This window comes from Catellatospora sp. NPDC049111, from assembly GCF_040648615.1.
Lineage (GTDB): Bacteria > Actinomycetota > Actinomycetes > Mycobacteriales > Micromonosporaceae > Catellatospora > Catellatospora aurea.
In genome coordinates, this window is sequence record NZ_JBEZEB010000015.1 from 113,465 (window position 1) to 161,869 (window position 48,405).

Consider the following 48,405-nt stretch of genomic DNA (forward strand, 5'->3'; position numbering starts at 1 on the left):
CCACTCGCGCTGGGACCACGACGGCCAGCCGTACTGGGAGGGCGAGGTCGAGGAGTGCATCAACGGCCGGACCCTCGCCGACGGCGCGTACTTCGGGGCCGACGTCTCCGGGATCGCGCAACGGCTCGTCGGCGAGCGTCTTGCCGACGGCGGGTGGAACTGCGAGCGGCAGAACGGCTCGCTCCGCTCGTCCTTCCACAGCACCATCAACGTGCTGGAAGGGCTGCTGGAGTTCGAGCGGGCCACCGGCGGCACCCCGCAGACCCGCTCGGCACGTGCCTCGGGCGAGGAGTATCTGCTGGCACGTGGCCTGTTCCGCCGCGTGAGCACCGGCGAACCGGCCGACGAGCAGTTTCTGAGTCTCACGTATCCGCACCGCTGGCACTACGACGTGCTGCGAGGGCTGGACCACTTCCGTGCCGCCGCCGTGCTGACCGGCGCGACGCCCGACCCGAGGCTGGGCGACGCGGTCGGCTATCTGCGCTCGCGACGGCTGCCGGACGGCACGTGGCCCCTCGACAGCAGGTTGCGGGGCCGGGTCTGGTTCGAGCTGGACGACGGGCCGGGCAAGCCGTCACGCTGGGTGACCCTGCGCGCGATGCGGGTGCTCGCCTGGTGGGACCGCTGAGAGACGTGCCGGGAACGGTCATGCACGCCGGCGGTCGGCCGGCGTGCATGACCTCACTGCGGAAGACTACGGGCGGGGCTTGCCGCCGTAGGGCTTCTTCTTCTTGACGACCACGCGCTCGTCCTCGTCGTCACAGCTGGTCCGGACAGCCTCGTTGCCGTCGTCGCCGCTGTAGGAGGCGACCCACTGGTAGGTGCCGGGCACCCGGGGCCGGAACGCGTCCGAGCGGTAGCGGCCGTTGCCGTCGACGTCGACCGTGGTCGTGAACACCGGCGTCCGGGAGCAGGTCTTGTCACCGGGGCCGTACAGCTCGAAGGTGATCGAACCGGTCGGCGCGGCGCCGCCGGCCAGGGTGGCGGTGTCGAAGATCTCCTTGCCGACGTACGTGTCGCGGGACGCCACGGTGGTCAGCGTCGGCGTGACCGGACCCTCCGCCCGGACGACGACCAACTCGTTCGGCGCGTTGCAGGACAGCGTGACGCCCGCGTTGTTCTCGTCGCCGCTGTAGCTCGCGATCCACCGGTAGGTGCCCGGCTGCGTCGGCGGGAACCGGCCCGACGGGTACGTGCCGGCGCCCGTCACCGGCACCGTCGAGGTGAACACCGGGTCACCGGTGCAGTCCGCGTCGTTCGGGCCGTACAGGTCGAAGGTGATCGTGCCGGTCGGGTTCTGGCCGCCGCCGAGCGTCGCGACGTCGTTGACCTGGCCGCCCAGCGTGATGTCGTCGGACGCGTCCGTCGACAGGGTCGGGGTCACCGTGCCGCGCAGGACGTTCACCGACTCGTTGTCGGCGTTGCAACGCCCGGCCACTGCCGCGTTGTTGGTGTCGCCGCTGTAGCTCGCGATCCACCGGTAGGTGCCGATCAGGGTCGGCGTGAACTGATCCGACTGGTAGGCGCCGTTGCCCGACACCGGCACCGCGTCGGTGAACACCGGCGTGCCCAGGCACAGCGCGTTGTCCGGGCCGTACAGGCTGAAGGTGATCGTGCCGGTCGGGTTCTGACCGCCGGTCAGCGTCGCGTTGTCGCGGATCCGGCCGCCCAGCGCGATGTTCGGGGAGGCGAGCGTCGCCAGCATCGGTGTCACCACCGCCGGGCCGACGACCACCCACTCGGCCTCGTCGCTGCACGCGGTGACCACGCCCAGGTTGCGGCCGTCGCCGCTGTAGCGGGCGATCCATCGGTAGGTGCCGGTCTGGGTCGGGGTGAAGTCGTCCGACGTGTAGGTCGAGTCGCCCTGGACCACCACGGTCGCGCTGTGCACCGGCGTGCCGGTGCAGGTCGTGTCGTCCGGCCCGTACAGGTCGAAGGTGATCGTGCCGGTCGGGTTCACGCCGCCCGCGAGCGTCGCGACGTCGTGGACCTGGCCGCCCAGGGCGATGTCGGCGGAAGCTTCCGTGGTGAGGTCCGGCGTCGGGTTGACCACGCAGCCCAGCCTGGCCGCGAACGGGAAGTAGTGCATCTCGCCGCCGTTCGCGGCGGACGTGCCGTGCACGAGGCTGGCTACGATGACCTGGCCCTCGACGTTTGAGGAGCTGAGGTCGGTCAGCGCCGCCCGCGGCGCGTACAGGGTGCCTTCCAGCGTGGCCCCATTCGTGGCGAGGGTGAGCGCGGTCGCCGTCGGGAAGTTCCAGAGCAGGAACGGCGCGTTGGCGCCGCCGATGCCGGCCTGGTTGGGCACGGTCCAGTTGAAGGTGTCACCGGGACCCGTGTTCACGTTGACCAGCAGGGGCTGGGTGGCGCTCGGCTGGTTCACGAAGGTGAACGCCGAGACGTTGGCCAGGTTCGCGGCCGTGATGTTGAGGACGTTGGTGACGTTCGGGGCGAGGGTGATGAAGGCGTTGGTGTTCGGCGGCAGGGGGTCCGGCAGCGCCTCGTTGTTCGCGTTGCGGAGGATGATGTTGTTCGTGCAGCCGGCCAGGTCGGCCGACGAACTGCGGAAGTCCGCGAAGGCGGTCGCGAAGTTGATCCCGGAAGCGCGCAGGACCGAGTCGACCGGCTGGATGGTCGAGAGCTGGACGCGCGGCTCCGAGTTGTAGGCGGCGCCCTCGGCGACGATCACCGTGTTGGTCGGATCGCCGGTGTTGGTGGTGTTGCGGACGTCAGCGCCGGCCGGGTTGCCGAGCTTCGCGTACGTCTGGTTCTGCACCTGCAGGATGGCACCCGGGTTGCTGTCGGTGAAGTTGACCGCGCCGCCGATCACCAGCGTGCTGCGGACGGCGTCACCTGGCGCGATGTACGACCCCGAGGCGTTTCCCGCGACCTGGTAATCGCCGCCGAGGGTGAGGTTGCCGCCCAGCGCCACCGGTCCTTCGGACTCGTTGCTGGTGAGGGTCGCATTGCCCTGGACGAACACGTTGAACCCGAGCGCCGCGGCGGTGGGGTTGGCCGGGCTCACCGCACGGGCCGGTGTGGCCGGGAGCATGACGAGCATCGCGGAGGCTGTCGCGCTCAGCAATGCGGTGGCGGCGACAATGCCGCGCATCCGAGTTATCTGCATGTCTGAGATATATAAGCCGTTCGGGCCCATTTGCCCGGTTATCAGCATTAATAAGTTTTAGGGCTGTTAGAGCGCTAATGTCGCGTTTGATACCCATGGTCCGCCGGACCGAAGCGCGACAGGTTTCCGCGCGCCGTCCCCGCTCCCGCGCCTGATCGCGGCCGCAAGCCGGCCCGTCGAAGAGCTTCCAGGAGACACCCGGACCTTGACAGTCATATATCTGTACGCGTATCAATTAGCTGCAAAAAACGTTATAGAGCCGTCCCGCTCCACACCACGACGAGGCTTTCGGCGACCTCGTCAGGCCCGGTAACGATCCTGGGAGACCCCATGCACCCAGCACGTCATCGACGGCGCCTGCGCACTGCCGTCCTCCACGGCGCCCTCGGCATCCTCACCGTCCTCGGCGGCCTCGCCGCCGCCGCGGCTCCGGCCGCGGCCGCCCCCGCCCAGCCCTCCCCGTTGACCACCCCGTGGACCAGCCAGGCGCTCAACGGCACCCCGCTGCCGGAGTACCCGCGCCCGCAGATGACCCGCCCCGACTGGCTGAACCTCAACGGCGAGTGGCAGCTGAGCCAGTCCACCACCAACGGCGCGCCCGTGTTCGGCCAGAACCTGCCCGAGCGGGTCAACGTGCCGTTCCCGGTGGAGTCGGCGCTGTCGGGCATCAAGCGCGCCGCCAACGACAACCGCTACTACCTGACCTACCGGCGCACCTTCACCGTGCCCGCCGGGTGGGCGGGCCGCCGCGTGCAGCTGCACTTCGGCGCGGTCGACTGGCGCACCACGGTATGGGTCAACGGCGTGCAGGTCGGCACCCACACCGGCGGCTACGACCGGTTCGAGTTCGACGTCACGGCGCAGCTCAACGGCGGCACCAACGAGCTGGTCGTGCGGGTGTTCGACCCGACCGACTCCGGCGCGGAGGGCAGCAACCCGGCGCGCGGCAAGCAGGTCCGCAACCCCGGCGGCATCTTCTACATCCCCACCTCCGGCATCTGGCAGACGGTGTGGATGGAGCCGACGCCCACCTCGTCGATCTACAGCGCCGACCTCTACGCCAACCTGAGCAACAACACCCTGCGGATCAAGGTGTTCACCCGCGGCGACGTGACCGGGCACTCCGTGTACGCGGAGGCGTTGAACGGCACCACTGTCGTGGGCACCGCCACCGGCGGCTTCACCGAGTTCACCGTGCCGGTGCCGAGCGCCCGCCGCTGGTCGCCCGACGACCCGTTCCTCTACAACCTGCGGCTGTCACTGCGCAACAGCTCGGGCGCGACCGTCGACCAGACCGTGCACTACTTCGGTATGCGCGAGGTCGGCAAGGCCGTGCTCAACGGCAAGCTGATGCCGACCCTCAACGGCCAGTTCGTGATGCACAACGGCACCCTCGACCAGGGTTTCTGGCCGGACGGCCTGTACACCGCGCCGACCGACGCGGCGCTGGCCGGCGACCTGCAGAAGATCAAGGACCTCGGCTTCAACATGGTCCGCAAGCACATCAAGGTCGAGCCGCAGCGCTGGTTCTACCACGCCGACCGCCTCGGCCTGCTGGTCTGGCAGGACATGCCGAGCAAGGGCGACCCGGGCAGCGCCGCCCAGCAGGCGCAGTGGGAGACCGAGCTGCGCGAGCTGGTCGACGAGCACCGCTCGTCGCCCGCCGTCGTGGTGTACGTGCCGTTCAACGAGGGCTGGGGCGAGTGGAACCTCGCCGACACGGCCCGGATCGCGCAGAACGTCAAGAACCAGGACCCGACCCGGCTGGTCAACCCGCACAGCGGCTACAACTGCTGCAACTCCAAGGGCGACCCCGGCAACGGCGACATCATGGACTGGCACGTCTACGTCGGCCCGGACTCCCCGACCCCGACGGCCACCCGCGTGGCGACGCTCGGCGAGTACGGCGGCATGGGTCTGCGCACGCCCGGCCACGAGTACAGCCCGAACGGCAACTTCGGGGCGTACGAGATGCACACCAGCACCCAGTCCATCACGGACCGCTTCGTGGGGCTGATCAACTCGTCGACGAACCTGATGTACACCCGGGGCCTGTCCGGATTGGTCTACACGCAGCCGTTCGACGTCGAGGGCGAGGTCAACGGCTTCTGGACGTACGACCGGCAGGTGCTGAAGTTCGACGCGGCCCGGGTGCGGGCCGCCAACCAGGGCATCATCGCCGCGTCCAAGGCGCTCAACACGAGCCCGCCGCCCGGCCAGCGCATCATCGGCCCCGGCGGCAAATGCGTCGACGTCGCCGCCGACGACACCGGCGGCAACGGCGCGGCCGTGCAGCTGTGGGACTGCCAGGCGACCTCCGGCGACCAGCGCTGGACCTGGAACGGCAACACGCTGCGCACCCTGGGCCGCTGCATGGACGCCACGGGCAACGGCACCGCCAACGGCACCCTCATCCAGCTGTGGGACTGCAACGGCGGCGGCGCACAGCAGTGGGTGCAGCAGGCCAACGGCTCGCTGCGCAACCCGCAGTCCAACCGCTGCCTCGACTCGCCCAGCGGCTCCACCGCCAACGGCGCGCGGCTGCAGCTCTACGACTGCAACAACAGCGTGGCGCAGGTGTTCCGGGTCGGCGGCGGGTCGACCGCGGCGAGCAACATCATCGGTCCCGGTGGCAAGTGCGTCGATGTCGCGGCCGACGACACCGGCGGCAACGGCGCCGCCGTCCAGCTGTGGGACTGCCAGTCGTTCGCGGTGGACCAGAAGTGGGCCTGGGACACCACCACCCTGCGCACCCTGGGCCGCTGCATGGACGCCACCGGCAACGGCACCGCCAACGGCACGCTCATCCAGCTGTGGGACTGCAACGGCGGCGGTGCCCAGCAGTGGATCCCGCAGGCCAACGGATCACTGCGCAACCCGCAGTCCGGCCGCTGTCTCGATTCTCCGAACGGCTCCAGCGCCAACGGCGCGCGCCTGCAACTGTGGGACTGCAACGGCAGCCCCGCGCAGCAGTTCCTGAAGCAGTAGTGAATCCGGTGGTGGCGGCGCTTCCCGCGCCGTCACCACCGGGCGTGGTCAGGCCGCCGGAGCGACCGCCGCGTCGAGCCGGCCCGAGCGCCGCAGCGCCTGCGCCACGAACCCGGAGCCCTTCAGCTCCTCGACGAGGTCGTGCAGGAAACGCACGGTCTGCGGCAGCCGGTCCCGGGTCGTGCCCACGGCCTGCCGGATCTGCATGAACGCCTCGTCGATCACCCGGATGCCGGCAGCTGCGGCCGCGTAGTCCCGCATCGGCTGCCGGATGCCCGCCGCGACCTCCAGTCCGTGGACGCGGAACGCCTCGACGCCCTCCTCGCCGCGCACGATCTCGGCGTGCCGCAGGGTGCGCGACAGGAACAGGTCGTACGCCGATCCCTGCTTGACGCCGACGCGCACCCCGGGCCGGTCCACGTCGTGAGGTGAGGCGATCGGCGAGTCCACCGGGACGGCGTACACCGCCTCGATGACGGCGTACGGGGCGGTGAACGCGACCTCGGCCTCCCGAGCCGGCTCGACGGCCAGGAAGCAGATGTCGGCCCGACCGGACGTCAGCGCCTCGAAGGACTTGCGGGCGGCGTCGAAGCACACGATCTCGACGGGCACACCCAGGCGCGCTCCGATCTCGCGCGCGATGTCGACGGTCACCCCGCTCGGTGCGTCCGGCGTGCCTTGCGCCAGCACCGGGTTGCCGAGATTGATGGACGCCCGCAGCACCCCGCCCCGCGCCAGGTCCTGCCTGACGTCAGCACTCACGATCATGACCGCAGCGTAGATCATGAACGCCACCGGGGCGGGTCCCGTGGTGGGACGTGGCGGGGCACGGACGTCCGCGCCCCCGCCACGTCGGATCCTCGCCAGGTCAGCGCCGGCGCCACAGGGCCGGGGTGTTCGGCGGCTCCCAGCCGGGCAGGGAGGTGTGGGCGATCTGGCCTGCGTACGCCAATCCACCGTATGTGACCTGCGCGCCGACGGCGTACGGCTGGTAGGGCTGCCAGGTGCCGCCACCGCCGGGCGGGGTGGGACTCGGGGACGCCGTCGCCGTCGGGGAGGGCGAGGGCGGCGTGCCCGGCACGTTCAGCACGAAGTCGAACGTGGCCTGCCGGGCCGAGCCGACCTGCTGCACGTTCATCAGCAGGGCCGGGTCGAACAGGGAGTCGGTGCTGTTGCGCGGCTCGTTCGGGAAGTAGAGCTGCGTGGTCAGGATCGGGCGGCCCGGCGCCTGCACCTTGACGTGGATGTGCCGGGTGCGGCCGGGGTAGAGCCCCGGCACGATGGTGGACAGGGTGAACCGCCCCTGGGCGTCGCTGATCTGGTGGCCGCGGAAGCGGTTGCCGACGTTGTCGTACGCGCCGGCGTTGTCGGCCTGCCAGAAGTCCAGCAGCGCCCCGGCGATGGGCTGGCAGGCCAGGCCGACGACGTAGCCGGTCACGGTCAGCCGGGTGCCCGCGCCGTCGACCATGGCGGTGCGCAGCGGCGAGCCGGGTTTGAAGTACGGCCCCTCCATCTGCGAGGGGGTGAGATCGTCGTCGTCGCAGGACTCGGGCGTGACCGCGAGCGGCTGCCCGGAGGGAGTGCTCGCCAGCGCGGGCACTCCTGCCAGCAGCGGCACGGCCGGCACGATCAGCGCGGCACGCAGCAGGGATTTGCGGGTGATGCCCGGAGTGCGGGCTTCGTCGTCGTTCATGGCGGGTCTCCTTCGTGGGACGTCGCCGGAAACGCTAGAGCGGCGCATAGCCACCATTCGATGGACGCGGTCGGGTGTTCGTGGTGTTTTCGGCGGGTCCCCACGTCCAGGACGCCGACCGGCGGAACTCCCCCGCGCTCGATCCGGTCTCCCTGCGGAAGAAGCGGCAGAAGTACGCCTGGTCGGCGAAGCCCAGCTCGCGGGCTATCTGCGCGATGCTCAGTCGGGTGCCCGCCAGCAGCCGCATCGCCTCCACCGTGCGGGCGTGGCGGATCAGCTCGCCGGGCGAGCGCCCGGTCACGTCGCGGACCGCCTCGCCCAGGTAACCCTGCGAGACGCCCAGCGCCGCCGCGCATTCGCGGACCGAGAGCGTCCCGCCGCGCGGCCCGGTCAGCAGGTCGAGGAACCGTGCCGCCAGCTCGGCCCGCTGCCCCGTCGCCGCCGGCGGGGTGGGCGCGCCCGTGGCGCGGGCCGCCTTGGTCAGCAGGATGCGCAGGTATGCCTGCACCACCCCGAGCGAGTCCGCCGCCGGCTCGTCGTGCTCCCGGCGCATCCGGCTGACCAGCGTGAACGCCTCGTCTGCGACGTCGGGGGCGAGGGTGCGGCACGGCTGGTGCCCGAGCAGGTGCAGCAGTTCCCGGACGCGGGGGCAGCCGGCGAGGAACTCCTCGCCGAACAGGATCAGCCAGCCGTCCAGGTCGGCGGCGTCCTGCCAGTGGTGGGCGCGGCCGGGCAGCACCACGGCGAGCTGCGGCGGCTCCAGCGGGTACGCCTCAAGGTCCACCACGTGCGCGCCGGTGCCCGCACGGACCAGCGCCACCTCGTAGAAGGTGTGCCGGTGCGGGAACGGGGCGTGCGACAGGGGGCCGAGCGCGTCGAAGGTGTCGATCGCGAACGGCACCGACAGCGGCTGCGGCACCGTGAGCCGGTGCAGTGGCAGGGACATCCCCCGAGCCTGCTGCCTCGATCCACAGGGCGGCAGATATCAGCCCGGTCCTATCACGCCCTGATGGCACCCACCGCGACCGGGGATCGCCGGTGTAACCTCCACGTTCCGAACGGGGAGGAATGATGTACGACCGTGGTGACCTGGTGCGCGTCCACCTCGGCGCGCAGGGCGAGGGCTTCGGCGGCTACTACGCCGATTCCACGACGTTCAACGCGGCGCTGAAGGCCCACTACAAGGCGATGCTCGGCGGCCTGGAGCAGCTCTTCGGCCTGCGCCTGAGCATGGACGGCGTCGGATCGTTCGACAACCGCGTGCTGTTCATGCTGTTCAGCTCGACGACCCGGTCGTTGCTCGCACTCCGCACCCCGTGGTCGGGTTTCATGGAGTCGAGCCTGCTGGTCAAGAAGATCGAGGAGGCCGGCGCGAACGGGCAGCGCATCACGGCGGCGACCGAGCGCGTCGAGCGGCTCACCGCGGAGTCGCGGCAGGTCCACCTGGAGATGCTGGACGCGCTCGTCGCGGCGATGCTGGGTGATCGCGCCGAGGCGACCTTCTCCGCCGACGATCTGCGGGCGCTCGGGATCGATGTCGTCGGACCCGACCCGACCGACTACCCGCTCTACGAGGACTGATCCAGGTCACACGTTTTCTTACCGTAAACAATATGACCTGTTTGGAAGTACAAGGTTTCCAGTGGGGTTCCTAGATTCCCCGGTGTGACGCCGAAATCCAAACTCTTCAGTGTTCTGATCGCCGTGGCGGCCCTCTCATCCGCCATGGTGATCACGTCGGCCAACGCCGGCTCCACACCCGCTCCCGCTCCCCTGCCCGTCGCCGCGGACCGCGGCATGGTCTACGAGCTTGCCCGCACCCTGCGCATCAGCCCCGACCAGGCGCTGGCCCGGCTGGGCCGCGAGGCGGCGTTCGCCCGCGCCGAGCAGAACCTGCGCCGCGCCCTGGGCAGCGGCTTCGGCGGGGCCTACCTCGACTCGGACGCCTCGACGCTGACCGTGGCCGTGACCACCGCCGCCGACGGCGCCCGCGTGCGGGCGGCCGGGGCCGTCCCGGTCACCGTCGCACACAGCGAGGCCCTGCTCGTACACGAGACGGGCCGCCTCGACCGGCGGGCCGCCACCGCGCCGAAACAGGTCCCGGGCTGGTACCCCGACGTGCGCACCAACCGCGTCGTGGTCCTCTACCGGGACGGCGCGCTGAGCGCGGCCCGCACCTGGGCCGCGTCCAGCGGCCTCGACACCGCGATGGTCCGCTTCGAGGCCAGCGCCGAGCAGCCGCGGCCGCTGATCGACATCGTCGGCGGCAACGCGTACTACATCGGCAGCGGCACCCGCTGCTCGGTCGGGTTCGCGGTCACCGGCGGTTTCGTCACCGCGGGCCACTGCGGCAGCACGGGGGCGAGCACCACGCAGCCCAGCGGCACGTTCGCCGGATCGAGCTTCCCCGGCAACGACTACGCCTGGGTGCGCACCGCCGCCGGCAACACCCCGCGGGCGCAGGTCAACCGGTACCCGGGCACGGTGTCCGTCGCCGGTTCGCAGGCCGCCGGGGTCGGCGCGTCGGTGTGCCGGTCGGGTTCCACCACCGGCTGGCACTGCGGCACCATCAACGCCCTCAACAGCTCGGTGACGTACCCGCAGGGCACCGTGACCGGCCTGATCCGCACCAACGTCTGCGCCGAGCCCGGCGACTCGGGCGGCTCGCTCATCGCCGGCGACCAGGCGCAGGGCGTGACCTCCGGCGGCTCCGGCAACTGCAGCTCCGGCGGCACCACGTACTTCCAGCCGGTCAACGAGATCCTGCAGACCTACGGCCTGACCCTGACGGTCACCGGCGGCACGCCGCCGACGAACCCGCCGAGCCCGACCGCAGGACCCACCGGTCCGCCGCCGGGCTGCGGCGGGCTGCCCGGCTGGAGTGCGACGACGGCGTACGCCCCCGGCGCGACCGTCGCCCACAACGGCCGTCGCTACGAGTCGACCTGGTGGTCGACCGGCGCGGAGCCCGGCGCGCCCGGCTCCTGGGCGGTCTGGTCCGACCAGGGAGCCTGCTGACCGGGTAGGGGGTGACACGGGGGCCGGACGCCTGACCGCGTCCGGCCCCCGGTGGCTAAGCTGGTCGCCGTGACCACCGCCGACCGGTTCGCCCGCGCCAAATACGTCAGTCTGACGACCTACCGCAAGGACGGCACGCCCGTCGCCACACCGGTGTGGCTGGCCGTCGACGGTGACGAGCTGTTCATCGTCTCCGACGCCGACGCGTGGAAGGTCAAGCGCATCCGGCGGACGAGCCGGGTGTCGCTGGCCCCGTGCGATGTCCGGGGCCGGATCGCGCCCGACGCCGTGCACGTGGACGCCACCGCCCGGGTGCTCGACGACGCGGGCACGCAGCATGTCCGGCAGCTGATCGCCCGCAAGTACTGGATGTCGCGGGTCGGCAACTGGGCGGCGCGGGTCCTGCACCTGCCGAAGAAGCCGGTCGTCGGCATCGCCGTGACCTTCTGAGCGCTCGCCTGTCGAGACAGGTCACCACCAGGAGAACAGAGTTTCCTCCACCGAAACGGTTGCGTCCGAGCCGGGCGGGTAGAAAGCTGTCTGCACCCGTGCAATCGGCAACGGGCTATGGGGCTGGAGGTGCTCGCGATGAAGGTCACCGACGTGCGGGCGAGTCGGGCGCTGCTCGGCGCGATCGTCGCCGGGCTGCTGATGACGGGGCTGATCGCGCTGAGCGCCGGCTGGCCGGCCCGCCCTGACCTGCTGCCCGACGCAGGTCCCTCCTGGTACGTCTGGCAGCGGCCCGAACGCTCCACACTGATCATGGCCGGGGTCTGGTCGCTGTATGCCCTGCACCAGGTCGGCTTCTGGGCCCTGATCTGGTACGGACAGCAGCGCGTCGGCAAGTACACCGGGCGGCTGCACCTGGTCAACGTGGCCGCGCTGGCGTTCAACGCGGCCTTCGTGCTGCTCCACTTCGCACAGACCCAGCTCTGGTACGACGGCCTCGCCCAGGACGTGTCGATCTGGTCGTCGCAGTTCTCCGTCATCATCCTGCTGGTCTGGGTGCTGCTCATGGAGAACGACCGGCGGGGCCTGCTCTTCGGCAGGACGATCCCGACACCCGGCGGCGCGGGCGTGCGCGAGTGGGCGCGCAAGTACCACGGCTACTACTTCGCCTGGGCGGCGGTGTACACGTTCTGGTACCACCCGATGGAGACCACGACCGGTCACCTGGTCGGCTTCCTGTACATGTTCCTGATCCTGGTGCAGGGCAGCCTGTTCCTGACCCGGGCGCACGTGAACCGCTGGTGGACGGTGACACTGGAGGTCATGGTCCTGTTCCACGGCGCGATCGTCGCCCTGAACAGCCCGAAGCAGCTGTGGTTCCAGTTCGGCTGGGGTTTCGCCACGATCTTCGTGATCACCCAGATGCACGGGCTGGGCCTGAGCCGGTGGGTGCGCTGGCTGATCGGCCTGGCCTACGTCGGCTCGGTCGGCGTGGTCGTCTCGATCCTCGGCACGGCGAAGCTGGCGACCCTGCCCCGGGTGCCCGCGGCGGAGTACGTCGGCGTGTTCGTCCTCGCCGCGATCTTCGCGGTCGGCCTGTGGATCGCCCGCCTGATCAAGCCACGCCACACCCCGCAGGACACCCCCGCGCCAGTGCCCAGCGGCGATCAGGTCACCGTCTAGTCCGCCGTCGAGGCGACGATCTGGCGTTTCCGGCACTCCTGCCGCCGCCAGACGGCATACTCAACAAAAGGGGAGGTCCGCGCGCCGTAGGCGGCCCGCCACGGTGCGGACATGCCGCTCAGGTCGACGGACTGGAGCCGGGTATGCGAATCCGAGAACGCTCGCTCACACCTCTCGCCGCGGTGGTGTCAGGGTTGCTTGCCGGAGTCGTGGGCACCGTCTGCATGGACACGTTCCGCTACCTGGACTACCGCCGCACGGGCGGCGAGGACAGCCCGCTGGGCTGGGAGTTCGCACCGGTCGAGAGCTGGGCGCAGGCGCCTGACCCGGGGCAGGTCGCCAAGCGGGTGGTCGAGGGCTTCACCCAGCGCGAACTGCCGGACCGCTGGGCGTGGCCGGCCAGCACCGCCGCGCACTGGGGCTACGGATCCGGCTGGGGTGTCCTCTACGGCATCGTGGCCGGGTCCCTGCGTAATCCTCGCCCCTGGTACGGCCTGCCGTTCGGCGCGGCCGTCTGGGGCAGCGACTACGCAGTCCTGCCGGTGGCCGGCCTGTACAAGCCGATCTGGGAGTACGACACGAAGACGCTGGGCATGGACCTGGCCGGGCACCTCGTCTACGGGCTGGGCACCGGCACCGCCTTCTGGATGATCACCAGCTGGTGGCGGGGTGTTGTCCGCAAACGCTGCTGACCACCCGACGGCTTCTCGCGGGCCCGGTGCCCCGTGTTCCCACTGCGCCCGTCCATGCCGTCAGCCGTGTGCGTCCGCGACGATCGTGTTCTGGTTGGCGGTCAGCTGTCAGTGGCCGTCCTCCTTGGACATCATGTACATCGGGGAGCCCTCGCCCTGGTCGGCCGGCAGCACCCTGTCAGGGGAGAAGTAGCGCTGGCGCACCTTGACCGCCGCGACGTCCGGCCGGATGAACAGGACGTGCACCACCTCGTACGAGGGCACGAGGTCCGTCATCCCGCTCGGCAGCACCTGCCGGGCGAACGCGGCGATGGTGTCGCGGCCGATCAGCAGACTCCCGCCGCCGGCGGTCCAGATGGCGTCCCGGCGGAACAGCGCAACGAAGTCGTCGACGTTCTCATGGCGCTGAGCGTGCTCGTGGGCGGCGACCACCTGCTCAATGGCTGCGGTCTCGAATGCGATGGCAGTCCTGATGCTCATGCGAAAAGCCCGCAACCCCAACCGAAGTCGAGGTCAACAACACCAGGTGGCGACTCCTGCCGAACTCGTCCGAGCGATCGTGCCCGCCGCGAAACGGCCCATATCCGAAGACATTCAGACCTCTCTCTTTGCCTCCACCGCCGGACTTGACTGCTGCCTGCCTGAAAGAACGGCTCGACGCTGGGCCGGGGCATCGGGTCTAGGGCAGAGTCGACTTGGAACGCGATAGCGAACGGGCTGGGAGACGGCAGTTCGAGGACACACACTCCGGGGGTGCTCATGGCCAACGAAGGACGATGGCGACGGCTCGCCGTCGCACTGGCGCTGCTGCTGCCGCTGATCTTCCTGGGTCTGTGGCTGCCGCTCTGGTCGCTGACCGGCGCTGCCGGACGTTCCGCAGCAGTCGCAGCAGCGATGGTGACGGTTCTGGCCTCTGGCGGCGTCGTGCTGGCCCGCCGGGTGTGGTCGACACGGCCTGTGCGCCTCCATCAGATCCGGCTCATGACTGCCATCTGGACGATCCCGGTGACCACGGCCATCGTCGTGCTCACCCTCGTGTTCGGGGGGACCCCGGCCCTGGCCGGCGCGGCGGGTATCACGACGGCCGTGCTCGCCTGGTTCGCCTACCGGCGGATGCTCCGATGAGGGGCATGGCCGCCATGCAGGTGGTCGCCACCCTGGTGACTGTCGAAACCCAAGCGGATGCACGGTCGGTCCTCAGCGCCTGCCACCAGGTGGAAGCCAGCGGAGGACTCCTCCGCGACCAAGCGGTCCTCGTCAAGCTCAACAAGGCGCGGGCGCTGGCCATGATGGCTGTCTTTGACAGACAGTTCCACCGGCTCAGAGACGCCCTCGACCTCCTGAGCCCGCTCATCGGCAGCGAGGGCACACACCTCGTCTTCCAGGCCGCCGCCGCCCGAGACCTCGCCGTGGCGATGAACCACGCCGCCGAACAGACTCATGACGACTACGGTTACCGCCAGGCCATCGAGCTGATGCGCGTCGCGGCCGCGAGGGCACCGGGATTCGACGCCACGGCCGACTACCACGACAGCCTGGCGGATCATCACGCGTTTCTGGCCCGGCGTGCCAAGGACCGTGGTGATCCGGCCGCCGAGCAGCGCTGCCTCGACGAAGCCTTCCGGGAGCGTCTGATCAGCATTCGCGCATTGCCAGTAGACGCCGCCGGTTCCCGCCGTGCCGACTACCTCTGCAAACTGGGACTGGCACACCTCCAACGCGCTGAACGAACCGCGGCCGAGGACCACGAGTTCGAGGGCGAGGGCTCGGCCGCAGCACGGCACCTCGACGCGGCAATGGCAGCCTTCGCGAAGGGCAGACGGCAGAGAATCCGGCGAGGTGACCCGGTGCGGCGGCGACTCGACCTGAGCGAGGCATCCGGCCACCAGCTCAGCGGCCTGCTCACCGGCTCGACAGATGAACTGACACGAGCGCGGCGGCTCGCAAAAAGGGTGATCGGTGATCCGTTCCTTGCCTCCCCCGCACACCAGCTGCTGGCCCAGCTCGAACAGCAACTCGGCGGCCGAGACGCGGCCAAGCACTACCGTGCCGCCGCCGAGGCGAACGAGTCGTTCGCCGCCACGTCGACGCTGGACTTGTTGGACGAATGGTGCGCCTGGGCCCTGGAACACGGTTCGGTGCCACAACGGGCGGAAGCGCTGCAGCGGCGGGCGTTGGAGACCGCGCGCCAAACCCTCCGCCGGACCATCCGCGAGGAACGTGAGCTCGTACTCGCCCGCAGCCAGGGTGTGGCCGCTGCCGCCGGGTACTGGTTAGCCCGCGCAGGCAATCCAGCGGCTGCGGCGATCACCATGGATTTCAGCCGCGGCATCACCCTCAGCCGCCTCACCGGCTGGGTGGACCCGACGCTCACGGAGGAGGCGAGCCTGCGCGGTCACGGCCCTATGATCGCGCGATATCAGGCCGCACTGGCACGCGTCGCCGTCCTTTATCGCGCGCAGTACTCCGGCCCACTCCGGTCCGCACCAGCCACTCCCGGCAAGCTCGGGGAGTTGCACGAGGCGTGGATCGAGGCAAGCCGGATCCGCGAGGACCTCGCCCGCGTCGTCTCGGCAGTGGATCCGCTGGGACCTCCCAGTATCACGACCCTGATGCGCGCTGCCGCCGACGCGCCGATCGTCTACCTGGCCGGAGCGGAAGACGGAGGACTGGCGGTGATCGTGTCGTGTGATGCGCCACCGTTTGCGTTCTTCCTCCCCCAGCTCACCGCGAACAAGGTCATCATTTGGTTGACCGCCGTGACGTCACTGGGTGGCCTCAAGTCTGGGCCGCGTGCACGCCGACTTCAGCAGGTTTTCACCGACATGTGTGAAGCATTGCGCGACCTCCCTGAACAATTACACGGTCATAAGGCGATCACCCTGGTGCCGGTCGGCGGGCTCAGCCTGCTACCGATCACGGCGGCGCTGACGGAGGCGGGTCTGCGCGCCGCCTGCCGCACCGCGACCACCGGAAGATCGCTGCTGCCGCGAGCCAGCACGCCCGGTGGGGCACTGCGGGTGTTGGTCGTGGACATGCCGACGGCCGTCAACTCCGAACGGCTCCGGCTCACCGCCGAACAATCGGCCTACCTGGCGGGAGACACCGGCTGGCGACTGCCGGAATGCACCATCAGTGAGGCCGTACAGGCGTTGCCGACCGCAGACGTGAGCTACCTGGTCTGCCATGGCCGGGCGGACACGGCCGAGCCGTTGAACAGCGCGCTGCATCTGCGCGACGGTGTCCTCACCGTTCGCGACCTGCTCAGCCAGGGCACCCGGTTACGCGGGCTGGTCGTGTTGTCCGCCTGCGAAACGCACCTCGCCGGCTCCGTGGTCGCCGATGAGGCGGTCGGATTCCCCGCCGCCCTCGTTCAGGCCGGTGCCGTTGGAGTCGTCGCCGCACTATGGAAGGTCGAGGAACTCGCGACCGCGTTGCTGGTTCGACGTTTCCACGACCGGTACCTACAGACCAGGCACGGACCCCGGGCGCTCGCCGAATCGCAGTACTGGCTGCGAACGACCACCCAGGCCGAGTTCCGGGCGATGCACCCTGACCTCTATCAGCTTGAACCACCTGCGGCCACGGTAGAAGCCGCCCGGATACGGGCGCAACGGCATCGCACCGAACTTCCCTACACACACCCCTACTACTGGGCCGGCTTCGCCTACACCGGCCGATGAGGAGCATCATGCCCGACTACGTAGTGATCAAGATCGACGGGAGCCACCTCGACTCGGCCGAATTGGCGCAGGTCACGGCCATCGCGGCCGAACTCGGTGCGGACGTCGAGCTGAAGCAGCCTGACGCAGGTGCCCTTGAACTCCTCGCGGCGGTCGCGGTGGTACTGGCCCCGCTGGCTCCGTTCTTCCAAGGCATGCTGTCACGGCTGGGTGAAGAAGCCGCAGGACGGTTGCTGGAGCTCGTCGAACGCCTTCGCAAGGACGGCCAGGATCCCATGATCGAGGACATCGACACCGGAACCGGGTTCGTCTTCGACGCGGGTGCGCGGACACGTGAAGCCGCCGCCGCAGCGGTGACAACCGACGTCTATCGGCTGAACGACGGCACTGAACTGCGCTGGGATGCCGTCCGCAGGCAATGGCGGCCCTAGGAGTCCGGAGTGTGTTCAGGACGTCGGCGGCAGGACCACGTCCAGGGTGGCCGCCCACTGCCGCAGCACCCGGGCCCGGCGGGCGGTGTCGTCGTGCAGCAGCTCGCCCAGGCCCAGCCCGCGCGCCAGGTCGAGGGTCGCCTGCACGGTCTCCCGCGCGCCCGGGGTCTGCTCGTCGACGCGCAGCAGCTCGACCGCCATGCCGTGCGCGGTGCGCCCCAGCGCCGCCTCCAGCGGCCGCACCTGGTCGCGCAGTGACGCGTCCACCGCCGCCGCGGTCCACACGTGCAGCGCGGCCCGGAACAGCGGCCCGCGATAGAGCCCCACCAGCACGACCAGCACCTGCTCGGTGCGCCGGGGGCCGCTGCGCAGGCCCGCGACGGCACCCTCGATCTCGGCGGCGCGCACCTCGGTCATGTGCTCGATCAGCCCGGTGACCAGGTCTTCCCGGGTCGGGAAGTGGTGCTGGGCCGCGCCGCGGGAGACCCCGGCGCGCTCGGCGACGACGGCGACCGTCGTGCCCGACCACCCGAGTTCCGCCATGCACCGCACCGAGGCCTCCAGCAGCCGCCGGCGGGTGGCGCGGCTGCGGTCCTGCTGCGGTTCACGTACGGGGGTGGTCGGCACGGCGATCACGCTACCCGGGCTCAGTAGGACCTGGGCAGGCCCAGGCTGTGCTGGGCGACGAAGTTGAGGATCATCTCCCGGCTGACCGGGGCGATCCGCCCGAGCCGGGACGCGACCAGCAGCGTGGCCAGCCCGTACTCGGTGGCCAGCCCGTTGCCGCCGTGGGTCTGGATCGCCTGGTCGACGGTCTTCACGGTGGCCTCGCCCGCCGCGTACTTGGCCATGTTCGCCGCCTCGCCCGCCGCCTGGTCGTCGCCGCTGTCGTAGAGGAACGCCGCCTCGCGGGTCATCAGCCGGGCCAGCTCGACCTCGATGTGGCAGGCCGCGAGCGGGTGGCTGATCGCCTGGTGCGCGCCGATCGGCGGCCCCCACACGGTGCGGTTCTTGGCGTATTCGACGGCACGCCCCAGCGCGTACCGGGCCATGCCGAGCGCGAACGCCGAGGCCATGATGCGCTCCGGGTTGAGCCCGGCGAACAGCTGCAGCAGCCCCGCGTCCGCACTGCCGACCAGGGCGTCGTCGGGCAGCCGCACCTCGTCGAGGAACAGGTTGTATTGCTTCTCCGGCGCGACCAGCTCGGTCGGGATCTGCTGCGCGGTGAAGCCGGCCGCGTCGGTCGGCACCACGAACAGCACGGGCTTGAGCCGCCCGGTGCGCTCGTCGGCGGTACGCCCCACGACCAGCACCGCTTCGGCCTCGTCGATACCGGAGATGTAGGTCTTGCGGCCGGACAGCAGCCAGCCGTCGCCGTCGCGGGTCGCGGTGGTGGTGAGCTTGTGGGAGTTCGATCCGGCGTCGGGTTCGGTGATCGCGAACGCGAAGATCTTCGTCCCGTCGGCCAGGCCGGGCAGCCACCGTTGCTTCTGCTCCGGCGTGCCGAACCGGGAGATGACCGTGGCGCAGATGGCCGGGGAGACGACCATCATCAGCAGCGGGCAGCCGGCCGCGCCGAGCTCCTCGCACACCGCGGCGAGGTCGCCGATGCCGCCGCCTCCGCCGCCGTACTCCTCGGGCACGTGCACGCCGAGGTAGCCGAGCCGGCCGGCCTCCTGCCACAGCTCGGTGGTCTTCTCCCCGGCGCGCGTGCAGCGCAGATAGTAGTCGTGGCCGTACTTGCCGGCCAGGTCGGACACGGCGCGGCGCAGGGCCTGGCGCTCGTCGCTCTCAAGGATCACGGTTGGGCCTCCGGCGGGGTGACGACCGCGAGCACCGCGCCGACCTCGACCTGGTGGCCGACGGCCACGGGCAGGCTGGTCACGGTGCCGTCGGTCGGGGCGGTGATCTCGTGCTGCATCTTCATGGCCTCCAGCCACAGCAGCGGCTGGCCGGCGGTGACCTGGTCGCCTTCGGCGACGGCGAGGCGGATGACGGCCCCCGGCAGCGGCGCGAGCAGCGACCCGCTCGCGACCTGCGCCTCCGGCTCCGGGAAGCGCTCGACCGGCCGCAGGCTGACCGGCCCGAGCACCGAATCGACACAGACCATGTCCGGGTACGCCGCGACGGCGAACACGTGCCGCACGGTGCCGCGCCCCAGCTCGACCCGCGTCGGCGTGACCTCACCGACGACGAGGTCGGACTCGTCCTCAATCAGCACGCCGTCGCGGGTGCGCCGGTAGCCGACGTCGACCCGCCCGGCCGGGGCCTGGTAGGCCCGGGTCTGCGGCGCGGACGCGACGTTGCGCCAACCACTCGGCAGTCCGGTCACGACAGTCGCTTCCGCACGTTCGGCAGCGGACGCGGCCAGCGCGGCGGCGTACGCCGACAGCCGCTGTGCGTCCTCGTCGGCCAGCGGCCGGGCGAGCATGTCCAGCCCGTGCTGCTCGAAGAACGCCGTGTCGATCCGCCCGGCCAGGAACGCCGGATGCCGCAACACGTTGACCAGCAGATCCCGGTTGGTGACCAACCCGTGGATCCGCGCTTGCGCCAGCGCCCCCGCCAGCGCCCGCGCCGCCTGCGCCCGCGTCTGCGCCCACACGATCACCTTCGCCAACATCGGGTCGTAGTGCGGCGTCACGACGTCCCCACCAGCGAACCCGCTGTCGACGCGCACCACGATCCCGTGATGGCTCTGCAGTTTCGGGGAAACTGCGTGAATGTCGTGGTCGATTCCTGCACTTTCCCCGAAACTGCCGCCGAAGGCCGGTGCGAGTGCGCCGAACTCGGTGGTGGCGGGGAGGGTGAAGGCGTGGAGGGGGCCGGTTTGGGGGCGCCAGGTGTGGGCGGGGTCCTCGGCGTAGAGGCGTACCTCGATGGCGTGGCCGTGGACGGGGGGCGGGGTGGGTGGGAGGGCCGCGCCTTCGGCGATGTCGAGTTGCAGGGCGACCAGGTCGAGGCCGGTGACGAGTTCGGTGACGGGATGTTCGACCTGCAGACGCGTGTTCATCTCCAGGAAGTGGAAGGAGCCGTCGGACGCGGCCAGGAACTCGACGGTGCCCGCGCCGCGGTAGCCGATCGCGGCCGCGGCGGCGGTCGCAGCGGCGTGCAGGCGTTCGCGTTTGGCCGGGTCGACCATCGGCGACGGGGCCTCCTCGACGACCTTCTGGTGGCGGCGCTGGATGGAGCACTCGCGCTCGCCGACCGCCCAGATCGTGCCGTGCACGTCGGCCATGACCTGCACTTCGATGTGCCGCCCGGTGGCCAGGTAGGGCTCGCAGAACACGGTCGGGTCGCCGAACGCGGCGGCGGCCTCGGCGCGGGCGGCCTCGACCTGGTCGGGCAGGTCGGCGAGGGTGCGTACGACGCGCATGCCGCGCCCGCCGCCACCGGCCGAGGCCTTGATCAGCACCGGCAGGTCGGCCTCGGTGACCGTGGCCGGGTCGAGTTCGGGCAGCACGGGCACGCCCGCGGCGGCCATCAGCTTCTTCGACGCGATCTTCGAGCCCATCGCGTCGATGGCGTCCGGCGACGGCCCGACCCAGGTCAGCCCGGCGTCGATGACGGCCTGGGCGAACGCGGCGTTCTCGGACAGGAAGCCGTAGCCGGGGTGCACCGCGTCCGCGCCGGCCGCGAGCGCGGCCTCGATGACGAGGTCGGCGCGCAGGTAGGTGTCGGCGGCGGTGACGCCGGGCAGGCGTACCGCGATGTCTGCTTCCCGCGTGTGCAGGGCCCGGGTGTCGGCGTCGGAGAACACGGCGACGGTGCTGATGCCGCGTTCGCGGCAGGTGTGGAAGACGCGGCGGGCGATCTCGCCGCGGTTGGCGACCAGCAGTCGGGAGATCATCTCGTCACATCCGGAAGACGCCGTAGGGACCCGGGCCCGGGTCGGGGGCCGACTGCACCGCGGACAGGCACAGGCCGAGCACGGTGCGGGTGTCGCGGGGGTCGATGACGCCGTCGTCGTAGCCGAGCCCGGACAGCACCATCGGCAGCGACTCGGCCTCGATCTGGTTCTCGACCATGGTGCGGACGACCTGGTCGGTGTCCTCGTCGTAGGGCCGCCCGGCCGCGGCGGCCGACTGCCGCGAGACGATCGACAGCACCCCGGCCAGCTGCGCGCCGCCCATTACGGCAGACTTCGCACTGGGCCAGGCGAACAGGAAGCGCGGGTCGTACGCCCGCCCGCACATGCCGTAGTGCCCGGCCCCGTAGGACGCGCCGATGAGCACCGAGATGTGCGGCACGGTGCTGTTCGACACCGCGTTGATCATCATCGCGCCGTGTTTGATGATGCCGCCCTGCTCGTAGTCCTTGCCGACCATGTAGCCGGTCGTGTTGTGCAGGAACAGCAGCGGGGTGCGGGTCTGGTTGGCGAGCTGGATGAACTGCGCCGCCTTCTGCGACTCCGCGCTGAACAGCACCCCGCGCGCGTTGGCCAGGATGCCGACCGGGAAGCCGTGCACGCTCGCCCAGCCGGTGGCCAGGCTCGCGCCGTACTCGGGTTTGAACTCGTCGAAGCGGGAGCCGTCGACGACCCGGGCTATCACCTCGCGCGGGTCGAACGGGGTGCGCAGGTCCGGGGGGACGATGCCGAGCAGCTCCTCGGCGTCGAACAGCGGCTCGGCCGCGTCCGGCGACGGGGCCGCGCCGAGCTTGCGCCAACGCAGCGACGCGACGATGCGCCGCCCCATGCCGATGGCCTGCACCTCGTCGTCGGCCAGGTAGTCGGCCAGGCCCGACACACGGGCGTGCATCGCCGCGCCGCCCAGCGACTCCTCGTCGGCGTCCTCGCCCGTAGCCATCTTGACCAGCGGCGGGCCGGCCAGGAACACCTGCGACCGCTCCTTGATCATCACGACGTGGTCGCTCATGCCCGGCACGTACGCCCCGCCCGCGGTGGAGTTGCCGAACACCAGCGTCACCGTCGGCACACCCGCCGCCGACAGCCTGGTCAGGTCGCGGAACAGCCGCCCGCCGGGGATGAAGATGTCCTTCTGGCTCTGCAGGTCGGCCCCGCCGGACTCGACCAGGTTCACCAGCGGCAGCCGGTTCTCCCGAGCGATGTCCATCGCCCGCAGGGTCTTGCGCAGGGTGTACGGATTGGACGCGCCCCCACGCACCGTCGGGTCATTGGCGATGATCATGCATTCGGTGTTCTCGACGACGCCGATCGCGGTCACCACGCTCGCCCCGACCGGGTAGTCGGTGCCGTACGCGGCCAGCGCCGACAGCTCCAGCAGCGGCGAGTCCCGGTCCACCAGCAGCTCGATGCGCTCGCGCGGCAGCAGCTTGCCCCGGTCGTGGTGCCGCTTGACGTACTTCGGCCCACCCCCGCCCAGCGCCTTGGCGTGCTCGGCGTCGAGCGCGGCGAGTTTGTCCAGCAGCGCGCCGCGGTTGCCCGCGTACGCGGCCGCGCCGATGTCCAGGGTGGATCTCAGGATCACAGCAGTTCCTCCGGGATGTCGACGTGCCGCGAGCGCAGCCACTCGCCCAGGCCCTTGCCCTGCGGGTCGAACCGGGTGCCCGCGGAGACGCCGTCGCCGAGCAGCCCGTCGACGACGAAGTTCAGCGCCCGCAGGTTCGGCAGCAGGTGCCGGGCGACGGGCAGCCCCGCCGCCTCGGGCAGCAGCTTCACCAGCGCGTCCTCGGTGAGCGTCGCCGCCAGCCACGCGTACGCGGCCGCGCTGCGCGCCCAGAGGCCGATGTTGGCACTGCCGCCCTTGTCGCCGCTGCGCGCCCCGGCGACCAGCCCCAACGGCGCCCGCCGCGTCGGGCCGTCCCCGGTCCACGCCGGTGGCTGCGCGCCGCCCACCACCGCACCCGTGGCGCCGGCCGCGAGCGGCTCGATCCGGTGCTCGGTGCCGTCGGGCAGCACCACCACGTGCGGGACCTGTTCGGCCGGCACGGCCGCCGAGGTGAACACCCCGAACGGGGTCGCGTCGCCGGGCGGGGCGAGCAGCGTGAAGCCCGGATAGCTGGACAGCGCCAGCTCGACGGCGGCCCCGCTGAAGGCACGCCCGGCCACGGACGGGTCGGGATCCTTGACGGTGGCGTGCAGCAGCGCGCTGGCCTCCTCCTGCCCGTCCGCGTCGGGGTGGTCGGTGCGGGCCAGCCGCCACACCAGCTCGGCGGGCGCGCGCTTCAACGAGACTTCGAGCTGCTCGCGGGCCAGGGCCGCCTTCGCCTCGACGTCCAGGCCGGTGATCAGGAAGGTGACGTCGTTGCGGAAGCCGCCGAGCGAGTTGAGCCCGACCTTCAGCGTCGCCGGCGGCGCTTCGCCGCGCACCCCGCTGATGCGCACCCGGTCGGGGCCGTCCTCGGCCAGCACGATCGTGTCGAGGCGGGTGGTGACGTCGGGTCCGAGATACCTCGGGGCGTCCACTTCGTACAGCAGCTGGGCGGTGACCGTGCCGGTGTTCACGACGCCGCCGGTGCCGGGGTGTTTGGTGATGACGCTGGTGCCGTCGGCGTGCACCTCGGCGATCGGGAAGCCGGGCAGCCCGATGGCGTGCTCGGTGAAGAACGCGTAGTTGCCGCCGGTCGCCTGCGCACCGCACTCGATCACGTGCCCGGCCGCGACGGCCCCGGCCAGGGCGTCGAAGTCGTCGCGTGCCCACCCGAAGTGGGCCGCGGCCGGGCCGACGACCAGCGACGCGTCGGTGACCCGGCCGGTCACCACGATGTCGGCGCCCTGCCGCAGGGCATGGGCGATACCCCACGCGCCGAGGTACGCGTTCGCGGCCAGCGGCGCACCCAGCCCCAGCTCGTCGGCACGTTCCAGCAGGTCGTCGCCGGTTACGTACGCGATGCGCGGGCTCAGCCCAAGCCGCCCGGCGAGCGCGCCGAGCGCCTGGGCGAGCCCGGCCGGGTTGAGCCCGCCCGCGTTGGCGACGATGGTGACGCCCCTGTCGAGGGCCGGGCCGAGGCACTGGTCCAGCTGCCGCAGGAACGTCTTGGCGTATCCGGTGGCCGGGTCCTTCATCCGGTCGCGGGCCAGGATGAGCATGGTCAGCTCGGCGAGGTAGTCGCCGGTGAGCACGTCGACCGGGCCGCCTTCGAGCATCTCCCGCATCGCCGAGGCCCGGTCGCCGTAGAAGCCGGAGACGTTCGCGATGCGCAGCGGCGTGCTCATGCGCGGCCCTCCGGGGCGAACTGGCCGGGTGCGCGGCCCGTGCCGGGTGGGCCGGCGAAGGCCTGGGCGATGTCGAGCCACCGATCGGCGTCGGGTCCGTCCGCGCGTACGGCGAGGTCGGCGCGGTGCCGCCGCTGGGTCACCAGGAGGCAGAAATCGAGAGCGGGTCCGGTGACCCGTTGCGCGGCCTCCTCCGGCCCCCAGGTCCAATCGTCACCGTCAGGCCCGGTGAGGCGGACGTGGAACGGCGCGATGGGCGCGTCGAGCCCGTGCGCGGCGTAGGCGAAGTCGCGGGCGCGTACCCCGATGTGGGCGACGTGGCGCAGCCGGCCGGTGGGGGTCCGCGTGACGCCGAAGGTGTCGGCGAGGTCCTGGCCGTGCGCCCAGGTCTCCATGATGCGGGCGGTCGCCATGGACGCGGCGCTCATCGGCGGCCCGTACCAGGGCAGCCGGGTGCCGGGCGGGACGGCGGCGAGCGCGGCCCGCAGCTTCCCACGGGTCTCCCGCCAGCGGCCGAGCAGCTCGTCGGGCGGCAGCACGGCGAGCCGTTCGGCTCCGGCGTCGACGAAGCGCAGCGGGTCCGGCGAGTCGGCGATCTCCTGCAGCGCATCGGCGAAGCCGGCGGGATCGGTCGCGGCGAGCAGGGAGCGCTCGTCGGTCCACAGCAGATGGGCGATCTGGTGCGCGACGGTCCAGCCGGCGGCCGGGGTCGGCGTCGCCCATCGGTCCGTTGCCAGGTCCGCGACGAGCCGGTCGGCGTCGGCGCTCTCGGCGTCGAGATCGGCCAGCAGCGCCTCGATTTCCGCCATCGGGGGTGCTCCCTCCAGTCGGTTCCACCCTTCCGCCGAGCCTCAAAAAAGTCAAGCGTGCTTGATTTTATTCTGAACCTGGGGCACCTGTCGGGTCTTCCCGGCCACCGGTCAGAGCGGGTCGGCGTACCGCCAGTGGCCACCCTCGCGCAGGAAGCGGCTGTGCTCCTCCAGCACGCCCGGCCGGCCGCCGTCGCGGTAGTGGGCCCGGAACAGCACGGTCCCCTCCGTGTCGAACATCGTGCCCCGGTCGGTGGCGAGCACCTCCAACGCGGTGTATCGCGGCCCGCCGGTCAGGTCCAGCTCCCCCGGCCTGGTGCTGGAATGCCAGGTGCGCAGCAGATAGGCGACGTCCCCGAGCGCGAACGCGCTGTACCGCGAGCGCATCAGCTGCTCCGCGGTCGGCGCCTCGCCGCCTCGGTGCCAGCGCCCGCAGCACTCGTCGTACGGCTGCCCGGTCCCGCAGGGGCAGGCGGCGGGCCGCGGTTCGGGCTTCCTACGTGCTCGTGCCATGGCCACCATGGTGGCGCATCAGCGTCCCGGCCTCCCACGGGACACCCACCCGCACCAATTTGATCTCCTGAGACGCCCGCCGGAGGATGTCGGCATGGCGGTTGCGGAACTGGTCTGGGACATGGACGGCACGCTGCTCGACTCGACGGTCGTGGTGCCGGCGGCGTTCGTGCGCGCGGTCGCACGGCTGGGTGGACAGCCGGTGAGCCCGGCGCAGGCCGTCGCCGCGTATCCGGTCGGCACCCCTGAGGCGATCCTGGCGCATCTGGTCGGACGGCCCCTCGGCCCGCACGAGACCGACGTCTACTACCAGGAACTGCACGGCGCACAGGTCGCCCCATATCCCGGGATCGTCCAAACGCTCGCCGCGCTGCGGGAGCGGGGACGGGCGGTGGCGGTGTTCACCGGGGCGAGCACCCGGGGCGCTCGCATGCTGCTCGATGCGGCCGGGCTGACCGTGGACGTGCTGATCGGCGGAGACCATGTGCGTCGGCCCAAGCCCGCCGGGGACGGTGTGCTGCTGGCTGCCGAGCGGCTGGAGGTCGCACCGGGCGCGGTCGCGTACATCGGCGACTCCCCGCTGGACCTCCGCGCGGCCGCGGCGGCCGGCAGTGTCGGCGCGGCCGCCACCTGGGGTCACCTCTACGACGCGCGGGAGCCCGCCGACTACGCGCTGACTCGGCCGGAGGCGGCCCTGGAACTGCTCAGGTGAGTCAACGGCCGTAGTTCAGGAGCGCAACGGCGAGGCAGATCAACGCGACGGTGGTCGCCCCGGTGCGCACGTGGTTCCACCGCGACCACCTGGCCTCGTCGAACCGGGCCCGCACACCCGCCAGGTCGGCGACCTGGTCAGGTTCTCCGGCGGCCTTGAGCGCGTTGTTCATCGGCACGTTGACGGCGATCGTGATCACGAAGACGACCAGGTACAGCACGAGTGCGGCGATGGTCCAGCTCAGTGCTGGGCTGCCTGGGCCGAACAACAGCAGCACCGAACCGGCGGTGAAGACCAGCGCGCCGAGGAAGCCACCGAGCATGAACCACGGGTTGATGATCGCCCGGTCGAGCGCCTGGAACGCGCCGACGAACGTCCGGTCGTCGGCACGCCGCAGCCCGGGCATGACGGTGTGGGAGTACAGGCCGAACACCCCTGCCATGATCCCCATCGTCACCGTCGCCGCCACCAGCACGGCCATCCGCACAGCGTCCACATCGCCCCCTCGGTCCGAGCACTACGCGCGTGATCCTATGCGGGGCTGGGGAATCGCGTCCTCAGGTCCAGATCGCGCATGGCAGCCCGTCGCTGAAGACCTGAGGCTCCTCGGGGCGGCAAAGGGCCGTGCCGGCCAGCACCCGGCGGGCCGACCAGGCGGCGGCGGCCGCATCGAGCACATCGTCGACACCGGCCTTCCTGCCCGCCGCCCCGAGGTCACCGACGGGCAGGACACCCTCGGCGGCCAGCAATGCCCGGCGGCGCTCTGCTCCCGCCCAAGTCGTCTTGCTTTCAGCCAGCGGAGTGCCGGCCATGGCCGCGAACGACAGCTCCGGGTGCACCTCGACGACACGACGTCGCTGTCCGCGTACCCATCCGTCGACGTCGAAGATCTTCGCGCGCAGCCCGTAGGCCTGTTGCGAGATACCCTTCGCACCGGCTTCGCGGTGCAACGCGTTCGCGGTCGCGTGATCCTCGGCCAGCAGCGCCTCCCGCGTCGGCGTCGGGAATACCGAGGCACCGCGGGGACCGGCGGCCTGGCGCGCGAGTTCGTCGGCGACGCGGACGCCCCGGTCGGGCAACCCGATCGGGATGTCGATCGCGACTACCTGCGTCGTACCGTCCGCATCTGCCTGCAACACCAGCTCGGTGATGGTCGGTGCGAAAATCGCGGTGACCTCGTCGCCGTTGAGAACGACTCCGATCCAGCCAGCCTTACACGCATCGACACCGAGCACTCGTCCGGTCATGCGCTCAGCCTTCCATAGCGGCCCGGCCGCACCTAGGAGCGGTGCTCGTCGAGCAGGCCGCCCAGCAGGGCGCGGACGGCGCGTTCGAACAGGTCGACGGTGGGCGGTCCGGGCGGGCTGCCGGTGAGCGCCGCGGTCAGGCGCGGGTGGCGGACCGGGTCCATGGCGGCGAAGTCGATGGCCGTGGGAGCGGCGGCGCTGCGGGCGAACAGCATGATCACCCCGTTGAGCACGCCGACGGCCTCCATCTTGCGCAGCGTCGTCCGGTCGAGTGGCGCCATCGCCTGCAGGCAGTGCTCGAACCAGCCCAACGTGTTCGGACCCGGCGCGGAACTGGTGGGCACCGCGTCGAGCAGCCAAGGCTGCGCCACGTAGAGCGAGCGGGTGGCCTCGGCGATCCGGACCAGCGCGCCGAGCCAGTCCTCATCGGATCGAGGGCTGTGGGCGAATCCGGCCATGGCGGTGTCGACCATGAGGTCGAGCAGCTCGTCACGAGAGGCGACGTAGCGGTACAGGGTGCTGGCCGTGGTCTTGAGTTCGGCGGCGACGGCGCGCATGGAGACGGCGGCGAGCCCGCCGGCGGATGCCAGCCGGATCGCGGCCGCGGCGATGTCCGCCGGCCGGTGTTCGGGCGAGGGACCGCGCGCGCCCCGCTGGGGCCTGGTCCAGATCGATCCGTGCTGACCACCCGTCACCTCGCCACTCTAACCGCGAACGACGTACGCAATAGCGTTGACGGCTCACGGCGTGGGGACTGCGGGAAGATCGGAGTGAGGTTAGGGTGGGCAAGGCCCGCCGCTCCGGGTAGACGGTCACACATCGGGGAGGCGGTCAGCCATGTCCAGCTATGACGTGCTGGTGCTTGGCGGAGTCGGCGTGGACACCATCGTGCAGGTTCCCGAGCTGGCGGTCCCGCCGGGTGACTTCCTTCCGGTGTCGCCGATCCGCGACTACGTCGCGCACTCCGGCAACGGCGTCGCGCTGGGCTTCCACGCGCTGGGTCTGCGCACCAAACTGATCGACTTCCTCGGCGACGACATGCTCGGCGCCATGGTGCTGGCCCGCTACGCCGAACTCGGCCTGGACTTCAGCCACCTCACCGCCCCGAACGGCACCCCGCGGGCCGTGAACCTGGTCGACAAGGCCGGCCACCGCTTCTCGTTCTTCGACGGCCGCCACCCCCACGACCTGGTGCTGCCGCCGGACTTCTACCTGCCGTTCCTGCAGCGCACCCGGCACGCCCACATCGCCGGGCACCGGGCCGCGGGCGCGTTCGCCGACGCCCACCGGCTGGGCGTCACCACCTCCACCGACCTGCACGCGTGGGACGGCGAACTCGACTGGGTATGGCCGCTGGCCCGCGCCGCCGACCTGGTGTTCCTCAGCGCGCAGGCGGCCCCGGAGCGCATCGACGACATCCTGCTGGCGGTGCTCGGCACCGGCCGGGCGCAGGTGGTCGTCGCGACCGACGGGGCGGCCGGCTGCCGCGTCGCCACCAGGGACACCCCGGAGGTACGCCGGTATCCGGCGGTCGCTCCCGAGCGCCCCGTGATCGACAGCAACGGCGCGGGCGACGGCTTCAGCACCGCCTTCATGAGCCGGTGGCTGACCGGCCGCCCGATCGAGGAGTGCGTACTGGCCGGATCCGTGTCAGGTGCGTTCGCCTGCGGCGCGCCCGGCACCCACGAGGAACTGATCACCGCAGACCACCTCGCCGCGGCCATGGACCGCGCCAGAACCCGAACCGCCCACACACCGACCTGAACGCAGCTTCGGGGAAACCGCAACCGAACGTTGCCTTGCTGCTGTTTCCCCGAAACCGCAACCGGCGTGGGGCACACCCACCGGAGCCGGTCAGGATCCGGCCGGGTAGTCCGTGGAGACGGTGACGTCGGCCCACTTCTCCGTCTCGGCGGCGCGGGACGCCGCGGACTCGCGGGCCCGGTTCAGGGCGTCGGAGCCGAGCAGCAGCCGCAGCGGCGGATCGGCGGAGTCGGCGAGGTCGATGACGACCTTGGCGGCCCGGACCGGGTCGCCGGGTTCGACGTACTGCTCCCGAAATTTGATCATCGCACCGACCGACGGCTCGTAGTCCGGCCCGATCGGGGCCGCGAGCTGCGACGCCCCGCCGCCCCACTTGGTGCGGAACCCGCCCGGCTCCACGATGGTGACCTTCACCCCGAACGGCCGCACCTCGTTCGCGAGCACCTCGGAGTAGCCCTCGACACCGAACTTCGCGGTCTGGTACGCCCCCAGCCCCGGCGTGCCGCCGGCCCGCCCCCCGATGGACGAGAACTGGATGACGTGGCCGTGCCGCTGCGCGCGCAGCACCGGCAGCGCGGCCTTGGTGACGTTCACGACGCCGAAGAGGTTCGTCTCGATCTGGGCGCGGAAATCCTCGTCCGGCGTCTCCTCCAGCGACCCGGACACCGCGTAGCCGGCGTTGTTGACCAGGATGTCGAGGCTGCCGAACGCGTCGACGGTGGCCTGCACGGCGGCGCGGGACGCCGCCGGGTCGGTGACGTCCAGGGTCACCGCGCGGATCTGGTCGCCGTACTTGCGCACCAGTTCGTCGAGGGTTTCGGGCCGACGGGCGGTCGCGACGACGTTGTCGCCGTGCTCCAGCACGGCCCGGGTCAGTTCGTAGCCGAAACCGCTGGAGGTTCCGGTGATGAGCCAGTTCTTCGCCATGAGTCCCCCTGTTGATCTGTTCAAGGCGGTGTCTTCGTCAGCGCGGGTCCGGGTCGTCCACCCAGACCGGGACCAGGCCGACGAGCACGTCGACCAGGTCCTCACGCGGGCACGGGTCCGGGTCGGTGAGCCAGTGCACGATCGCGGCGGCCAGGCCGTGGCCGAGGAACACGGCGGTCGTCGCCAGTTCACCCGGCGGCCGCGCCGGGGCGATCCGCAACCGCTGGAAGTAGTACCCGATGTTGTCGGCGAGCTGCTGCCCGAACCGGGCCGTCGCCGCCCCGCCCTCAGCCGAGCCGAACACGGCCAGCAGCTCGGCGCGCTGGCCCTCGACCTGGTCGAGGATGTGCCCGAGCACGATCCGGGAGGCGTGCCGCCCGGTGGCCTTGCCGATCAGCCGCACCTGCACGTCCTGCTCGGAGATCGCCCGCAGGGCCTGCTCCAGGACGTACACCGCCAGGCTGCCCGTGGTGTCGAAGTGCGCGTAGAAGGAGGACCGGTTCAGGCCCGCCTCCGCCACGATCGCGCTGACCGACACCGGAGCTCCCGGGTGCCGCGCCGCGACCGCGGTGAACGCGTCCGCGAGCCGCGCCCTGGTCCGTACGGCCCGGGGGTCGCGACTGTGCGTCTCCCCGGCCTTCACTCCCGTTCCCACCAGGCCAGAGTAGCCAGTTCACCGGCACTTCGCCAACAAATGTCGGCGAAGTGGTCCTAGATCACCCCGATCTGCACCGCGACCGGGACGTTGAGCACGCTGTCCCGGACGAACAGCAGGCCGTACCAGCCGGTCCGGGGCGCGGTCACCGTGAACCCGCCGTACAGCGGCCCGGGCAGCTCGATGTCCACGGTGCGGTCCGCCGTCGTCGCGGTCTTGGACCAGGTCGCCGATTCGCCGGTGCTGCCCAGCAGGTGCATCGAGGTGACCCCGCCGTTGACGGTGAAGAGGTAGGTCGTGCCGGCCGTCAGATGGACGTCACGGATGTCGACCACCCAATCGGAGGACGTGGTGCCGACCGGCTGGAAGTAGGTGGCCGTGGTGGAGAGGGTCGCCCAGCCTCGCACGAACTGGACCTGGTACTTGACCGGGCTCGTGTTGCCAGGATGCCCGTAGACCCGGGCCGGATAGGCCCCGATCGGCAGGCGGCCGGAGTTGTTGTCGAAGGCGATCCAGTCCACTCGGTTCGCCGAGCCGTCCTCGCCGGCCGCCAGCACGCATTTCGCCTGATCGTGCAGAACCAGGTCCGGGTTGTAGCCCTGCGAGCCGCGCACCGCGACCACCGACCAGTACGAGCTGACGGTGGTGACCCGGTAGCTGCTCAGACTCCACTTGAGCACCGGACCCGTGTCGGGGAGGTCCTCCCCGGTGGGCGCCAGGCAGATGGGGCCTGGCCCGGCGGCCCCCACCGGCCCGGCGGCCGCGCTCACCAGCAGACCCGCCAGCGCGGCGATGCCCGCGAAACGACCCCAGCGACGCAGTACACCGGTCATGTCCCGTCCCGTCCACGCTGCGAAGCGAACGCCCCTCATGCTCCGCGCAGACCGAACCCGGGCCCATCCGTCGGTCCGGATGCCGACATCGGCACACGGCACGGGCTCACCAGCGGCGAGTGAGGATCTGCCCCGGCCACTCGCGGCCGGCCTGCTCGACGGAGAAGGTGTCACCCCTGGTGAAACCCTGCTTCTCGTAGTAGCGCACCAGTGCCCCTTCGCCCCCGGCGAAGCAGTCCAGTCTGATCAGCGCGACACCCTGGGCGACCGCCAGTTCACGCGCCCGCGCCAGCAGTGCGGCGCCGGCACCCCGGCCCGACGCGGACCGGTCGGAGATCAGCAGCTGGACGTAGAGCTCGGGCTCCTCGGCAGGCGGCACGTAAGGCAGGGCTTCGCCGACCGAGAGCGCGCCGACCACGGCCGCGCCACGCTCGGCGATCCACAGCCCGCCGCCGCGGGCGAATCCCTCGACCTGCGCGATGCGTTTGGGGTTGGTGGAGTGCGGCTCCGTGCCCCACTGGTCTTCACGCCCGATCGACACCAGCCACTCGGTCGCCTGGTCCATGAGGGCGAGCACGGCGGCGACATCGTCCAGGCCGCCGGAACGGATCGTCAACGGGATCGAGTCGGGCACCCGATGATCGTAATGTTCCTCGCCTCGGCCGGATACGGCTGTGGCCGGTCCGGACGTGCCCGGACCGGCCACAGCGTGCGGCACCCGGCTTACGGGGCCGGGTAATCCACGACGTACACCGGCGAGCCGATGCGGGTGGTGTCAGCAGGGTCGCCGAGGCCGTTGACCACGTGGTCGATCGTGCCGGCGCTCAGGTTGACGGTCATGATGTGGTGCAGCTTGATCCCCGGCCGGTTCGGCACCTCGAAGCCGTTCTCGGTGTGGATCGACGGGTTGTTCTGGTTGAACACGTACACGCCGCCGCCGTACAGGGTGTGCGTGCGCACGTGGTCGCCGACCTTGTAACCCGCGTAGCCTTCGACGTCGCCGTTCATCCAGTCGGCCTGCGTCGGCGGGTCGTAGGGCAGCTCGTTCTGGTACAGGATGGTGCGGCCGTTCTCGCCGTTCCACACGGTGTTGTACTTCTGGAAGTGCTCGACGAACAGGCCGTTGGCGTTGACCCGGTCACCGTTGATGATCGCGCCGTACCGGCCGGTGTTGGTGTTCCACCGCTGCGTGTCGGTGAAGCCCTCCACGCCGTGGTCGCCGCGCCACACCCAGGTGTGGTCGATGAGCACGTCGTTGCTGTTGACCTGCAGCGCGGTGTCGGTCTTGCCGACGTGCGGGCCGCCGACGCGGAAGTACACGTCCGACAGCGTGGTCGGGTTGCTCGGCGTCGACCAGCGCAGCAGGTTGTGCTTGCGGCCGACGCGCAGCAGCACCGGCGACTCCTGGAGACCCGCGTCGATGGTGACACCGGCGATGATGACGCCTGGCACGTCCGCGACGTCGAGCGGCACGGAGCCGTTGACGGCCGTCAGCGTCGCCTGACCGAGACCCAGCACCACGGTGTCGGGACGCCACACCTCGATGCTGCGCGCGATGTCGTACACGCCGGGGGTGAGCAGCAGGTGCTTGCCGAGCGCGAGGGCCACATTGATCTTCGTGACGGAGTCGCCCGGCTTGGCGATGTAGAAGTCGCTCAGCGGCACGGTGCGGCCGGGAGTCATCCCGTCGGCCCACGAGACACCGCGGGTGTCGGTGCGCGCCGACGGCACCCGGACCTGGTATTTGCCCTGCGCGTCCACGAACAGGAACGGCTTCTCCCGGCTGACCGGGGTGGTGTCCAGTGTCGTGTAGGGCGGGTTCGGGAACGCCTCGTCGGTCGGCGCGCCGACGACGCCGGTGAAGACCTGGTTCCACACGCCGTTGGACCAGCCGGCCACCTCGCTGTTGCGGGTGAGCCACTGCTGCTGCGATCCGCTGACCACGAACGGCAGCTTCGAGTCGGCGATGAAGCCGCCGCTGGCGTACTGCGGACCCGCGGTGCAGTAGTCCATCAGCGACAGGTTCGCGCCGGTGATGTTGAGCCGGCGCATGGAGACCGCCTGCGACACACCCCAGAAGTTCGCCGAGGCGCGGCAGCCGTCCTGCCCGGCGGCGTTGACGTTGATCGTCAGGTTGGACAGGGTGCGCCAGAAGTTGACCAGCGCGAGGCAGTTGCTGGTGCCGCCGTCGGCCAGGCAGCGGTTGTACACCTCGACCTTGCCGTTGATCACCACGTCGGTCGGCGACGCGCCCAGGCCGGCGATCTCGGTGTAGTAGCCCACCTTGACCTGGAGCGGCTGCTCGGGGGTGCCGTAGGTGCCCGGCTTGAACAGGAACGCGTACCGGTTGGGCGCCATCTCGGCGTCGACCTGGGCCGTGTGCACCGCGTCCAGGGTGGCCTGGATCTGGCTGACCGGCATGCTCGGGTCGAAGACGGTGACGTTCGCGCCGAAGTTCGGCGTGCCGGACGACGACGGGGTCGCGGCGGCGGCCGGGCCGGTGCTGCCGGCGACCACGACGACGGCCGCGAGCGCCGTCGTCAGGCCGCGCGTCACCTTCCGGCGCCGGCGGCCCGCGGACGGTGCCGTGGCACTGCCGGGACTCGTGCTCATCATTGCGTGCAGGTCCTCTCTGCTGGGACTGGTCGGCACGGGTGACCGCGCTCTCGCCTGTGCGAGGTAGGCCCGGCAGGCGAAAACGGCTGCCGGAGAGAGCGCTCTCCCGTGCCTGTCCCCCGGAGCGTAGCCGAGCGGACTCATTCTGGAAATCTCCGTTGTGGACGATGTCGCATCGACCGGATCGGGGTCGACAACGCGGCGCCCCGCCGTCAGTCAGATGACCTGCCGTCCGACCGTCACGTCCCGAACCGACGGCCGAGCGGACCCGGCCGTGTTCACGGGCAGTACTGGACGTGCAGTTCGCTGTGGCCGTTGCGGCTGTGCGGGAACCGGTGCCAGGCCCCCATCGCGATCTCGGCGCAGTAGTGGAGGTCCGGCTCCTGTGCGCGGTACGCCGGGCCGTCCTCGGCCAGTCGCCGAACCTGCTCGGCCCGCAGCTCGTAGGCTTCCCGGCTGCCCGTCAGCACCATCGTGTCCGCGGCGACGGACCACAGCAGGTGGTCGCGATATTCCTGGTGCCACGTGCGGCGGTGGTCGGCGGCGGGACGGCTGGGCCACGTCCCCGCCGGCAGGGTGACGGTGTGCGGCCTGCCCGCCCCGAGCCGCGCCCGCACCTCCTTCCACCGCGAGGGCGGGAACGCCAGGCTGTGGTGCACCAGCACCAGGTCCAGCGGGCGGCCCCAGTCGCAGGGGTCCGCCGCGGCCGACGCGCGCAGCGGCAGGTACACGATGGTGTGCGGAGAGCGGGCGGCCAGCCCCCAGGCCATCGCGAACATCGCCGCCGAATGCTTGTCCACGCAGAGCTGCGCGCCCAGCGGGCCCTCGCGGAGCCCGGCGAACGCCGGCGGGCGGGCGGCGCGCACCACCCGGTATCGCCTGCCGCCGAGTCCGACCGTGCTGACCAGCACCTGCCACTCGCGCTCGGCCAGGCGGGTCACCACGTCGTCATCACCGGTCGCACTCCTGCGGGCTCTCTCGCATACCTGGATCATCGCCACACTGGGCCGCCCGCGGCAACCGACATTCAATCCACCACTTCCGAATGAAGTGTCTTTGCCCGATATCGACTTTATGTGGAGCTGCATCATAGATTTCGGGCATGGCTACTGAGATGCAGCTCCGCAAGCTGGACAAGGCCTTCGGCCACCTCGACAACGACCGCAGCGGCTTCGTCGAGCAGCAGGACCTGACCAACCTCGGCATACGCCTGCTGGCCGAGTTCGGCACCGCGCACGACGCGCCGAAGGCGCTGCGGATCGCCGAGGACTTCTCCACCTTCTGGCAGGAGCTGGCCAAAGCGCTGGACGTCGACCACGACCAGCGACTCAGCCCGCAGGAGTGGCGGCAGGGCTTCACCGAGGCGTTCGTGCACGGCGACGCCTTCGACCGCAGTTTCCGCCCCGGCGCGCTGGCCGTGCTGCACCTGGCCGACACCGACGACGACGGTCGGGTCAGCCGGGACGAGTTCGCCACCATGCAGCGCGCCTTCGGCACCCCGGTCGGCGAGATCAACCTGGCTTTCGACAAGCTCGACGCGGACGAGGACGGCTACCTCACCATCGATGAGCTGATGCTCGGCGTACGCCAGTTCTACATCGGAGCCGACGAGACCGCCCCCGGCAACTGGTTCTTCGGACGCGTCTGAACCCCAGCCCGGTGACCAGGGGGCGTGCCGCGGCACGCCCCCTGGCGCGTTCGAGGTCAGACCTGGTCCAGCAGCATCCCGCTCGGGCCGTAGCCGATCTTCCAGTCGTCGTAGACGCCGATCTCCGCGCAGGACTGGCAGCGCAGCGCGACGTAGAGCCAGCGCACGTCGTCCGATCCGTCGTCGTACAGGGAGAAGCCGACCGCGGCGGTGAACTCCTCGTGCCCGCAGTTGCACGCGCAGACCTCGACGTCGTCCTCGTCGTCCCAGTACTCCGCGCTGTCGGCGATGAACCCGTGGACGCCGCAGGCCACGCAGGTCCGGCGCACCGCACCCTCGTCGTCTGCCATGGCGGCGACCTCGAAGACCCGTCCGCCGCAGGACCGGCACACGCATTCGCGCACCTCGTGCACGGGGTAGGCGTCGTCCTCGGGGCGCAGCAGGAACTCCGTCAGTTCCTCGTACGCGTCCGCTTGCGCCGTTGCGGCCGATCCGCCCATGTCGCCTCCCTTGCCGCGAACGCGCCGTCCGCGTTCACCGCGGCATCATGCATGCCTGGTCCGACAGCGCGGTCAGCCCCCTGGGGCGTGGCCCGATCCCCGCCGGTGGTAACGGACGCCGTCCGCGAAAAACAGCTGCCGGGGCAAGATCTTTCGCTTGTATGGTGTCCTCCATGCCCGCGCACACCGAGATCACCGGCGACTTCGAGATCCACGTGACCGTGCCGGAATACCGGGCACGGGCCCTGGCCGACTTCGCCGAACGGCACCAGGTCAAGTTCGTGCACGTCGTCCTGGATCGCGGCGCGAGCCGCTCCCAGCCGATGCTGACCCTGACCGGGTCGGGAACGCTCGCCGACCAGCACGTCCTGGCTGCGCAGTGGGGAAAGCGGCTGCGTGACGCCATACTGCACCCGGTACGCACGAAGATCGAGGCCGCGCCGTGGTGCACGGGCGTGCCAGCCACCGATGCCGACGCCGCGGCCGAGCCCGCCGGCCGCTACTTCGAGCACCACGTGAAGCTGCTGCTGCCCACCGAGGACGTGGCGTCCCTGCTGGCCGTCGCCACCCTGGCCGAGCAGCACGACGCGCGTCTGTCCCGCAACGCGCGCCGCGTCCGCGACGACGGCAGGCAGGAACGTTTCGTCACCCAGCGCTGCCACGGGGTCGGCCTCGAGTCCGCCCGCGACCGGCTCGACCGGCTCGTCGCCGCGCTGCGCGAGGCCTCCTGGGAGATCGCCTCCGTCGAGCAGGAGTACGTCGTGCACGACGACCACCTCTCCCTCGACGCGGACTGGCTCGCGCCGGCTCCGGCCACGAACGCGCGCTACGACCAGCGGCGCACGGCGCCACCCGCCGGGCCGAACTACCCGGCCACCTATCGGCCGCTGCCCGACACCCCCGGGGTGTCCCAGGGCGTGGCCTTCGACCCGGCGCTCAAGCAGCACGAGAGCGCCTACCGGCCGAGCGAGCCCGTGTTCGACGACGCGGGCACGGCCCGACGGTGGAAGCGAGCCCGCAGGCAGGCCATGACCGAGTTGCTGAACGCGGTGCAGCGCACGCCGTATGCCGGGCAGCTCGTGCTGCGGGGCAGCGCCGTCCTGGCCGCCTGGTTCGGCGGCGAGGCCCGCGAGCCGGGCGACGTCGACTTCGTCGTCGAGCCGTTCTCCATGAGCAGCAAGAGCGCAGAGGCCGCCGCGATGCTCGACGCGATCCTCGACGAGCTGCGCGCCCGGCCCGGTGTGAGCCTCGACCCGAGCCGAGCCGTGCACTCCGAGATCTGGACCTACGAGCGGGCCGACGGACGCCGCCTGGTCATTCCGTTCGACGCGCCGGGCGTGCCGGGCGGCTCGGTGCAGGTCGACTTCGTGTTCAACGAGCACCTGCCGATCGAGCCGGTCGCGGTGACGCTCGACGGCGTCGGCACGGCGATGCGGGCCGCCTCGCCCGCGCTGTCGCTGGCCTGGAAGTTGATGTGGTTGGCCACCGACATGTATCCGCAGGGCAAGGACCTCTACGACGCGGTGCTGCTCGCCGAGCACACGGCGGTGGAGCTGTCGCTCGTCCGCAGCCTGATCTGGCCTGAACTGGGTGAGGAGGCCGACGACTTCACCGCCGAGTCCGTGCTCGACTGGACCGTCGACTGGGAGAACTTCACCCGCGAGTACCCGTCCGTCACCGGTGACAGCGAATCCTGGCAGCGGCGGCTCGCCCTGGCCCTGCACCGGAACTGGTCGGCCGCATGACGTCTGGCATGGTGGTGAGGTGCTGATCTACAAGATCCTGCTGCCGTCGGAATGGGCGGCGTTCGAGCAGGCCGGTGAGTTCGACGGCTCGCCGTTCGACCACGAGTCCGGATTCGTCCATCTGTCCTCACGCGAGCAGGTCGCGGCAACCGCGGCGCGAGTGTTCGGCGACGAGCCGGAGCTCGTCGTGGTCGCCGTGGACACGCGGGCGGTCGAGGAGTCCCTGCGCTGGGAGGAGTCCCGCGACCGGGGCGTGTTCCCGCACGTGTACGGGCCGCTGCCGCACAGCGCCGTGGTCGCGGTGCACCACGTCGCGGGAGCGGCAGCGGTCGAGGAGACCCTGCCGCGTTAGCCGTGGCCCGCTGGTCGCCTTCGCCGCGATCGGAGCGCCGCCAGTCCGCCGCCGGGGTCAGGCCTGGCCCGGACGCGCGGGGTCGGCCTCGTCCAGCAGCCCGGCGAGCTCGTCCGGGGCGCGCATGCGCCACGCGTCGGTGACCAGTTCGGTGAGCCGGGCGACGTCCACCCGGGGCAGCCGCAGCATGACCAGCGGGAAGCCGTCGTAGCCCGGCGTGGTGAAGAACAGGTCGGGCTCGCCGAGCAGCAGCGCCTGCTTCTCGGCCTCGTCGCCGACGTACAGCACCGCGACGTCGGTACGGATGACGCGCGGCTTGCCGGGCAGGCGCTCGGGGTAAGACCAGACGAAGCCCTTGTTCGCGACCCGGAAGTCGAAGCCCTCGCTGTCGATCTCGACCACCTCGGGCAGCGCGAGCGCCAGCCGGCGCACATCGTCCGCGTCAGCCACCGATCCGCCCTTCCGCCGCCTGCCTCACGGCCACAGGCTAACCCGTGGCGCGGACAGGACCGCCCGTCAGGGCATCCACGAGGTGCGCCGCCCACATCCGGTAACCGGCGGCGCTGGGGTGGAAGCCGTCCTCGGCGTAGAGGCCGGGCTCGTCGATGCGCGGGCTGGGCACGTGCAAGGCCGACGGTGTGCTCGCGGCCGCTCGGGCCAGGCGGCGGTCCAGGTGCCGGGCGTGCAGCGCCAGCAGGGCGCGGGTCGGCTGGGGCAGCGTCGGGAAGCCCGCGACGTCCGGCACGCCCGCGAGCACGATACGGCCGCCGGCGCGCAGCCGCGGCCGCAGCGCGGCAAGCAGCGCGGTGACGTCGCGCTGCCAGGCCGCAGCGGCTCGCATCTCCAGCACGTCGTTGACGCCGAGCACGACGACGACGGCGTCATAGGCCTCGTCGGGCAGTTGCGGGACGAGCCGGGTCAGGGTCTTGCGCGCGCTGAACCCGGTGTTGGCACAGACCCGCCAGGTCACGGGACGGCCGCTGTGCCGGGCGAGGCCGGACGCGAGCGCGGGGGCGAGCCCCTCGGCCTGGCTGGGGACGCCGACCCCTGCTGCGGTCGACTCGCCGAGCACGAGCACCGCGAGCGGGTCCGGGCCCGGCCCGCCCTCGACACCGTGGCGCTCCCCCGCGGCCTCGGGCAGCACGGGCGTCCGGCGGCGCACCCGGACACCCTGCGTGAGCAGGATCGGCGCGACCGCGAAGGCGAGCGGACGGCTGGCGCGTACGGCGATCTGACCCATGATCCGGATGCTAACCGCCGGGTCCGGTCACCGCAGCGTGCGGTCCAGGGTGTAGCGGCGTTGCAGCAGCATCGCGATCACCATCAGCACGGCGGGGACGACACCGAAGCCGAGCCGGATCATGGTGTGCGCGGACTCCGACTGCACGACCTCGGTGCCCGCGCTGCTGGCGACGAAGCCGCCGATGGCCAGGCAGGCCGCGTACACGTACGGCCCGAGCGCGCCGCCGGTGGCCTCGGCCGCGGTCCACACACCCGTGTAGGTGCCCGCGCGGGTGGTGCCGTCCGCGCCGCTCGCGCGGATCACGTCGGGCATCATCGAGAACGGCAGCAGCTGCATCGCGGCGAACGCGATGCCGAGCACCGCGACCGCGGCGATCAGCACGGGCAGGCCCGCGGCGCTGCCGAAGGCGAGCACGATCGAACCGGCCACGAACGCGCCCTGCGCGATGAGCAGGCCGGGCTGCTTGCCGATGCGGCGCGCCACCACGACCCAGACCGGCGTGGCGATCAGCGCGGGCGCGACGAACGCGGCGACGAGCACGGTGGTCAGGCCGGGGCGGCCGAGTTCGTACTCGGCGAAGTAGGGCACGGCGGCCAGCACCAGGTGGCTGGTGGTGGACATGGCCAGGTAGGAGCCGACGAGCCAGCGGAACTGCGGGTCACGCAGCGCGACGAGCAGGGTGCGCAGGCCCGCCTTGCCGTGTCCGGTGCTCACCGGGCTCGGGGCGGCCGCAGTCAGCCGCCGCACACCGCCGATGCCGATCAGCATGGTGACCAGCATCGACGCGCCGAGCACGAGGCCCATGAGGGCGTACCCGGACCGGGTCGCTTCCTCCTTGCCCGCCAGCATCGGCGCGAGCACGCCGCTGAGCAGGATGCCGACGGTGAGCACGACCATCCGGAAGCCCATCAGGCGGGTGCGCTCGTGGTAGCCGATGGCCAGGTCGGCGGGCGTGGACAGGTAGGGCACCTGGTACGCGGCGAACAACAGGTTGCCCGCGATGAAGGCGACGGCGACCCAGGCCGCGGCGGAGTTGCCGATCAGGCCGCCGGGCACCAGGAACAGGGCCGCGAAGGCGAGCGGCAGGCCGCAGCCGATCATCATCAGGATGCGGCGGTGGCCGCGGCGGGCCAGGTCGGCGTCGGAGAGGTGGCCGACCCACGGGTGCAGCAGCACGTCCGCGATCTTCGGAAGCAGCAGCACGAACCCGGCGACCAGCGGCGCGACGGCGAGCACGTCGGTGAGGAAGTAGAGCAGCAGCAGGCCGGGTACGGTGACCCAGGTGCCCATGCCCAGTGACCCGCTCGCGAAGGCCAGCATGCCGCCGCGGGGAAGCCGCGCCGCCTCGTCCATACCCTCTCCTCGCTGTTTCGCGGGTGTAATCCAACGTTTGCTGGATAGTAGGGCACGATGGAGCGCATGACTACACCCCGACGGGGACCGGGCCGCCCCCGGCGCGCGGACCAGCGCGCCACTCCCGACGTGATCATCGAGGCGGCGGCGGGCCTGTTCGCGCGGCGCGGCTTCGACGCCGTCGGCATGCGCGAGGTCGCGGCGGCCTGCGGCGTGGACGTCGCCACGGTGCACCACCACGTCGGCACCAAGGCCGCCCTGTACGAGTGCTGCTTCGCCCGCGTCTTCGCGGCCGAGAGCGAGGCGCTGACCAGGGCCGTCGCCACCGCCCGGGAGGGGCTCGCCGCCGGGCCCGGCCCGGCCATGGCCGCACTGCACGAACTCGTCGACGTGTTCATCGACTTCCTGGAGGACCGACCCGAGGTCACCGGCCTGTGGCTGCGCCGCTGGCTGGAGCCGGACCGGCACGCCGAACTCGACCAGCGCTACAGCGAGCCGCTGTACCAGGCCGTCGAGCAGGTGCTGGCCGAGGCCGACGCGGCCGGCGTGCTCAGCGAACCGCAGCCGCACCTGGCCGTGCGCAGCCTGGTCTGGTCCGTGCACGCGCACGTGGTCGGCCTGCTGTCCGGTGCGAACGGGGCCCGCCAGCGCCGTGAGTTCCGCGCCTTCGCCCACCGCTGGCTCGACCGCATGTACCCGCCGTCGGCCTGACCGCCGGCGGGCGCTTGACGCGAGCACCCCTCGCGACGCAATATCCAACGGACGTTGGATTTCGGGAGGGTACGCATGACGCCACGGGTCGCCGTGATCGGAGCCGGGCCGGCCGGGCTGGCCACGCTCAAGGCACTGGCCGACCGGGGTGTGCCCGCCGTCGCCTTCGACGCCGCGGCCCAGGTCGGCGGCCTGTGGGTGTACGGGGCCCCGCACTCCTCGGCGTACCGCACGCTGCACCTGAACACCTCGCGGACCCGCACCGAGTTCGCCGACCTGCCCATGCCAGCGGACTGGCCCGACTACCCCGACCACGGCCGCATCGCCGGCTACCTGCACGACTACGCCCAGCGCTTCGGCCTCACGGCGTCGGTGCAGCTACGGCACACGGTCACCGAGGTCGTCCGCGACGGCGCAGGCTGGCGGGTGACCGCGCTCGGCCCCGACGGCACCACCACCGTGCACGTCGAGGCCGTCGTGGTCGCCAACGGGCACAACAGCCGCCCCAAGCTGCCGTCGCCCGCCTACCCGGGCGAGCTCGGCGTCGAGCAGCTGCACAGCCACGACTACCGCGGCCCCGAGCAGCTCGCCGGGCGGCGGGTGCTGGTCGTCGGCGGCGGCAACTCGGCCATGGACATCGCCGTCGACGCCTCGTACGTCGCCCCGCGCACCCTGCTGTCGCTGCGCCGCGGCGTCTGGATCGTGCCCAAGCACCTGCTCGGCAAGCCGTCCGACACCCTCAACGGGGCGCTGGCCAAGCGACTGCCGTGGCGGCTGCGCCAGCGCATCAGCCAGACCATGCTGCGCTTCGCCGTCGGCCGTCCCGCTGCGTACGGCCTGCCCGCCCCGGAGCACGGCTTCCTGCAGGACCACCCGACGCTGTCGGACTCGCTGCTGTCGCGCATCACCCACGGCGAGATCGGCGTCCGGCCCGCGATCGCCCGGTTCGACGGCGACCGGGTGCGCTTCACCGACGGCGCGACCGACGAGATCGACCTGGTCGTCTGGTGCACCGGCTACGACATCGACCTGCCGTTCCTCGACCCGGCGCTGCTCGGCGACGGCGCGGACCGGCTGCCGCTGTTCCGGCACGTGTTCCACCAGCAGGCCCCCGGGCTGATGTTCGTCGGCCTGATGCAGTCCACCGGCTCGGCGCTGCCCGTCGTCGAGGCCCAGGCCCGGCTCGCCGCCGCCCACCTGGCCGGGCAGTACGCGCTGCCCGACGCCGCCGGGCAGGCCGCCGACATCGCCGCCGAGCACCGCGCCGCCCGCAACCGCTGGGGCGAGCGCCGCCCCGCCATGCGCATCGACTTCGACGCCTACCTCGCGCTCGCCGCGAAGGAGCTGACCGACGGCGCGGCCCGCGCCCGCCGCGGCCAGGGCGTCACCTGGACCAGCTCGGCTGCCGTCCGATGAGCACGCCCACCGGCCGCCCGGCCCGCACACCGCAGGAGACCGCTCGATGACCACCCTCAACGGCCGGCGCGTCATCGTCACCGGCGCGAACGGCACCTTCGGCCGCCTGCTGTGCGCGCGGCTGGAACTGGCCGGGGCCCGCGTCGTCGGCCTCGACCTGCGCGCGGACACGGTCGGCACCTCGCCGGTCATCGCCTGCGACCTGACCGACGGCGCCGCCGTGCCCGGCGCGGTCGCCCAGGCGGTCGAGACGCTCGGCGGCCTCGACCTGCTGATCAACAACGCCGGCGTCGGCGGGCCCGCCCCGGCCGAGCTGGCACCGGGTGACGCCGCCCGCAGGCAGCTCGACGTCAACCTGATGGCCGCCTGGCACACCACCGCCGCGGCCGTGCCCGCCCTGGAGCGCAGCCGCGGCCGGGTGGTGTTCGTGTCCAGCCGCATGGCGCTGCTGCCGCTGCCGCTCGCCGCCGCGTACGGCGTCAGCAAGCGCGCCCTGGTCGCGTACGCCGACGCGCTGCGGCTGGAGGTCGGCACGCACATCGGCGTCAGCGTCGTCTACCCGAGCATGGTCGCGTCCCCGATCCACGACGCGTCCGCCCAGGCCGGCCTGTCCCTGCAGGGCGTGTCCCGGTACGAGCCGGTGGAGGGCGTGGTGGCCGCGATCCTGCGCGCCGCGACCGCCCGCAAGGCCCCGCGCGACGTGGCCACCACCGGGCGCGGCCGGTTCGAGCTGCTCCTGGCCCGGCACCTGCCCTCGGTGACCGGCGCGATCGTGCGTCGCACCATCGCCAAGCGCGTCGCCGCCGGTGACCTGGACCAGGCCCCGCTGGCCGCGGGCATGCGCCGCCGCGCGGGGCGCTGACCCCGGCGGCGGCCGCGGTGGTGATCGCCGTTTGAGGTCAGAACGTGCGGTCGGACCGCAGATCCTGTCCTGAAACGACGATCACCGTCGAGGCCGCGCGGCGCACGTCCGGGCGGGGCGCGCCGCGCGGCGGTCCGTCACAGGCCCGAGTGCACCGCCGACATCAGCGTGCCCGACGCGGTGTCCCCGGACATCTCCCAGATCATGCCGCCGAGCAGGCCCTTCTGCTTGATCCAGGCGGTCTTCTGGCCGATCGACCAGGGATCGTCGAAGCTCCACCATTGCCCACCCGCGCCGGTGTAGCAGTAACTGGAGACCGACTGCACGTCGTGGTAGACCGTGCACCCGGGCACGCCCGCCAGCAGGTTGGCGTACCCCCTGGTCCCGGCCTCCTCGGCGAACTGCCCCGGGGCCGCGCCGGTCGCGGTCTGCCACTCGCCGTTGACGCCGCCGGCCGCGACGCCCTGCCAGCCGCGCCCGTAGAAGGCCACGCCGACGGTGAGCCGCCGCGGGCTGACCCCGGCGTCGAGGTACGTCTGGATCGCCTTGTCCACGCTGAACTCGAACGCGTACGGGTCCTGCGCGTCGCGGTACAGGTTGGCCTGGTGGCCGGTGCGGTTCGGCTCCCAAGAGTTGTCCGAGCCGGACCCGTGGAAGTCGTAGCCCTGCACGTTGGCGAAGTCCATGTAGTTGAAAACGCCGTTCGGCCCGATGTCCCAGCCCGCCGCGATCTTCGCCGGGTCGGCCGGGGTGAACGCGGTGATCAGGTAGCGCTTGCCGGTGGTCGCGGTCAGCGCGTCGAGCTGGCGGCGGAACTCGGCGGTCAGCGCCGTGTTGTTGGCCTTGTCCGCCGGACTGACGTGGTTGCCCGGGTGGCCCTCCGCGCCCGGCCACTCCCAGTCGAGGTCGATCCCGTCGAAGATGTTCGCGGCGCTGCCCGGCCCGCCCGCGCCGTTGTACGCCGGCAGGTTGCCCTTGATGTAGATGTCGATGCAGGACCGCACGAACTTCTCCCGCGCCGCGGGGGTGGCCGCGACGTCGGAGAAGTACTTCGAGTAGGTCCAGCCGCCGATCGAGATGAGCACCTTGAGGCGCGGGTGCTTGGCCTTGAGCTTGCGCAGCTGGTTGAAGTTGCCGCGCAGCGGCTCCCAGCCGGTGTCGGCGACCCCGTCGACGGATTGCGACGCGGCCATCGGGCGGCCGTAGTCGGCGTCGGCGTCACCGGCGCCCGTACCCTGGTCGGGGTCCTGCGGGTTGGTGGTGGTGCCCCGGGTGACGCCCTGCAGGCAGGTCAGGTTGACCGGGTCGATGTTGGCGAAGGCGTAGTTGAGGTGGGTCAGCTTGGCCGCCGCGCCGCTGGTGTCCAGGTTGCGCACGAAGTACTGCCGGCCGTAGATGCCCCACTGCACGAAGTAGCCGACCTTCGCGTAGCTGCCCGCCCCGAGGACATCGTCGGTGGTGACGGTGACGGCGTTCGAGGCGGCGGAGGCGTTGTCGTAGGTGTCGCGGGCCTTGACCGTGAAGGTGTACGCGGTCAGCGGCGACAGGCCGCCGACCACCGCGGTCAGGCCGGTGACGCTGGCCCGCAGGGTCGTGCCGGTGTACACGTCGTATCCGGCGATGCCGCTGGCGTCGGTGGCCGCGTTCCAGGCCAGGGTGACCGAGGTGGCGGCCTTGGCGGTCGAGCGCAGGTTGCCGGGCACGGTCGGCGGCGTGGTGTCGTTGGCCGGGTTCAGCGTCGTCGCGCTGACCGGCGCGCTGACCGCGGACAGGTTGCCGCGGGTGTCGCGGGCCCGCACGGTGAAGGTGTACCCGGTGTTCGGGGTCAGGCCCGTGACGGTCGTGCTGGTGGCGGTGCTCGTCGCCACGACAGTGCTCCCGGACAGCACGTCGTAGCCCGCGATCGGGAAGTCCGTCACCGCGGCGGCGGTCCAGGCCAGGGAGACGATACGGGTGGTGCGCCCGGTGACCGTCACGCCCGTCGGCGTGCCCGGGGCCCGGTCGGCGCTGCCGTCGCACTTGTTGCCGTTGATCCGGCAGTTCAGCGGGGCCGCGCCGGAGCCGTACGCGATGAACCAGGGGCTGTACGGCTCGGTGCTCGCCCCGGCGGCGACCGTGCCGTTGTAGTGCGCGTTGACGACGGTGACGTGGCTGCCGGACTGGGTGGCCGTGCCGTTGTAGAAGTTGCTCATGGTCACGCCGGCCGGTAGGTCGAACTCCAGGGTCCAGCCGGTGATCGCGGCGCCGGTGGGGTTCGCGACGACGAACTTGTCCATGAACCACGAACCGTTGTTGGTGCTCGAGAAGGTGGCGGTGAGCCCGGCCGGGGCGGCCGCCGCGACGCCGGGCAGCGCCAGGGCGGTGACGGCTATGGCAAGGATCGCGGCAAGGGAGCGGATCTTGCGCATGTGCCCTCCTGTTATTAGGAAACTTTCCTAATAATGGACCCAGGGCGGGGCGCGGTCAATGCCATACTTGCATCTGTCTATGTGCTTGGCTGTCTGAGCTTGCCGTCCAGCCGCGGCCGCGCCGCTCCCTCGACCTCGGTGCAGATGCCGAAGACGCGGGCCTGACCGGTCCAGCCGTTGACCCGGCCCCGGTTGTTGCTGATCTGCACCCGCCCGGCTGCCGCGTCCACGGCCGACACCAGGTGCAGGTAGACCGTGCCCGCGACGCGGGCCAGTACGATGTCGCCGACCTGGACCGCGGCCGGGTCCACGGGCGCGACGGCCACCAGGTCGCGGCTGCGGATCAGCGGAACCATCGAGTTGCCGGTGGGCCGGAACCGCACGGTCGCCCCAGCGGCCACCCGCGTGGCGACGCTGTCGAGCATTCCCATGGGACACAGGATGCCCGGACGCGCCCAGACCGGGCCAACGATATAGCGCATGGCGGCGGGAGCCATCCCAGGACATCGAAACATGTGGACGGCGGGGCTGGAGGCTCGCGCGGCCCGCGCCTACGGTGACGCCACCCCTGTCACCGGAAGGAGTCGGCCATGTCACCACGTGTCCGCGCCGGCGTCGCGGTCGCCGCCGCGCTGCTGGTCGTTTTCGGATCCGCCGCGCCCGCCGCCGCCGCGACGCCCTACACGGTGCCGCCCGTCACCGGCACCCTCAAGACCTACAACATATCCAGCGTGTACGTCGCCGGCGTCTCCTCCGGCGGCTACATGGCGACCCAGCTGCACGTGGCCTACTCGGGCCGGATCAAGGGCGCGGCCGTGTTCGCCGCCGGGCCCTACTACTGCGCGCAGTACAACGCGAGCCGGGCGCTCTACGCGTGCGGCGACAATCTGTGGTCGACGCAGCTGAGCAGCCTGCAGTCGTACACCTCGCTGTGGTCGGGCTACGGCTGGATCGACCCGCCGTCGGCGCTGTCCGGCGACCCGGTGTACGTCTACCACGGCAACAACGACACCACCGTGAAGAAGTCGGTCACCGACGATCTCGTGCGGTACTACCAGCACTTCGGCTCAAGCGTGTCCTACAACTCGGGCGGCTCGGCCGGGCATGCCTGGGTCACGCCGTACGGCACGGGCGGCTGCACGGTCACCGCGTCGCCGTACCTCAACGACTGCGGCACCGACCCGCAGAACGCGATGTTCGCCAAGCTGTACGGCGCGGTGAACGCCCGCAACACCGGCCCGCTCACCGGCTCGCTGATCCGGTTCGACCAGAACACGTTCGCGGTCAACGGGTTCGCGGCCGGGCTGAGCATGGGCAGCAGCGGCTTCGCGTACGTGCCGAGCAGCTGCGCGGCCGGTCAGAGCTGCCGTCTACTGGTCGCGCTGCACGGTTGCGCCCAGGGCTACGACGCGGTCGGCACCGCCTTCGTCGACCGCGCCAACCTGAACCAGTACGCCGACACCAACAACACCGTCGTCCTGTACCCCCAGGCCACCGCCTCCGCCGTGAACCCGTACGGCTGCTGGGACTGGTGGGGCTACCTCGGCTACACCAACTACCCCATCAAAGGCGGCCTTCAACTGGAAACCCTCATGAACATGATCCGCCGCCTCGACGGCTGACCCTCTCCTCGTTCGGCAACTCTTAAAAAGTCGCGGCCTCCAGGTGACCTGGAGGGGGCGTCTTTTTTAT

The 48,405-nt window shown here is 71.3% G+C and carries 46 protein-coding genes (1 of these 46 running past the window's edge); 19 read left to right on the forward strand and 27 right to left on the reverse strand.

Annotation, left to right across the window (positions count from 1 at the left end):
• On the forward strand, positions 1-628 hold the 3' portion of the coding sequence (locus tag AB0B66_RS21920) for a hypothetical protein (RefSeq protein WP_360532680.1). The gene continues 338 nt to the left of window position 1, outside the view; only the last 628 of its 966 coding nucleotides appear in the window; its start codon lies beyond the left edge, outside the window; the stop codon is at positions 626-628.
• Positions 629-694: 66 nt separating this feature from the next.
• On the opposite strand, the gene AB0B66_RS21925 is transcribed toward AB0B66_RS21920, so the two are convergent.
• Entirely contained in the window at positions 695-3,112 is a 2,418-nt protein-coding gene (locus tag AB0B66_RS21925; protein ID WP_360532683.1) for a choice-of-anchor A family protein, read from the reverse strand.
• Positions 3,113-3,457: 345 nt separating this feature from the next.
• On the opposite strand from AB0B66_RS21925, the gene AB0B66_RS21930 reads away from it, so the two are divergent.
• Positions 3,458-6,115, forward strand: a complete 2,658-nt coding sequence (locus AB0B66_RS21930; RefSeq protein ID WP_360532686.1) for a ricin-type beta-trefoil lectin domain protein — start codon at positions 3,458-3,460, stop codon at positions 6,113-6,115.
• Positions 6,116-6,163: 48 nt separating this feature from the next.
• Here the strand turns inward: AB0B66_RS21930 and AB0B66_RS21935 are convergent, their stop codons facing one another.
• The 3 genes from AB0B66_RS21935 to AB0B66_RS21945 form a co-directional block, all read right to left on the reverse strand.
• Positions 6,164-6,883: a transporter substrate-binding domain-containing protein gene (locus AB0B66_RS21935; RefSeq protein ID WP_360532689.1), complete on the reverse strand. Its 720-nt coding sequence runs from the start codon at positions 6,881-6,883 to the stop codon at positions 6,164-6,166.
• A gap of 100 nt (positions 6,884-6,983) precedes the next feature.
• A complete protein-coding gene (locus AB0B66_RS21940) occupies positions 6,984-7,808 on the reverse strand; it encodes a carbohydrate-binding protein (protein WP_360532692.1) in 825 nt (274 codons plus the stop codon).
• A 34-nt stretch (positions 7,809-7,842) separates the two neighbouring features.
• A complete protein-coding gene (locus tag AB0B66_RS21945) occupies positions 7,843-8,754 on the reverse strand; it encodes an AraC family transcriptional regulator (protein ID WP_360532695.1) in 912 nt (303 codons plus the stop codon).
• 125 nt (positions 8,755-8,879) lie between these two features.
• On the opposite strand from AB0B66_RS21945, the gene AB0B66_RS21950 reads away from it, so the two are divergent.
• The 5 genes from AB0B66_RS21950 (at position 8,880) to AB0B66_RS21970 (ending at position 13,150) form a co-directional block, all read left to right on the forward strand.
• Positions 8,880-9,389 carry a hypothetical protein gene (locus AB0B66_RS21950; RefSeq protein WP_360532698.1) on the forward strand — a complete coding sequence of 170 codons (510 nt, stop codon included), beginning with the start codon at positions 8,880-8,882 and terminating at the stop codon, positions 9,387-9,389.
• 84 nt (positions 9,390-9,473) lie between these two features.
• Positions 9,474-10,826 carry an alpha-lytic protease prodomain-containing protein gene (locus AB0B66_RS21955; RefSeq protein WP_360532701.1) on the forward strand — a complete coding sequence of 451 codons (1,353 nt, stop codon included), beginning with the start codon at positions 9,474-9,476 and terminating at the stop codon, positions 10,824-10,826.
• A gap of 69 nt (positions 10,827-10,895) precedes the next feature.
• Positions 10,896-11,276, forward strand: coding sequence for a PPOX class F420-dependent oxidoreductase (locus tag AB0B66_RS21960; protein WP_360532704.1), 381 nt, complete (start codon positions 10,896-10,898; stop codon positions 11,274-11,276).
• Between the two features lie 138 nt (positions 11,277-11,414).
• Positions 11,415-12,458 carry a hypothetical protein gene (locus AB0B66_RS21965; protein WP_360532707.1) on the forward strand — a complete coding sequence of 348 codons (1,044 nt, stop codon included), beginning with the start codon at positions 11,415-11,417 and terminating at the stop codon, positions 12,456-12,458.
• 143 nt (positions 12,459-12,601) lie between these two features.
• The gene (locus AB0B66_RS21970; RefSeq protein ID WP_360532710.1) at positions 12,602-13,150 is read left to right on the forward strand and encodes a hypothetical protein; all 549 of its coding nucleotides are present in this window, start codon (positions 12,602-12,604) and stop codon (positions 13,148-13,150) included.
• A gap of 108 nt (positions 13,151-13,258) precedes the next feature.
• Here AB0B66_RS21970 and AB0B66_RS21975 read toward each other — a convergent pair whose 3' ends face one another.
• Positions 13,259-13,630: an SgcJ/EcaC family oxidoreductase gene (locus AB0B66_RS21975; RefSeq protein ID WP_360532713.1), complete on the reverse strand. Its 372-nt coding sequence runs from the start codon at positions 13,628-13,630 to the stop codon at positions 13,259-13,261.
• Between the two features lie 273 nt (positions 13,631-13,903).
• Here AB0B66_RS21975 and AB0B66_RS21980 point away from each other — a divergent pair, with 273 nt between their 5' ends.
• Genes AB0B66_RS21980 through AB0B66_RS21990 form a run of 3 tightly spaced genes read left to right on the forward strand, consistent with a single transcriptional unit; the run spans position 13,904 to position 17,264 of the window.
• Positions 13,904-14,275 carry a hypothetical protein gene (locus AB0B66_RS21980; protein ID WP_360532716.1) on the forward strand — a complete coding sequence of 124 codons (372 nt, stop codon included), beginning with the start codon at positions 13,904-13,906 and terminating at the stop codon, positions 14,273-14,275.
• Positions 14,276-14,280: 5 nt separating this feature from the next.
• Positions 14,281-16,833 carry a CHAT domain-containing protein gene (locus tag AB0B66_RS21985; protein WP_360532719.1) on the forward strand — a complete coding sequence of 851 codons (2,553 nt, stop codon included), beginning with the start codon at positions 14,281-14,283 and terminating at the stop codon, positions 16,831-16,833.
• An 8-nt stretch (positions 16,834-16,841) separates the two neighbouring features.
• On the forward strand, positions 16,842-17,264 hold the full coding sequence (locus AB0B66_RS21990; RefSeq protein WP_360532722.1) for a hypothetical protein: 423 nt from the start codon (positions 16,842-16,844) through the stop codon (positions 17,262-17,264).
• A gap of 15 nt (positions 17,265-17,279) precedes the next feature.
• Here the strand turns inward: AB0B66_RS21990 and AB0B66_RS21995 are convergent, their stop codons facing one another.
• The 7 genes from AB0B66_RS21995 to AB0B66_RS22025 form a co-directional block, all read right to left on the reverse strand.
• On the reverse strand, positions 17,280-17,891 hold the full coding sequence (locus tag AB0B66_RS21995; protein ID WP_360532725.1) for a TetR/AcrR family transcriptional regulator: 612 nt from the start codon (positions 17,889-17,891) through the stop codon (positions 17,280-17,282).
• A gap of 20 nt (positions 17,892-17,911) precedes the next feature.
• A complete protein-coding gene (locus AB0B66_RS22000; RefSeq protein WP_360532728.1) occupies positions 17,912-19,066 on the reverse strand; it encodes an acyl-CoA dehydrogenase family protein in 1,155 nt (384 codons plus the stop codon).
• Positions 19,063-21,111: a biotin carboxylase N-terminal domain-containing protein gene (locus tag AB0B66_RS22005; protein ID WP_360532731.1), complete on the reverse strand. Its 2,049-nt coding sequence runs from the start codon at positions 21,109-21,111 to the stop codon at positions 19,063-19,065. Before AB0B66_RS22005 ends, AB0B66_RS22000 begins: the two co-directional genes overlap by 4 nt.
• Before the next feature lie 4 nt (positions 21,112-21,115).
• Positions 21,116-22,711: a carboxyl transferase domain-containing protein gene (locus tag AB0B66_RS22010; protein ID WP_360532734.1), complete on the reverse strand. Its 1,596-nt coding sequence runs from the start codon at positions 22,709-22,711 to the stop codon at positions 21,116-21,118.
• Positions 22,708-24,399 carry an acyclic terpene utilization AtuA family protein gene (locus AB0B66_RS22015; RefSeq protein WP_360532737.1) on the reverse strand — a complete coding sequence of 564 codons (1,692 nt, stop codon included), beginning with the start codon at positions 24,397-24,399 and terminating at the stop codon, positions 22,708-22,710. Before AB0B66_RS22015 ends, AB0B66_RS22010 begins: the two co-directional genes overlap by 4 nt.
• The gene (locus AB0B66_RS22020; protein ID WP_360532740.1) at positions 24,396-25,208 is read right to left on the reverse strand and encodes a TIGR03084 family metal-binding protein; all 813 of its coding nucleotides are present in this window, start codon (positions 25,206-25,208) and stop codon (positions 24,396-24,398) included. The genes AB0B66_RS22015 and AB0B66_RS22020 overlap by 4 nt, the downstream gene beginning before the upstream one ends.
• A gap of 111 nt (positions 25,209-25,319) precedes the next feature.
• Complete coding sequence (locus AB0B66_RS22025; RefSeq protein ID WP_360532743.1) at positions 25,320-25,721, reverse strand: YchJ family metal-binding protein; 402 nt, start codon at positions 25,719-25,721, stop codon at positions 25,320-25,322.
• Between the two features lie 94 nt (positions 25,722-25,815).
• On the opposite strand from AB0B66_RS22025, the gene AB0B66_RS22030 reads away from it, so the two are divergent.
• On the forward strand, positions 25,816-26,433 hold the full coding sequence (locus AB0B66_RS22030) for an HAD-IA family hydrolase (RefSeq protein WP_360532746.1): 618 nt from the start codon (positions 25,816-25,818) through the stop codon (positions 26,431-26,433).
• 1 nt (position 26,434) lies between these two features.
• Here the strand turns inward: AB0B66_RS22030 and AB0B66_RS22035 are convergent, their stop codons facing one another.
• From AB0B66_RS22035 to AB0B66_RS22045, 3 genes are all read right to left on the reverse strand, one after another.
• Positions 26,435-26,929: an anthrone oxygenase family protein gene (locus tag AB0B66_RS22035; RefSeq protein ID WP_360532750.1), complete on the reverse strand. Its 495-nt coding sequence runs from the start codon at positions 26,927-26,929 to the stop codon at positions 26,435-26,437.
• 61 nt (positions 26,930-26,990) lie between these two features.
• Positions 26,991-27,680 carry a DUF429 domain-containing protein gene (locus tag AB0B66_RS22040; protein ID WP_360532753.1) on the reverse strand — a complete coding sequence of 230 codons (690 nt, stop codon included), beginning with the start codon at positions 27,678-27,680 and terminating at the stop codon, positions 26,991-26,993.
• A gap of 32 nt (positions 27,681-27,712) precedes the next feature.
• Positions 27,713-28,375, reverse strand: a complete 663-nt coding sequence (locus tag AB0B66_RS22045; RefSeq protein ID WP_360532756.1) for a helix-turn-helix domain-containing protein — start codon at positions 28,373-28,375, stop codon at positions 27,713-27,715.
• Between the two features lie 142 nt (positions 28,376-28,517).
• Between AB0B66_RS22045 and AB0B66_RS22050 the strand changes: the two genes are divergently transcribed.
• Positions 28,518-29,444 carry a carbohydrate kinase family protein gene (locus AB0B66_RS22050; RefSeq protein ID WP_360532759.1) on the forward strand — a complete coding sequence of 309 codons (927 nt, stop codon included), beginning with the start codon at positions 28,518-28,520 and terminating at the stop codon, positions 29,442-29,444.
• Between the two features lie 90 nt (positions 29,445-29,534).
• Here AB0B66_RS22050 and AB0B66_RS22055 read toward each other — a convergent pair whose 3' ends face one another.
• From AB0B66_RS22055 to AB0B66_RS22080, 6 genes are all read right to left on the reverse strand, one after another.
• Positions 29,535-30,371, reverse strand: a complete 837-nt coding sequence (locus AB0B66_RS22055) for an oxidoreductase (protein ID WP_360532762.1) — start codon at positions 30,369-30,371, stop codon at positions 29,535-29,537.
• A gap of 37 nt (positions 30,372-30,408) precedes the next feature.
• On the reverse strand, positions 30,409-31,026 hold the full coding sequence (locus AB0B66_RS22060) for a TetR/AcrR family transcriptional regulator (protein WP_360532765.1): 618 nt from the start codon (positions 31,024-31,026) through the stop codon (positions 30,409-30,411).
• A 56-nt stretch (positions 31,027-31,082) separates the two neighbouring features.
• Positions 31,083-31,859, reverse strand: a complete 777-nt coding sequence (locus AB0B66_RS22065; protein ID WP_360532768.1) for a hypothetical protein — start codon at positions 31,857-31,859, stop codon at positions 31,083-31,085.
• Between the two features lie 106 nt (positions 31,860-31,965).
• Positions 31,966-32,493: a GNAT family N-acetyltransferase gene (locus tag AB0B66_RS22070; protein ID WP_360532771.1), complete on the reverse strand. Its 528-nt coding sequence runs from the start codon at positions 32,491-32,493 to the stop codon at positions 31,966-31,968.
• A gap of 89 nt (positions 32,494-32,582) precedes the next feature.
• On the reverse strand, positions 32,583-34,472 hold the full coding sequence (locus tag AB0B66_RS22075) for an adenylyl cyclase (protein WP_360532774.1): 1,890 nt from the start codon (positions 34,470-34,472) through the stop codon (positions 32,583-32,585).
• Between the two features lie 281 nt (positions 34,473-34,753).
• Positions 34,754-35,419: a hypothetical protein gene (locus AB0B66_RS22080; RefSeq protein WP_360532777.1), complete on the reverse strand. Its 666-nt coding sequence runs from the start codon at positions 35,417-35,419 to the stop codon at positions 34,754-34,756.
• Between the two features lie 158 nt (positions 35,420-35,577).
• Here AB0B66_RS22080 and AB0B66_RS22085 point away from each other — a divergent pair, with 158 nt between their 5' ends.
• Positions 35,578-36,123 carry an EF-hand domain-containing protein gene (locus AB0B66_RS22085; protein WP_360532780.1) on the forward strand — a complete coding sequence of 182 codons (546 nt, stop codon included), beginning with the start codon at positions 35,578-35,580 and terminating at the stop codon, positions 36,121-36,123.
• A gap of 56 nt (positions 36,124-36,179) precedes the next feature.
• Here AB0B66_RS22085 and AB0B66_RS22090 read toward each other — a convergent pair whose 3' ends face one another.
• Positions 36,180-36,623: a hypothetical protein gene (locus tag AB0B66_RS22090; protein ID WP_360532783.1), complete on the reverse strand. Its 444-nt coding sequence runs from the start codon at positions 36,621-36,623 to the stop codon at positions 36,180-36,182.
• 173 nt (positions 36,624-36,796) lie between these two features.
• Between AB0B66_RS22090 and AB0B66_RS22095 the strand changes: the two genes are divergently transcribed.
• On the forward strand, positions 36,797-38,368 hold the full coding sequence (locus AB0B66_RS22095) for a nucleotidyl transferase AbiEii/AbiGii toxin family protein (RefSeq protein ID WP_360532786.1): 1,572 nt from the start codon (positions 36,797-36,799) through the stop codon (positions 38,366-38,368).
• Between the two features lie 19 nt (positions 38,369-38,387).
• Positions 38,388-38,720, forward strand: coding sequence for a DUF952 domain-containing protein (locus AB0B66_RS22100; RefSeq protein WP_360532789.1), 333 nt, complete (start codon positions 38,388-38,390; stop codon positions 38,718-38,720).
• Between the two features lie 57 nt (positions 38,721-38,777).
• On the opposite strand, the gene AB0B66_RS22105 is transcribed toward AB0B66_RS22100, so the two are convergent.
• From AB0B66_RS22105 to AB0B66_RS22115, 3 genes are read right to left on the reverse strand one after another with little or no spacing between them, the layout of a single operon-like run.
• A complete protein-coding gene (locus AB0B66_RS22105) occupies positions 38,778-39,170 on the reverse strand; it encodes a hypothetical protein (RefSeq protein ID WP_360532792.1) in 393 nt (130 codons plus the stop codon).
• 37 nt (positions 39,171-39,207) lie between these two features.
• A complete protein-coding gene (locus AB0B66_RS22110; RefSeq protein ID WP_360532795.1) occupies positions 39,208-39,960 on the reverse strand; it encodes an SGNH/GDSL hydrolase family protein in 753 nt (250 codons plus the stop codon).
• Positions 39,961-39,987: 27 nt separating this feature from the next.
• Complete coding sequence (locus AB0B66_RS22115; RefSeq protein ID WP_360532798.1) at positions 39,988-41,316, reverse strand: MFS transporter; 1,329 nt, start codon at positions 41,314-41,316, stop codon at positions 39,988-39,990.
• Positions 41,317-41,382: 66 nt separating this feature from the next.
• Here AB0B66_RS22115 and AB0B66_RS22120 point away from each other — a divergent pair, with 66 nt between their 5' ends.
• From AB0B66_RS22120 to AB0B66_RS22130, 3 genes are all read left to right on the forward strand, one after another.
• Entirely contained in the window at positions 41,383-42,027 is a 645-nt protein-coding gene (locus tag AB0B66_RS22120; RefSeq protein ID WP_360532801.1) for a TetR/AcrR family transcriptional regulator, read from the forward strand.
• Between the two features lie 75 nt (positions 42,028-42,102).
• Positions 42,103-43,443 (forward strand): NAD(P)-binding domain-containing protein, encoded by a 1,341-nt coding sequence (locus AB0B66_RS22125; protein WP_360532804.1) that lies wholly within the window; start codon positions 42,103-42,105, stop codon positions 43,441-43,443.
• A 46-nt stretch (positions 43,444-43,489) separates the two neighbouring features.
• Positions 43,490-44,305, forward strand: coding sequence for an SDR family NAD(P)-dependent oxidoreductase (locus tag AB0B66_RS22130; RefSeq protein ID WP_360532807.1), 816 nt, complete (start codon positions 43,490-43,492; stop codon positions 44,303-44,305).
• Positions 44,306-44,442: 137 nt separating this feature from the next.
• Here the strand turns inward: AB0B66_RS22130 and AB0B66_RS22135 are convergent, their stop codons facing one another.
• Together AB0B66_RS22135 and AB0B66_RS22140 are read right to left on the reverse strand one after the other, a co-directional pair.
• The gene (locus AB0B66_RS22135; RefSeq protein ID WP_360532810.1) at positions 44,443-46,713 is read right to left on the reverse strand and encodes a glycosyl hydrolase family 18 protein; all 2,271 of its coding nucleotides are present in this window, start codon (positions 46,711-46,713) and stop codon (positions 44,443-44,445) included.
• A 77-nt stretch (positions 46,714-46,790) separates the two neighbouring features.
• Complete coding sequence (locus AB0B66_RS22140; RefSeq protein WP_360532813.1) at positions 46,791-47,144, reverse strand: S24 family peptidase; 354 nt, start codon at positions 47,142-47,144, stop codon at positions 46,791-46,793.
• 159 nt (positions 47,145-47,303) lie between these two features.
• On the opposite strand from AB0B66_RS22140, the gene AB0B66_RS22145 reads away from it, so the two are divergent.
• Positions 47,304-48,335, forward strand: a complete 1,032-nt coding sequence (locus AB0B66_RS22145) for a PHB depolymerase family esterase (protein WP_360532816.1) — start codon at positions 47,304-47,306, stop codon at positions 48,333-48,335.
• Positions 48,336-48,405 lie beyond the last annotated feature (70 nt).

Coding starts and splice junctions, on each gene's coding strand:
- AB0B66_RS21925 (WP_360532683.1), bottom strand. CDS start 3,112: ATGCGCGGCATTGTCGCCGCCACCGCATTGCTGAGCGCGACAGCCTCC.
- AB0B66_RS21930 (WP_360532686.1), top strand. CDS start 3,458: ATGCACCCAGCACGTCATCGACGGCGCCTGCGCACTGCCGTCCTCCAC.
- AB0B66_RS21935 (WP_360532689.1), bottom strand. CDS start 6,883: ATGATCGTGAGTGCTGACGTCAGGCAGGACCTGGCGCGGGGCGGGGTG.
- AB0B66_RS21940 (WP_360532692.1), bottom strand. CDS start 7,808: ATGAACGACGACGAAGCCCGCACTCCGGGCATCACCCGCAAATCCCTG.
- AB0B66_RS21945 (WP_360532695.1), bottom strand. CDS start 8,754: ATGTCCCTGCCACTGCACCGGCTCACGGTGCCGCAGCCGCTGTCGGTG.
- AB0B66_RS21950 (WP_360532698.1), top strand. CDS start 8,880: ATGTACGACCGTGGTGACCTGGTGCGCGTCCACCTCGGCGCGCAGGGC.
- AB0B66_RS21965 (WP_360532707.1), top strand. CDS start 11,415: ATGAAGGTCACCGACGTGCGGGCGAGTCGGGCGCTGCTCGGCGCGATC.
- AB0B66_RS21970 (WP_360532710.1), top strand. CDS start 12,602: ATGCGAATCCGAGAACGCTCGCTCACACCTCTCGCCGCGGTGGTGTCA.
- AB0B66_RS21975 (WP_360532713.1), bottom strand. CDS start 13,630: ATGAGCATCAGGACTGCCATCGCATTCGAGACCGCAGCCATTGAGCAG.
- AB0B66_RS21985 (WP_360532719.1), top strand. CDS start 14,281: ATGGCCGCCATGCAGGTGGTCGCCACCCTGGTGACTGTCGAAACCCAA.
- AB0B66_RS21990 (WP_360532722.1), top strand. CDS start 16,842: ATGCCCGACTACGTAGTGATCAAGATCGACGGGAGCCACCTCGACTCG.
- AB0B66_RS22005 (WP_360532731.1), bottom strand. CDS start 21,111: ATGATCTCCCGACTGCTGGTCGCCAACCGCGGCGAGATCGCCCGCCGC.
- AB0B66_RS22015 (WP_360532737.1), bottom strand. CDS start 24,399: ATGAGCACGCCGCTGCGCATCGCGAACGTCTCCGGCTTCTACGGCGAC.
- AB0B66_RS22020 (WP_360532740.1), bottom strand. CDS start 25,208: ATGGCGGAAATCGAGGCGCTGCTGGCCGATCTCGACGCCGAGAGCGCC.
- AB0B66_RS22025 (WP_360532743.1), bottom strand. CDS start 25,721: ATGGCACGAGCACGTAGGAAGCCCGAACCGCGGCCCGCCGCCTGCCCC.
- AB0B66_RS22030 (WP_360532746.1), top strand. CDS start 25,816: ATGGCGGTTGCGGAACTGGTCTGGGACATGGACGGCACGCTGCTCGAC.
- AB0B66_RS22040 (WP_360532753.1), bottom strand. CDS start 27,680: ATGACCGGACGAGTGCTCGGTGTCGATGCGTGTAAGGCTGGCTGGATC.
- AB0B66_RS22050 (WP_360532759.1), top strand. CDS start 28,518: ATGTCCAGCTATGACGTGCTGGTGCTTGGCGGAGTCGGCGTGGACACC.
- AB0B66_RS22055 (WP_360532762.1), bottom strand. CDS start 30,371: ATGGCGAAGAACTGGCTCATCACCGGAACCTCCAGCGGTTTCGGCTAC.
- AB0B66_RS22065 (WP_360532768.1), bottom strand. CDS start 31,859: ATGACCGGTGTACTGCGTCGCTGGGGTCGTTTCGCGGGCATCGCCGCG.
- AB0B66_RS22075 (WP_360532774.1), bottom strand. CDS start 34,472: ATGAGCACGAGTCCCGGCAGTGCCACGGCACCGTCCGCGGGCCGCCGG.
- AB0B66_RS22085 (WP_360532780.1), top strand. CDS start 35,578: ATGGCTACTGAGATGCAGCTCCGCAAGCTGGACAAGGCCTTCGGCCAC.
- AB0B66_RS22090 (WP_360532783.1), bottom strand. CDS start 36,623: ATGGGCGGATCGGCCGCAACGGCGCAAGCGGACGCGTACGAGGAACTG.
- AB0B66_RS22095 (WP_360532786.1), top strand. CDS start 36,797: ATGCCCGCGCACACCGAGATCACCGGCGACTTCGAGATCCACGTGACC.
- AB0B66_RS22110 (WP_360532795.1), bottom strand. CDS start 39,960: ATGGGTCAGATCGCCGTACGCGCCAGCCGTCCGCTCGCCTTCGCGGTC.
- AB0B66_RS22115 (WP_360532798.1), bottom strand. CDS start 41,316: ATGGACGAGGCGGCGCGGCTTCCCCGCGGCGGCATGCTGGCCTTCGCG.
- AB0B66_RS22120 (WP_360532801.1), top strand. CDS start 41,383: ATGACTACACCCCGACGGGGACCGGGCCGCCCCCGGCGCGCGGACCAG.
- AB0B66_RS22125 (WP_360532804.1), top strand. CDS start 42,103: ATGACGCCACGGGTCGCCGTGATCGGAGCCGGGCCGGCCGGGCTGGCC.
- AB0B66_RS22130 (WP_360532807.1), top strand. CDS start 43,490: ATGACCACCCTCAACGGCCGGCGCGTCATCGTCACCGGCGCGAACGGC.
- AB0B66_RS22135 (WP_360532810.1), bottom strand. CDS start 46,713: ATGCGCAAGATCCGCTCCCTTGCCGCGATCCTTGCCATAGCCGTCACC.
- AB0B66_RS22140 (WP_360532813.1), bottom strand. CDS start 47,144: ATGGGAATGCTCGACAGCGTCGCCACGCGGGTGGCCGCTGGGGCGACC.
- AB0B66_RS22145 (WP_360532816.1), top strand. CDS start 47,304: ATGTCACCACGTGTCCGCGCCGGCGTCGCGGTCGCCGCCGCGCTGCTG.